The sequence below is a fragment of the Streptomyces sp. NPDC055013 genome, assembly GCF_053608645.1.
In genome coordinates this window covers 12,886-69,917 of sequence record NZ_JBSGVW010000042.1, presented here as the reverse complement: position 1 = coordinate 69,917, position 57,032 = coordinate 12,886, and the positions used below count along the sequence as shown (strand labels likewise).

Sequence of the window (57,032 nt, the reverse complement as noted above, 5' to 3'; positions counted from 1 at the left end):
CGATCGGCTCACAGTCGCCGGACATCGCGCAGGGCGTCGACACGGCGTACGAGTCCCGTGTCGAGGGCGACGAGGACGAGCTGGACCGCCAGGGCGCCGGTGACCAGGGCCTGATGTTCGGCTACGCGACGGACGAGACGCCCACGCTGATGCCGCTGCCCATCTTCCTGGCGCACCGCCTGTCCAAGCGCCTCTCCGAGGTCCGCAAGAACGGCACGATCCCCTACCTGCGCCCGGACGGCAAGACGCAGGTCACCATCGAGTACGACGGCGACAAGGCGGTCCGTCTGGACACCGTGGTCGTCTCCTCGCAGCACGCGAGCGACATCGACCTGGACTCCCTCCTCGCGCCCGACATCCGGGAGTTCGTGGTCGAGCCCGAGCTGAAGGCGCTGCTCGACGACGGCATCAAGCTGGACACCGAGAACTACCGCCTTCTGGTGAACCCCACCGGCCGCTTCGAGATCGGCGGCCCGATGGGTGACGCGGGTCTGACCGGCCGGAAGATCATCATCGACACGTACGGCGGCATGGCCCGCCACGGTGGCGGCGCGTTCTCCGGCAAGGACCCGTCCAAGGTGGACCGCTCGGCGGCGTACGCGATGCGCTGGGTCGCCAAGAACGTGGTCGCTGCCGGCCTGGCCTCGCGCTGCGAGGTGCAGGTGGCGTACGCGATCGGCAAGGCCGAGCCCGTCGGTCTCTTCGTCGAGACCTTCGGCACGGCCAAGGTCGAGACCGAGAAGATCGAAAAGGCCATCGACGCGGTCTTCGACCTGCGTCCGGCCGCGATCATCCGCGACCTGGACCTGCTCCGCCCGATCTACGCCCAGACCGCCGCCTACGGCCACTTCGGCCGTGAGCTGCCGGAGTTCACCTGGGAGCGGACGGACCGGGTGGACGCGCTGCGCAAGGCAGTGGGTCTGTAAGGCCCGGCTCCACGGGTTTGTTCGAGGCCCGGCGTCCCTGGTGGGGCGCCGGGCCTCGGTGCACCCGCGCTCGTGGGGGAACTCGGGCTCCGGCGGTTGTCAGTGGCGTTTGGTAGGAATGCAGGCGTGAGCAGCGAGAACGAGACCGGTGACGGCGGGGCCGAGGGGGCGTCGCCCGAGCAGCTCGCGCTCATCCGGGACACCGTGCGCAAGGCGCAGGTCCCGCGGGCCAAGCCGCGGACCTGGCGAGGGGCCGCGCTGGCCAGGGAACTGCCCGTGGCGCGGGTGCTGGTCGACAAGGGTGTGCTGCATCTCGATCGGTACTTCGACTACGCCGTGCCGGAGGAGCTGGACGCCGACGCGCAGCCCGGGGTGCGGGTGCGGGTGCGGTTCGGAGCCGGGCGGCACCGGGTGCGTGAGGGTCGGCGTGAGGGCGGGGGGCTCATCGACGGCTTCCTGGTCGAGCGGCTTGCCGAGTCCGACTACTCCGGGCCGCTGGCGGCACTCGCGCAGGTCGTCTCGCCCGAGCGGGTGCTGAGCGAGGAACTGCTCGGGCTCGCGCGGGCCGTGGCCGACCGGTATGCCGGAGGGCTCGCCGATGTGCTGCAGCTGGCCGTGCCGCCGCGCAGTGCGCGGGCCGAGCAGCGGCCCTCACCGGAGCCGCTCCCGCCGCCTGGCAGGCCCGAGGCGGGGTCCTGGGGGCGGTACGAGCGAGGGGCCGCGTTCCTGGAGTCCCTGGCCTCCGGAGGCGCGCCGCGTGCCGTGTGGAACGCTCTGCCTGGCCCCGAGTGGAGCGAGGAGCTGGCCCGGGCCGTCGCGGCGACGCTCGCCTCCGGCCGCGGGGCCCTCGTCGTGGTGCCGGACGGGAGAGCTGTTGCCCGGGTCGACGCTGCCCTGACCTCGCTGATGGGCGAGGGGCGTCATGCGGTGCTGACCGCCGATGCCGGGCCCGAGAAGCGGTACCGGGAGTGGCTGGCCGTACGGCGCGGGAGCGTCCGGGCGGTCGTGGGGACGCGGGCCGCCATGTTCGCGCCGGTGCAGGACCTCGGGCTGGTCGCCCTCTGGGACGACGGCGACGACAGCCACAGCGAGCAGCACGCCCCGCAGCCTCATGCGCGTGAAGTGCTGCTGCTGCGGGCCGCGCAGGACAAGTGCGGCTTTCTGCTGGGGAGTTGGAGCTGCACGGTCGAGGCCGCCCAGCTCGTGGAGAGCAGCTGGGCCCGGCCGTTGGTCGCCACCCGGGAGCAGGTGCGGGGCGCGGCTCCGCTCGTACGGACCGTGGGGGACGGGGATCTCGCGCGGGACGAGGCCGCTCGGGCCGCTCGGCTGCCCACGCTCGCCTGGCAGGCGGTGCGGGAGGGGCTGCGGCAGGGGCCGGTCCTCGTGCAGGTGCCGCGCCGCGGGTACGTGCCGCGGATGGCCTGCGCCAACTGCCGGGCTCCCGCTCGGTGCCGGCACTGCGCCGGGCCGCTGGAGGCGCAGGGCTCCGGGGCCGAGTTGCGGTGTGGGTGGTGCGGGCGGGACGAAGGGGCCTGGCACTGTCCGGAGTGCGGTGCGTTCCGGCTGCGGGCTCAGGTGGTGGGGGCGCGGCGGACCGCCGAGGAGCTGGGGCGGGCCTTCCCCGCTGTGCCGGTGCGGACCTCCGGGCGTGAGCATGTGCTGGACACCGTGCCGGGCACGCCCTCGCTGGTGGTGAGCACGCCGGGGGCGGAGCCCGTCGCCGAGGGCGGGTATGCGGCGGCGCTGCTGCTGGACGGCTGGGCCATGCTCGGGCGTCCTGACCTGCGGGCGGGGGAGGACGCACTGCGGCGATGGATCGCCGCCGCCGCGCTGGTACGGCCGCAGGGAGCCGGGGGGACCGTGGTCGTGGTCGCCGAGCCCACGCTGCGGCCCGTGCAGGCACTGGTGCGGTGGGACCCCGTCGGGCATGCGGTGCGGGAACTCGGCGAGCGGGCCGAGCTGGGATTTCCGCCGGTGTCCCGGATGGCTTCCGTGGCCGGGCCGGGAGAGGCGCTGGCCGAGTTCCTTCGGACCGCCGAACTGCCGCCGGAGGCCGAGGTGTTGGGTCCCGTGCCGGTGCCCGTCACGGCGGTGGGGCGCCCCCGGCGCGTAGGGGGTCCCCCGCCCGGGGAGCACTGGGACCGGGTGCTGATCCGGGTTCCGCCGGGAAGCGGGGCGGCGTTGGCGTCCGCGCTGAAGGCCGCGCAGGCGGCGCGGATGGCGCGTGGGGCTGGGGAGATCGCGGTGCGGGTGCGGATCGATCCGCCTGATATCGGGTGACGTTGGTGCTGCCTGCTGCCTGCTGCCTGCTGCCTGCTGCCTGCTGCCTGGTGCTTTGCGGTGCCGCGCAGGGCTTGGTCAGGGCTGGGCAGGAATGCCTCTGCCCTCCCTAGTGCGCATCGGGAGGGCAGAGCGAGGTGGGGGCAGCCGCGGTGTCAGCCGTTGCGAGGGCCGGGGAACACCGTGGGCCTGGCCTCGTCGCGCAGGCCGGGGCTGCCTGCCGTCGGCTGCGTCGGCATGGAACGGGCCGCGGGAACCGTCGGCACCGGGGGGAGAGCGGTGGTGACATTCACCGTCCGGCTGCCCGCCGGCTCGGTCGTCCGCTCGGCCTCGGCCGCCGCCTGGGTGGCGGCGCGGCGCGCGCCGTAGCGTCGGTGGACCGCCTGCTTGGTGACGCCGAGGGCGGAACCCACCGCGTCCCACGAGAAGCCGAGTGAGCGGTCGAAGTCCACGGCTGCCGTGACCAGGGTTTCGACGCTGTCCCGCAACTCCTGGGCGAGACGGACCGTCGGGGCGGGGGCGCGTCCGTAGACGACGAAGCCCGTGGAGGGGCCGGAGCGGCGCGGGCGGTAGACGTTGCCCAGTTGGGCGGTGAGCGTGCGCAGTGCGTCCACCTGCCGGCGGACCCGCTCGATGTCCCGCACCAGCAAGTGCAGGCTGGCCCGAGCCTGGGCGTCGTGGGTTGCGTGGTCGGCCATGAACAAGCCTCTCGAACCGGCGTTGAAAAGGAAGGGGCCGCGGATACGGCGGGTGCGGCCCGTTGTGGTCAACTCTTTCTTGACCAACGCGGGAGCGGTCCGCGGGTCACGCAGTGGGGGCGTATGGGCATATGCCTACGCCCCTGGGCGGGGGTACGCGCCTCGATGTCCGGACCTCCGGCCCTGGGTGCCTGCCGTCCCTCCCCGGCCGTGGTGAATTCCTTCGTGGTGCCGCCGACGTGAGCCCTCCTCGCGCCCGCACATAGACTTGTGTGTTGCCCCAACCAACCCCGTCCGAGAGGCCCGTGCCCACCCATGAAGCTTGTCTTCGCCGGTACCCCCGAGGTCGCCGTTCCCGCTCTGGACGCTCTGATCGCCTCCGGGCGGCACGAGGTGGCCGCCGTCGTGACGCGGCCCGACGCGCAGGCCGGTCGGGGGCGCAGGATGGTGGCGAGCCCGGTGGCCGAGCGGGCCGAGGAGGCGGGCATCGAGGTGCTCAAGCCCGCCAGGCCGCGCGACCCCGAGTTCCTGGAGCGGCTCAGGGAGATCGCGCCCGACTGCTGCCCCGTCGTCGCCTACGGCGCCCTGCTGCCGCGTGTCGCCCTGGACATCCCAGCCCACGGCTGGGTCAACCTGCACTTCTCGCTGCTGCCCGCCTGGCGCGGCGCGGCGCCCGTGCAGCACTCCATCATGGCCGGCGACGAGATCACCGGGGCCTCCACCTTCCTGATCGAGGAGGGGCTCGACTCCGGGCCCGTCTACGGCACCGTGACCGAGGAGATCCGGACCACCGACACCAGCGGCGACCTGCTGACCCGGCTTGCCTTCGCGGGCTCCGGGCTGCTCGCGGCGACCATGGACGGGATCGAGGACGGCACGCTGAAGGCCGTATCCCAGCCCGCCGAAGGGGTCACCCTCGCTCCCAAGGTCAACGTCGAGGACGCCCACATCGACTGGGCCGCGCCCTCCCTGCGCGTCGACCGCGTCGTGCGCGGGTGCACTCCCGCGCCGGGTGCCTGGACCACCTTCCGCGGCGAGCGGCTCAAGCTCATCCAGGTGCAGCCGGTGCCCGGGCGGGACGATCTCGCGCCCGGTGCGCTCTCCGTCGGCAAGAACAACGTGTACGTCGGGACCGGGTCGTACGCCGTCGAGCTGCTGTGGGTGCAGGCTCAGGGCAAGAAGCCGATGCGGGCCGCGGACTGGGCGCGGGGCGTGCGGATCGGGGACGGGGAGAGCGTCGGGCAGTAACCGGCCCTACGCCGGGCCGGCGGTGCGACGTAGGCTGGTCGGTACATCTCATCCAGCAATCCGGAGCACCTTTTTCGTGAGCGACACCTCCCGTCGGCCCCGCAAACCCGGCAAGCCCTACCGACGGCCCAAGAAAGACCCCGTCCGCGTCCTCGCCTTCGAGGCGCTGCGCGCCGTGGACGAGCGGGACGCGTACGCCAACCTCGTACTCCCGCCGCTGCTGCGCAAGGCGCGGGAGCAGGGCGACTTCGACGGGCGGGACGCAGCGCTCGCGACCGAGCTGGTGTACGGGACGCTGCGGTGGCAGGGAACGTACGACGCCGTGATCTCCGCGTGTGTGGACCGGCCGCTGCGTGAGGTCGACCCGCCCGTGCTCGATGTGCTCAGCCTGGGCGTGCATCAGCTGCTGGGGACGCGGATTCCCACCCATGCGGCGGTGTCGGCGTCCGTCGAGCTCGCCCGGGTCGTCCTCGGCGACGGGCGCGCGAAGTTCGTGAACGCCGTGCTGCGGAAGGTCGCGCAGGACGACCTCGACGGGTGGATCCAGCGGGTCGCGCCACCGTACGACGACGATCCCGAGGAACACCTCGCCGTCGTGCACTCGCATCCGCGGTGGGTCGTCTCGGCGCTGTGGGACTCGCTCGGAGGCGGGCGGGCCGGGATCGAGCGGCTGCTGGAGGCCGACAACGAGCGGCCCGAGGTGACGCTCGTCGCGCGGCCGGGGCGGGCCACGACCGAGGAACTCCTCGGTGAGGAGGCCGCGGTGCCGGGGCGTTGGTCGCCCTATGCCGTGCGGCTGGCCGAGGGCGGGGAGCCGGGGGCCATCGAGGCCGTGCGGGAAGGCCGGGCGGGGGTGCAGGACGAGGGGTCTCAGCTCGTTGCGCTTGCCCTGGCCAACGCGCCGTTGGACGGGCCCGACGAGAAGTGGCTCGACGGGTGTGCCGGTCCCGGGGGCAAGGCGGCGCTGCTCGGGGCATTGGCCGCCGAGCGGGGTGCCATGCTGCTTGCCTCCGAGAAGCAGCCGCATCGGGCCGGGCTGGTCGCCAAGGCGCTTGCCGGGAATCCTGGGCCGTATCAGGTCATCGCCGCCGATGGGACGCGGCCGGCCTGGCGGGCGGGGAGCTTCGACCGGGTGCTGGTGGATGTGCCGTGTACGGGGCTCGGGGCGTTGCGGCGGCGGCCGGAGGCTCGGTGGCGGCGGCGGGTGGAGGATCTGGAGGGGTTTGCGCTGCTGCAGCGGGGGTTGCTGCGGACGGCGATCGAGTCGGTACGAGTCGGTGGCGTGGTCGGTTACGCCACCTGCTCGCCCCACCTCGCCGAGACCCGTGCCGTCGTCGACGACGTCCTCAAGCAGCACTCCGAGGTGGAGCTCATCGACGCCCGGACGCTCCTGCCCGGCGTGCCGGACCTGGGTGAGGGACCGGATGTGCAGTTGTGGCCGCATCTGCACGGGACCGACGCGATGTACCTGGCGCTGATGCGACGGACCGCCTGACGCTCAGGCGAGGGCGGTGGCCACCACGGCTCCGGTCTGGCGCTTGCCCAGGTAGGACTCGGCTCGATGGGGCGCCGACCCGTTGTCCAGCGTCCAGTCGGACTCCAGGACGCCGTAGGGGTCGACGAAGAGCTTCGCGAGGTCGGGCTCCGCGGCGACGAGGTCGTCGCGGTCGGCGAAGTTCGCCCACCGTGTGACGCGCGGCGGAACCGTCTTCGCCTCGGGCAACCTGTCGAACACCAGCGTCCGCAGTCCCAGTGGCGAGCCCAGGGTCAGCAGCAGGGGAAGCGACTGCCGCGCGCGGTGAGCGGCCTGGAAGGCGGCGACCGAACCGAGGGAATGACCGATGATCGCCACCGTCTCGGACCCCACATGGGCGGCGATCCGCCGCTGGACCTCCTCTCGGACGGCCTCTTCGGTGAGGTACCTCGTGACCTGGGCGAGTGCACGGTTGGCGAACGTCTGCGCCAAGGCCATGCCCGTCGGCGCGAACCAGCGCAACCGCGCCAGACCCTTCAGCGCCGGTCGGCCCGTGGCGAGCAGACCTTGGCGTCCCCGGGCCTCGGAATCCATGGCCGCCAGCCGACGGTAGGCCTCGTCCTGGTCCGCCTCACTCGGGGCGCGCTCCTCGGCGCGGTGAAGCCATTCCTTCGCCAGGGCCAGGGCCAGCTCCTGTTGCTCGGGGCTGAGGTCCTCGACCGTCTGGCCATCGCCCATCCGTCCCTTCTTCAGGAACAGATCCCCGTAGAAGACCATCCGGCACTCGTCATCACCCGGGCGGTGGTCCCGCCACAGCCGGTCGGCGGCGCCGGAGTGGCCCGCGACGCGCAGACCTCCCGCGAGCGCGGGAATCCACCTGGTCTCCAAGGCATCCGCGGAGTCCTGCTCCTGCCCGATCCCGTGTACCAGCACAATGCGGCTCACGCGGTCCCCCTACGTCCCCGGCCGTCCCGTCGGGGATAGGCCTCCGGCTGCCACTGCCGGCCCACTGGTCCCACCGTCGCGGGCCGGGAGACCGGACTCGCAGCTTAGCGACCACCTCGGCTTGCGCATGGTCGTATCGGGACATCGCCCGTCTGCCCATCTTCCTTACCACTTGGCCCATTTGACACGGCAACAGATGGCGGCATGCTGTGGCCATGAGCAACGGGGGACAGCGCTTCTCACTGGTGATCGCCTCGCAGTGCGGAGCACTGGGCGAGCAGCGTGAGCTGGAATCGTTGTCCGATGCGGCGCGCGACCTCGACGCCGTCCTGCGGGACCCGTTGCGCGGTGGCTGCGGGGCAGCGCTCGCCGACGGGCGGACGCTGCTGCTGAACCAGGACCGGGTGGCGACCTATGAGGCTGTGGCGGGGGCCGCGACTTCCGTGGGGCGGGCCGGTGGCCTGCTCATCCTCGCCTGGATCGGCCATGGGATCGCCGTCAACGGTGACTTCTACGCCCTGCCCGAGGGGTGCACGCCCGTCCCGGGGCATCCCGCGGGTCCGTATGCGCTGGTCCAGCACCTGAGAGAACTGCTCTCCGGTCATCCGGATCTTGAACTCCTGCTCCTGCTTGACGCCTGCATGTCCGGTGCGGGTGTCGCCGAGGCCGCGGCCGGCTGGCCCGGACTGAACGCCGATCTCAGGCGCCGGGTCCAGATACTCTCCGCGGCCAACGTGGACGAGTCGGCCTACGACTGCAACTTCAGCCGGAGCGCCGGGGCGCTGCTGCGACGCGGCCACATCGCCCTCGGAGAGCGGCTGTCGGCCGGTGACGTGAAGCGTGCCGCCGAGCGTTTCGAACGCCGGCAGCAGCCCGCCGTCCTCACTCTGGACGGCGTCAAGTCCAGCACCGCGCTGTGGGTGGCGCGCAACGCCGCCCTGGTGGCTCAGGCGGGTTCCCTGCCCGCCATGTCCCGCACCGACCTCCCCGCGCTGCGCACGGCACTCCGCCACTTCCGCCCCACCCGTCCGCTCAGCGAGATCGTCGAGGCATCCACCGCGCACCGCTGCGTCGCCGTCCGTGGTCCCGCCGGGTACGGCAAGACCACCCTGCTGGCCGCCCTCACCCGCCCGGAACTGGCCCCCGATGCCGTGCCGGACGGATTCGTCCACGGCCTGCGGCTCCTCAAGCGGCAGGAGACCGGGGACCGTGTCTCCCGCGACCTCGCCCAGCAACTCCGCATCACCGTGCCGGGCTTCGCCGAGGCCGTCGCCGCGTACGAGGCCGCGGTGCCCAGGGCCGAGTGGGAACAGGTGCCGTTCGCCGAACGGCTCCTGGTCGGCCCGCTGCGCCGGTTGCCGCACACCGTCGTGCGCATCGCCCTGGACGGTTTCGATCAGCTCGCCGACAGCGCCGCCGCCGAGCTGACGGACCTGGTGCGGCAGCTGCGATCGCTGTCCGACGGCGAGGCGGACGTACGCCTGCTGCTGTCGACGCGCCCCGGGTCCGCGGTCGACGCGGTCGACTTCACGGTCGAGATCGATGCGGCACCGGACGCCGAGGTACGCAGGTCCCTCGTACAACAGGAGGTTCCCGAGGAACTGCTGGACACGATCGTCGCGGCGGCCGGGGGAAGCTGGCTCGTCGCGTCCCTGCTCGCCGACCAGGCGCGGGCGAACCCGCACATGGCCGCGGACGAGGTCCCACAAGGGCTGGGAGCGGTCTATGACCACGTGTTCGACCGGGCCCTCGAAGGTGGCGGAGCCTGGGACGAACCCGGGGCGCCGGTCCGCGCCGTGTTCACGGTGCTGGCCGCCGCGGGACCCGGCGCCGTACTTCCCCAGGAGATTCTCCTGGCCGCCTGTGCCGAACTCGGCGCCGCCGACACCGTCGAGTCCTGCATCGGGGACGGTCTGCCGCCGCTGCTGCGCCGCTATGTCGTCCACGCCTCCGCGGGCAGCGGCGACACCGCCACCCGGCTCTACGGACTGTTCCATCAGTCACTGATCGACCACCTCACCGGTGACGGGGAAGCGGGATACTCGGTGGACGGCGTGCAGGGCCACCGAGCGCTGGCCGCGGCGCTCAGCCGCCTGACGCCCGCGCGCGCATACACGCCGGCCATGGTGAGCGACCCACTGCAGGACTACGCGAGACGGGCCGAGCCCGAGCACCTGTGGCGGTCCGGGAAACACATGGACGCCCTGGAACGTCTCGCCTTGCGCCCGTCACCCGTGCCTGCGGACGACCTGAAGCAGTGGCAGCACTGGCACCACGTGGTGCAGAAGGCGTACGGCTCGGAACACCTTCTGGCGTCCCTCGCCCACAACAACGTGGCTGTTCACACCAGCCGGGCTGGTGACGCCCAGCAGGCGGTCGAACTGCTTTCCGCCACGCAAGGTGCCGTGGACGGCGGTGTCATGGTGTTGATCACCCGCGCCAACCTCGCCGCCGTGATCGGAACCGCCGGGGATGCCAAGCAAGCGCTCGAACAGTGCACCGCCCTGTTGCCGGACATGGAGCGCGTCCTCGGTCCTGAACACGTCCTCACTCTCACGGTGCGCAGCAACATCGGGCTGTGGAAGGGGCACGCCGGTGACCTGAGGGGTGCTCTGGAACTGAGTGTCGCGCTGCTGGCGGACCGCGTACGCGTGCTCGGCCCGGATCACCCCAACACCCTGACGACACGTCACAACGTCGCCATGTGGACGGCGGAAACCGGCGACCGGGCCCGGGGCCTGTCCTTGTTCACCGAGTTGCTGCGGGACCGTGTGCGCGTCCTCGGCCCCGATCACGTCGACACGCTGGCCGCCCGCAACAACATCGCTCTGCTGAAGGGGGAGACGGACCCCGAGGAGGCGCGGAGGCTGTTCTCGGAGCTGCTGACCGACCGTCTCCGTGTCCTCGGTCCCGACCACCCGGACACCCTGATCACCCGCGGCAACCTCAGCCGTTGCCTCGCCCGTGCCGGCGGTCTGGGCCCGGCGCTGGAGATGCACACCGAACTGCTGGCGGACCGCGTCCGTGTACTGGGGCCGGAGCATCCGGACACGCTGGGGAGCCGTCATGCCGTGGCGGTCATGACCGGTGATGCCGGGCAGGCTCGGCAGGGGCTGGCGCTGCTGGCGGCCCTCCTCTCGGACAAGGAGCGGGTCCTGGGCCCCGATCACCCCGAATCCCTCACCACCCGGGCGGCGATCGCGGACCTGACCTCAAGGGTGGGCAGGGCTGGGCAGGCAGTGGAGCTGTACGCCGCCGTCGCGAAGGACCGTGGCCGGATTCTGGGCCCGGAGCATCCCCACACGCTCCAGACTCGCGTCGGCCTGGCCATGGCGACTGCCGGGGCCGGAAGCCTCAGACGGGCTCTTCGGCTCCTCACCGAGCTCCTCCAGGACTACGTCCGTGTCCTGGGCCCGGACCACCGGGACACGCTCAGCGTCCGTGTCGGCGTCGCCGGTCTGACGGCGAGGCGCGACAAGAAGCTCGGGCTGCAACTGTTCTCCGAAGTGCTCGGCGACCAGATCCGTGTCCTCGGGCTGAACCATCCGGATGTCCAGGACACGGGCCGGTACGTCCAGGCGCTGTCCGGGAAGACGCAGCACCGTCGATGAGACGCGCCTGGCCCCTCTGCCGTATCGGCGGCCCTCAGTGGGGGGTCTCGCCGACCCGCCCGTCGTCCGGGGAGAGCGCGGATGGTCCGCCATCGTCCCGGGCCAGTCTGTGCGGCCACCAAACCTTCGGCCCCACATCCAGGAACAGCGCCGTCACCAGGACCGAGCGCACGATGAACGTGTCCAGGAGTACCCCCAGCGCCACCGCGAAGCCGATTTCGGCGAAGGCGACCATGGGGAGGGTGCCCAGGGCTGCGAAGGTGCCGGCGAGGACCAGGCCGGCCGAGGTGATGACGGCGCCTGTGGCGGCGAGGCCGGTGATCACGCCGGGGCGGGTGCCCTGGTGGGTTGCCTCCTCGCGGATGCGGGTGGTGAGGAAGATGTTGTAGTCGATGCCGAGCGCCACCAGGAAGACGAAGACGAACAGCGGGAAGTCGGTCGACTCCCCGGCGTAGTCGAAGATGTGGCGGAAGGCGAGCGCGCTGATGCCCAGGGCTGCCGCGAAGGACAGGATCACCGTGCCGATCAGCAGGAGCGGGGCGATCAGAGCGCGCAGCAGGGCACAGAGGATCAGAAGCACGACCAGCAGGACCAGCGGGATGATCAGGATGTTGTCGTGCGTCGTCGCCTTGTCCATGTCCAGGAGGGCCGCTGTACCGCCGCCCACCTGGGCGTCGGCGTCCGGCACCGCGTGGACGGCGTCGCGGACCCGCTCGACGGTCTGTTTCGCGGCCTCGCTGTCGGCGGGAGCGGTCATCGTCGCCTCGAAGAGGACCTTGCCTTCGAACGACGGTTTTGTGCCTGGTGGCAGGCCCAAGGAGGTGGGGACGACACCCTGTGTCTCCGCCACCGCGCGGCCCACCTCCACGGCTTGGGCCTGGTTGCTGACGATGACCAGCGGGTCGCCGCTGCCGGCCGGGAAGTAGCGCGCCGAGATCTCCTGGCCGGTGATCGAGTCCGGCTTGTCGGTGAACGCGTCGGCGTTGCTCAGCCCCTCGGCGCGCAGTTGGATCAGGCCGAGGGAGCAGACCGCGAGGGCGATCGCCGTGACGACCCAGACCATGCGCGGGCGATGGGAGATACGGCGGCCCATGCGGGCCCAGATGCCCCGCTTGTCGGGGTTCTCGGTGCCCAGGTGCGGGATCACCGGCCAGAAGATCCAGCGGCCGAAGATCACCAGGAGCGCGGGGAACAGGGACATCATCGCGAGCAGGGCCACCGCCACGCCGATCGCGGCCACCGGGCCGAGGCCTCGCGTGGAGTTCATCTCCGCCGCCAGCAGCACCAGCATGCTCAGCACGACGGTCGCACCGGACGCGATCACCGCCGGGCCGGCGCGGTGCAGGGCCAGGGCCATCGCCTCGTGGCGGTCCTCGTGACGGCGCAGTTCCTCCCGGTAGCGGGCGACGAGCAGGAGTGCGTAGTCCGTGCCCGCGCCGAACACCAGAACCGTGAGGATGCCCGCGCTCTGCCCGTTGACGGTCAGGCCCGCGTGTTCCGCCAGGAGATAGATCAGGGCCTGCGCGGTGAACAGGGCGACGATCACGGCGATGAGAGGGACCAGGAGCAGGGTGGGACTGCGGTAGGTGAGCAGGAGCATGACGATGACGACCACCATCGCCGAGAACAGCAGCGTGGAGTCGATGCCCTCGAAGGCCTCGGAGAAGTCCGCGGACGTGCCGCCCGGGCCCGTGATGTGCACGGACAGCCCGCCGCCGCCCTCCCCGACGACGTCCTTGATGGAGTCCACGGCGGGTGCGATGCGCTCCCAGCCTTTCTCGTCCATCGTGATCGGGACCTGGACCTGGGCCGCGCGCGGGTCCAGCTCGCGGTCGAAGACCGGGCCCCGGGTCTCGGCGCCGCGGATGCCGTGGTCGGTGAGCTGCTTGAGCTGCGCCACGTCCTCGGTGATCGCCGCACGGTCCTGTGCCGTCAGGCCGCCGTCGCGGGCATAGATGACGACCGCCGGGATCTGCTCCGGCCTGAAGTCCTCGGAGATCTCCAGGACTTGGGTGGATTCGGCGGACCCGGGCAGCCAGGAGGCCGCGTCGTTGTCCTGCGCGTCGGTCAGCTTCTGCGCGAACGGTGCTGTCAGGAACAGCACCGCCAGCCACAGAACGAGCACCACCCACTTGGCGCGTCGTCCGCAGACCAGATGGGCGACGCCCCGCTGTCCCGAAGGGGACTGCCCCTTCTCCCGGGTCTGAGTCATGGCCACCCCCGCAGCTCTCCGTGGAGCCGGTCGGCCGCCCAGCATGGCACGCACGAACCGGACACAACATCCGATGAACGTCTTAGGTCTGTACTGGCGCGAACATTCGTGCTCCGGCATGGCAGTCTTGGGTCATGGCCGCGCAGATCAACCCCAGCATCCTTTCCGCCGACTTCGCCCGCCTCGCGGACGAGGCAACGGCGGTCGAGGGAGCCGACTACCTCCACGTCGACGTCATGGACAACCATTTCGTCCCGAACCTCACGCTCGGCGTGCCGGTCGTAGAGTCCCTGGCCCGTGCGACGGACACTCCGCTGGACTGCCATCTGATGATCGAGGCCCCCGATCGGTGGGCGCCCCAGTACGTCGAAGCAGGGGCCTCCTCCGTCACCTTCCATGTCGAGGCCGCCGCCGCACCGGTGCGGCTCGCCCGGGAGATCCGGGCCAAGGGCGCCCGTGCCTCCATGGCGCTCAAGCCCGCGACGCCCATCGAGCCGTACGAGGATCTGCTCCCAGAGCTCGACATGCTGCTGATCATGACGGTCGAACCGGGCTTCGGTGGTCAGGCGTTTCTCGACATCATGCTTCCGAAGATTCGCCGCACCCGCGAGTTGATCAGCAAGCACGGCCTCGACCTGTGGCTCCAGGTCGACGGCGGTGTCTCGGCCTCGACCATCGAACGGTGTGCGGAGGCGGGCGCGGACGTCTTCGTCGCCGGTTCGGCGGTGTACGGGGCCGATGACCCGGCCGCGGCGGTCCGTGCGCTGCGCGCGCAGGCGGAGGCGGTGACGAAGTCGGCGGCCTGGGCATGCGACCACTGAGCCAAGGGAACGTGAACGGCGCCCATCAGGGCGGATCAAGAGCGCCGGATCTGCAAGGATGAACGGCGAATCCAGAGTGTGAACAGCAGTGAGGAGATCGCCGTGTCGGGTATGTCGGCGGGCCGGTCAGCCATGCGGATGGGACCCGCTGAGCTGGTGCAGGCGGCGGCCATGGCCCGCCGCTTCTACCTCGAGGGCAAATCCAAGATCCAGATCGCCGAGGAGTTCGGCGTCAGCCGCTTCAAGGTGGCCCGGGTCCTGGAGACCGCTCTCGAACGGGATCTGGTGCGCATCGAGATCCGCGTGCCGGCCGAGCTGGACGCCGATCGCTCGGACGCGCTGCGCGCCCGGTACGGCCTTCGGCACGCCGTCGTGGTCGAGTCCCCGGCCGAGGCCGAGGAGTCACCCGACCCCGAGAACCTGGGAGAGGTGGCCGCCGACCTGCTCGGCGAGCTCGTGAACGAAGGTGATGTGCTGGGCCTGGCCTGGGGCCGGTCCACCATTCACATGGCGGCGGCCCTGGACCGGCTGCCGCCCTGCACGGTGGTGCAGTTGACGGGCGTGTACGACGCCGGGACCGCCGAGCGCGGTTCGGTCGAGGCGGTGCGCCGCGCCGCCCAGGTGTCCGGCGGCGACGCCCACCCCATCTACGCGCCGATGCTGCTGCCGGACGCGGCCACCGCGGCGGCACTGCGGCACCAGACCGGAATCGCCCGGGCCTTCGAGTACTTCGACAAGGTCACGGTCGCCTGCGTCTCCATCGGCTCCTGGGAGCCGGGCATCTCGACGGTGCACGACATGCTCAGCGACGAGGAGCGGGCCCACTACGCCTCGCTCGGTGTCGCCGCCGAGATGTCCGCGCACCTCTTCGACGCCGAGGGGCGCCGGGTCGGCCGGGACCTGGGGGAGCGGTGCATCACGGTCAAGGCCGACCAGCTCCGCCGTATCCCGGAGGTCGTCGCGATCGCGGGCGGGCAGCGCAAGGGGCCGGCGATCGACGCGGTGCTGCGCTCCGGGCTCGTCACCAGCCTGGTGACGGACACGTCGGCGGCGGACTATCTGATGACGGCCGGTCCGACGCCGAAGCCGACGCTCAACAGGACGGATCCGGACGGGCACTGACGGTGTGTCAGCAAGGGGGGTGGCCGAAGGCCGCCCCCCTTGTTCATGGGCCGCATCAGCTTCATCGGCTTTTTCATCAACTTCATCAACTTCATCAATTTCACCAATCTCATCGACGATCACTATGACCTTGGCGGTGCTGAGATGACGGAGCTCGTGGTCCCGCTGGACCTCGACGGGATCACGGACAAGGCCGGCCTGATGGACCGCTGCGCCCGTGCCCTGGATCTGCCCGACTGGTTCGGCCGCAACTGGGACGCGCTCGCCGACTCCCTCTCCGACCACACCGTCTGGCCGGCGGGTGCCGTGGAGCAGGGGCTGCTGGTCGTCGTGCGGAACTGGCGGGCGTACGCGAAGGCGCGGCCCGACGAGTGGGAGATCGCCCAGGACGTGTTCTCCGAGGCGGTGGACCGGACGCAGGCGCTCACGGTGGTGCTCGCCCTTGGAGGATCCTCCTAGGGGGTGGCTGACCTGCTTGGATGATGCGACCGTGCATCGCATTCCGGTCAGCATGGGACAATGAAGTACGTGCTCTTCCCCCTGGCTGACCTGTCCGGGGGCCACCTCTGATCGACTGGGATGTGCAGCACGTGCGTTTCCTCAATGACATCCAGCCCGCGTACGACCTGACGTACGACGACGTTTTCATGGTCCCGAGCCGCAGCGCGGTGGGCTCGCGGCAGGGCGTGGACCTCAGCTCCCCGGACGGCACGGGCACCACCATCCCGCTGGTCGTCGCCAACATGACCGCCATCGCCGGCCGCCGCATGGCCGAGACGGTGGCCCGGCGCGGCGGCCTGGTGGTCATCCCGCAGGACATCCCGATCGACGTCATCACCGACGTCATCTCCTGGGTGAAGAGCCGCCACCACGTCCTCGACACGCCCATCGTGCTGGCCCCGCACCAGACCGTCGCCGACGCCCTGGCCCTGCTGCCCAAGCGCGCGCACAACGCCGGTGTGGTCGTCGACGACGACTTCAAGCCGATCGGCGTGGTCACCGACTCCGACCTGTCCGGCGTGGACCGCTTCACACAGCTCGAAGTGGTCATGTCCCGGGACCTGCTGCTCCTGGACGCGTCCCTCGAGCCGCGCGAGGCCTTCAACACGCTCGATCACCACAACCGGCGCTATGCCCCCGCCGTGGACTCCGACGGCCGTCTCGCCGGCATCCTCACCCGCAAGGGCGCCCTGCGGGCCACGCTGTACTCGCCGGCCACCGACGCCGACGGCAAGCTGCGCATAGCGGCCGCCGTCGGCATCAACGGTGACGTGGCGGGCAAGGCCAAGCAGCTGCTCGACGCGGGCGTCGACACGCTCGTCATCGACACGGCGCACGGCCACCAGGAGTCGATGATCGCCGCGATCCGGACCGTGCGGGCGCTCGACCCGCAGGTGCCGATCGTGGCCGGCAACATCGTGGCCGCCGAGGGTGTGCGGGATCTGATCGAGGCCGGCGCGGACATCATCAAGGTCGGTGTCGGCCCCGGCGCCATGTGCACGACCCGCATGATGACCGGCGTCGGCCGGCCGCAGTTCTCCGCGGTCCTGGAGTGCGCCGCCGAGGCGAAGAAGTACGGCAAGCACGTCTGGGCCGACGGTGGCGTCCGGCACCCGCGCGATGTCGCCATGGCGCTGGCCGCCGGTGCGTCCAACGTGATGGTCGGATCCTGGTTCGCGGGCACGTTCGAGTCGCCGGGCGACCTCCAGCAGGACGCGAACGGCCGCCTCTACAAGGAGTCGTTCGGCATGGCCTCCGCGCGGGCCGTGGCCAACCGTACGTCCGACGAGTCGTCGTACGACCGGGCCCGCAAGGCGCTGTTCGAGGAGGGCATCTCCACCTCGCGCATGTTCCTCGACCCGACCCGGCCGGGTGTGGAGGACCTGATCGACTCGATCATCGCGGGCGTGCGGTCGTCCTGCACCTACGCCGGCGCCGGCTCCCTGGAGGAGTTCGCCGAGAAGGCCGTCGTCGGCATCCAGAGCGCGGCCGGCTACGCGGAGGGCAAGCCGCTGCACGCCAGCTGGAGCTGACGCCGACTGCCTTGCTCACGGCCCCCGTTGTCCCGTTCGCCGGGATATTCGGGGGCCGTTTCGCGTGCCGGGGCTCTGGCGTCGGTGCATGGAGATCGCCGCTTGCAGGGCCGAGGACGTCGAGGCGCCGGATCGCTTCATGCCGTCGCGCAGTGCCGACGGGCACCATGCGGCCCGCTTCGAGCGACAGGAGGCGGGGGAGAGTGCGTATCTGATCCCGTGGCTGGACGACAGGCCTGTAGGCCACGCAGAGGTGCGTTGGACAGGGTGCGCGGCGCCGGAGGTGCGGGCGGCGCAGCCGGGCTGCCCGGAGATCAACGGCTTGATCGTGTGGCCGGCGTCGCTGCGCTCCCGAGGCATCGGCACCGCGCTGGTGCAACACGCCGAGCGGCTGGCGCGGGAGCGTGGCGTCGGCGTCATGGGGCTGGGCGTCGGCGACGACAACCCGCGCGCGGCGGCGCTGTACGCGCAGCTCAGTTACCTGCCCACGGTGGCGTACGTGGACCGCTGGGCGCACCTGGACTCCGACGGCGTCCGGCATGAGCAGGCAGACCCCTGCGTGTTCCTGGTCAAGGCCCTCCGAAGCCCTCCAGGAGGACCTCCGTGCAACGGTTTGAAGCCCCGCCGCAACGAACACCCACCCAGCCCCCAGACACGCAATGATCTTGCGGGCATGCGCAAGGTTGCTGCATTTCACCAGCAACGCCGATCCTCGTAGGCTGTCGCCTCGTACGTGGCGTGGCAGGGACCCCGCTCGGTGGGTCCCTGCTCGAAGGGTGCCGCCCGTCCCTGCCGCCCTGACCGGCAGCGAGAAGGAGCCAGCGCGTGCTCGACCAAGGCGCACCCCCGCAGAACCCAAACCAGACCGCCGCCCCCGCGTCCCTCGGCGTCGGCGCGCGCCTGATGCGTCGCAAGCCCGTGGAACACCTGGTCGCGGAGGGTGGCCAGGGTGAGGGAGGATCCCTGCGGCGCTCTCTCGGCATGTGGCAGCTGACCATGATCAGCATCGGTGCCACTCTCGGCACCGGCATCTTCGTCGTCCTCGGTGACGCCGTCCCGGAGGCCGGTCCCGCGGTCACCCTGGCCTTCGTGATCGCCGGTCTCACGGCGTTGTTCTCGGCCCTGTCGTACGCCGAGCTGGCGGGCAGCATCCCGGTCGCGGGCTCCTCGTACTCGTATGCGTACGCAACGATGGGTGAGCTGGTCGCCTGGGTCTGCGGCTGGTGTCTGGTGCTGGAGTACGGCGTGTCGGTGGCCGCCGTCGCCGTCGGCTGGGGCGAGTACCTCAACGAGCTGCTCGACGGGACCATAGGCGTCACCATCCCGTCGGTGCTGTCCTCGGCGCCCGGTGAGGGCGGGATCATCAACCTGCCGGCGCTGATCGTCGTCATGCTGGCGATGGTGTTCCTGCTCGGCGGCGTCCGCGAGTCCGCCCGCGCCAACACGATCATGGTCGCCGTCAAGATCGCCGCGCTGGTGCTGTTCTGCACGGTCGGCTTCATGGGCTTCAAGTCGGGCAACTACGAGGACTTCATGCCGCTCGGCATGGCCGGCGTGAGCGCCGCGGGTGCGACGCTCTTCTTCTCGTACATCGGTTTCGACGCCGCCTCCACCGCCGGTGAGGAGGCCAAGGATCCCAAGCGGGACCTGCCGCGGGCCATCATGCTGTCGCTGATCATCGTGACCGCGCTGTACGTGCTCGTCGCGGGTGTCGCCGTCGGTGCCTGGCACTGGACCAAGTTCGAGGGCTCCAGCGCCTCCCTCGCCGCGATCATGAACGACGTCAGCGGCCAGTCCTTCTGGGGCACCCTGCTCGCGCTCGGCGCGGTCATCTCCATCGCGAGCGTCGTGCTCACCGTGCTCTACGGCCAGACCCGTGTCCTGTTCGCGATGTCCCGTGACGGCCTGGTGCCGAAGGCGTTCGGCAAGGTCCACAAGAAGACCGGCGCCCCCCGCGTCAACACGGTCATCGTGTCCCTCTTCTGCGGTGCGCTCGCCGCCCTCATCCCGCTGGGCAAGCTCGTCGACGCCACCAGCATCGGCACGCTGTTCGCCTTCGCCCTGGTCAACATCGCGGTGATCGTCCTGCGCTACCGGCGCCCGGAGCTCGAGCGCACGTTCAGGGTGCCGTTCGGGCCGGTGCTGCCGGTGCTGGGCTTCCTGTTCTGCGCATACAACATGTTCAGCCTGGACACCGTGACCTGGGTGGTCTTCGGGTTCTGGATGGCGGCGGGTCTCGTGTTCTACTTCGTGTACGGCTATCGCCGTTCCCGTCTTGCGACACCAGAAGTGAAGTGAACGACCCGCAGTGCTGAACGATCTCGACGAACGCATCGTGCACGCCCTCGCCGAGGACGCCCGCCGCTCCTACGCGGACATCGGGCAACTGGTCGGCCTGTCCGCGCCCGCCGTGAAGCGGCGCGTGGACCGGCTGCGCGCCACCGGAGCGATCACCGGATTCACCGTACGGGTGGATCCGTCGGCCCTCGGCTGGGAGACCGAGGGGTTCGTCGAGATCTACTGCCGGCACAACACCTCGCCGGACACCATCCGGCGAGGGCTGGAGCGGTACCAGGAGGTCGTGGCGGCGTCCACGGTCACCGGGGACGCCGACGCCGTGGTGCAGGTGTTCGCCTCGGACATGCGGCACTTCGAGCGGGTGCTTGAGCGCATTGCCGGGGAACCGTTCGTGGAGCGGACGAAGTCCGTTCTTGTGCTGTCGCCTTTGTTGCGGCGGTTTTCTTCCGGGTCGCCCACGTAGTTCGTCGGCTGCGGGACTGTGGGGGCTTGTCGCGCAGTTCCCCGCGCCCCTCAAGCGGCGTTTGTGCGGACCTTACTCAGCATGCGCCGTACGGCCAGTGCATGGGCGCCGGTGCCGATGACGAGGCGTCGGTAGGCGTCACCCGCCGTGCCCGGGAAGCTCGCCCGCGTCTCGGCCCGTAGACGCGTATGGCCCTGGTCCGTCTTGTCCAAGTGGAAGATCAGGGCGTACGACGAGAAGGCATGGCGGCCGACCAGGGCCAGTTCGTGGCCGGGGACGGCGATGGCCACCCGGAAGCCGCGCTTGCCGTTCATCAAGGCGCCCAGCTCTCGCCAAACTGCTGCCGTGTCCGCCTCGACCATCGTCGTGTGCTCGTCGACGAACGGCAGGGCGGGAATGTCGGTCGCGTCCATACGGGCAGTCTCGCCCGCTTGCCGACGCTGTGGCCTCCTTCGTCAGGCGGACCTGCATAGCCGCACGGCGGAGTGTCAGTCGGCCGTCTTCCTCGCCAGCGCGTTGTTGTCGATCGAGTTGTGCACGCTGAAGCTCACCGCGTCCGAGCGGTAGCGGTCGTCCGACCATTCGACCGGGCGGCCCTCGCGGGTCGTCGTCACGCGGCGCACCCGGAGCAGGGGGCTCGTGCGGCGGATGCCCAGCAACTCGGCATCCTGGGCGCCGGCTGACACCGCGTCGATGACGTGCTCCCCGTAGGCGAAGACCAACCCCGTGTCGTCGTACAGGCGTTGCGTGACTGAGGGGCAGTCGGGCTCTATGGCCTCGACGGCCGGGGAGATCCAGTCGGCGTAGACCGTGCGCTCCAGCAGGACCGGTTCGCCGTCCAGGCCGCGCACCCGCAGGACGTGCAACACCGGGGTGCCGGAGGGCAGTTGAAGGCGCACGGCGTCCTCCTTCGTCGCCGGGCGGTACTCCTGGACGACCACGTGGCCGGTCGCCTCCCGGCCCATCGCATGCGCCCACTGGGCGAAGCTGCGCAGTTCGGCGAAGCTCTGGCTGCGGCGGCTGGCCAGGACCACGCGACGGGCGCCCTGGCGTGAGCCGATGAGCCCCTCGGCGGTCAGCGCGGCGACGGCCTGCCGGATCGTGCCGCGGGAGACGCCGTACCGGGACGCGAGGTCCGTCTCGGCGGGCAGCAGGCTGCCGACCGTGTACTCCTCGTGGTCGATCGCGCGGCGCAGCTCGTCGGCGATCTCCTCGTGTCGCGCCGTCATGCTTCCCCTCTGAGTCGGTTGCTGTGCACAGAGTGACCAGCGTAAACGAGATCCGGCGGTGCTCCGTGCCGGCCGGGACTGTGCACGAAGCATGGGGTCAGGGTTTCACCGGCGTTCACTCTCGGGACATCGGGACCGGGCGTACTGAGGCCAACTTGTTCAGACAAGTTGGCCCCGTGGGGCCTCCTCCACCCTCGCGCGTCCCCTGGAGAAACCGTGTCCGTTTCCCTGCCGAGAACGGCTGCCCGCAGCGGCGCCCTCGCCGTCGCCGCCGCGCTCGCCCTCAGCGCCTGCGGCGCCGCTCCCGACAACGCGTCCACCTCCACCGACGGCAGGAGCGCCGCCACCGCCACCTCCGCCGAGGAGTTCGGCGGCATCGACAAGCTGGTCGAGGCGGCCAAGAAGGAGGGCACGCTGCATGCCATCGCGCTGCCCCGCGACTGGGCCAACTACGGCGCCCTCATCGACGGCTTCCAGAAGAAGTACGGCATCAAGGTCGAGGTGGAGAACCCCGACGGCTCCAGCCAGGACGAGATCAACGCCGTGACGTCCCGCAAGGGGCAGGACCGCGCCCCCGACGTGCTCGACCTCGGCAGCTCCTTCGCGATCAGCGCCGCCCAGCAGGGGCTGCTCGCGCCGTACAAGGTGGAGGCCTTCGCCGACATCCCCGAGGGCCAGAAGGACGCGCAGGCCCGCTGGTTCAACGACTACGGCGGCTACATCTCCATCGGCTGCGACGCGAAGCGCGTCAAGGAGTGCCCGAAGACCTTCGCCGACCTGCTGAAGCCGCAGTACAAGGGCCAGGTCGCCCTCAACGGCAATCCCACCAAGTCCGGCTCGGCCTTCGGCGGCGTGTACGCGGCGGCGCTCGCGAACGGCGGCTCCTTCGACGACATCCAGCCCGGCCTGGACTTCTTCGCCAAGCTGAAGAAGAACGGCAACTACACGCCCGTCGAGTCGACCCCGGCCACCGTCGAGAAGGGCGAGACGCCCATCAGCATCGACTGGGACTACCTCAACGCCGGCTACGCCGAGGAGTTCGAGTCCAAGGGCGTCGACTGGCAGGTGTCGGTGCCGAGCGACGGCCAGTTCTCGCAGTACTACTCCCAGGCGATCAACAAGGACGCCCCGCACCCCGCGACCGCCCGCCTGTGGCAGGAGTACCTCTACAGCGCCGAGGGCCAGAACCTGTGGCTGAAGGGCTACGCCCGACCGGCCCTGATGACCGCCATGGAGAAGGCCGGCACCCTCGACAAGACGGCCGCGGCCAAGCTGCCCGAGGTCTCCGGCACGCCCTCCTTCCCGACCGAGGCCCAGCAGAACAAGGCCAAGACGGTCCTCGGCCAGGGCTGGGCGAAGGCCGTCTCCGGATGACGGCCACCCTCACCGGGGTCGACACGGCGCCCGCCGCTGCGCGCACGCGGCGGCGCCGTGCCCTCGGCGGCTCGCTCGCCGTAGTCCCGTTGCTCGTCTTCACCGCGCTCGCCTTCGGGCTGCCCGCCCTGGCCATGCTGAACGGCGCCTTCACTGTCAAGGACCCGGCCACGGGCGCGACTTCGTACAGCGCCGACAACCTGACGAACTCGCTCCAGGGCGCCTACCTCACGGCCCTGCTCGGCAGCGTCAAGCTGTCCGCCGTCTCCGCCGCGCTCGGCGCCCTGCTCGGGCTGCCGCTCGCCCAGGCCGTGGTGACCTCCCGCTTCCGTGCCCTGCGTGAGGCCGTGCTCACCGCGTCCGGGGTGCTCGCCAACTTCGGCGGCGTCCCACTGGCGTTCGCCTTCGTCGCCACGCTCGGCAACGCCGGTGTGCTGACCCGCCACCTGGGCCTCACGGACAAGGGCTGGGACCTCTACAGCTTCTGGGGCCTGGTCCTCGTCTACCTGTACTTCCTGATCCCGCTGATGGTCCTCACCATCACCCCGGCCCTGGACGGCCTGCGCTCCCAGTGGCGCGAGGCCGCGCAGAGCAACGGCGCCACCGCCGTGCAGTACTGGCGGCACGTGGCCCTGCCCGTGCTGCTGCCCACGCTCCTCGGCGGGTTCGTCCTGCTCTTCGGCAGCGCCTTCGCCGCGTACGCCACCGCCGCCGCGATGGTGGGCAGTTCCGTCCCGCTGGTCACCCTCCAGATCGCCGACGCCCTCTCCGGCAACGTCCTGGTCGGCCAGGAGAACGTGGCGCTCGCCCTCAGCCTCGACATGGTCCTGGTCGCCGGCCTGGTCATGGCGGTGTATCTGCCCCTGCAACGACGGAGCGCGCGATGGCTCGCCTGAACCTGTGGCGGTGGGGCGTGCTCGGCCTCGCCGGACTGTACTTCCTGGTGCCGCTCGCCGCGTCGGTGGTCTTCACGGTCGACGTGCCCGGACAGGGCCTCACCTTCGACGCCTACACCCAGATCTTCTCCACCGACGGCTTCACCTCCAGTCTGCTGCTCTCCATGGAGCTGTCCCTCGCCACCATCGCCGTCGTCCTGCTGCTGATGGTGCCCGCGATGGTCGCGCTGCGGCTCGGCGCGCCCCGGCTGCGGCCGGTCGTCGAGATCGTGTGCTCCCTGCCGCTGGTCGTGCCCCCGATCGCGTTCGTCGCCGGGATCGGGACGGTGCTGAAGTGGGGGCCCGAGCACCTGTCGCGGACCCCGCTGTTCCAGACGTTCGTCGCGATCCAGAACCCCGACTTCCCGTTCGTGCTCGTCCTCGCCTACGTCGTGATGGCGCTGCCGTTCGTGTACCGCGCCCTGGACGCCGGGCTGCGCGCCATCGACGTGCCCACCCTCGTGGAGGCCGCCCGCAGCTGCGGGGCGAGCCGGCCGCAGGCGCTGGTGCAGGCCGTCCTGCCCAACCTGCGCGGCGCCCTGCTCAACGCCTCCTTCCTCACCCTCGCCCTGGTCCTCGGCGAGTTCACCGTGGCCCAGCTGCTCGGCTTCCAGCCCTTCGCCGTGTGGATCGTGAACGTCAGCGGCTCGCAGGCCCAGCTGTCCGTCGCCGTGTCCGTGCTCAGCCTGCTCGTGACCTGGGTGCTGCTCCTCGTGCTCGCCGGCTTCGGCGGCCGTACCCGTACTACCTCCCGGGGATGAACCATGACCGTGCTTGACAAGACAGCGCCTGAAAGGGCAGCGGTGCAGGCCGCCACCGTCGAATTCCGGGGACTGCGCCGGGAGTTCGGCACCACCGTGGCCCTCGACGGGCTCGACCTGACCGTCCGGCCGGGTGAACTCCTCGCCCTGCTCGGCCCGTCCGGCTGCGGCAAGACCACCGCGCTGCGCATGCTCGCCGGATTCGAGCATCCCGACTCCGGCGAGGTGCTGGTGGACGGTGACGACGTCACCGGTATCCCCGCGCATCGCCGGGACGCCGGGATGGTCTTCCAGTCGTACAGCCTCTTCCCGCATCTGAGCGCCCTCGACAACGTGGCCTTCGGGCTGCGCATGCGCAAGGTGCGCACCGCCGAACGGCGTGCCCGGGCCACCGAGTTGCTGGAGCTGGTCGGCCTCGCCGACAAGGGCGAGCGGTACCCGCACCAGCTCTCCGGCGGCCAGCAGCAGCGCATCGCCCTGGCGCGGGCCCTCGCCCTGCGCCCGCGCGTCCTGCTGCTGGACGAGCCGTTGTCGGCGCTCGACGCCAAGGTGCGGCTGACGCTGCGCGAGGAGATCCGACGGCTCCAGCGGGAGCTGGGCATCACCACGCTGTTCGTCACCCACGACCAGGAGGAGGCCCTGTCCATGGCCGACCGGGTCGCGGTCATGCGCTCCGGACGCCTCGAACAGTGCGCCGCCCCGGCCGAGTTGTACGGCCGCCCCGCCACCGCCTTCGTCGCCGAGTTCGTCGGCACGATGAGCCGCATTCCGGGCCGGCTCGTCGAGGACGGTGTCGAGGTCCTGGGCCGGCGGCTGCCCGTCGACGGCGACGTGCCCCCGGTGTCCGACGTCGACGTGCTGGTACGGCCCGAAGCGGTCACGGTGCGCGCCGACGACACGGCCGACGCGCGCGTGGTCGCCACCGCGTTCCTCGGCGCCACCACCCGGCTGACCGTACGGCTCGCCAACGGCACCGAAGTCAAGGCCGACCTGCCCGCGCATGAGACGGCCGCCCTCGGCGCCGGTGCCGCGGTCGGTGTGTCGCTGCCGGAGCGACCGGTGCTGGTGGCCGAACGTAACCGCTGACTCCCGTACTACCTGTTGATCCCCCCCGCATGAAAGAGACAACCGTGACCCGACTCCCGCTCCAGGCCGCCTTGTTCGACATGGACGGCACGCTCGTCGACACCGAGCGGCTGTGGTGGGAGGCGGTGGAGCAGGTGGCCGGCCGGGCCCTGACCGAGGCGGACGAGCCTCAGGTGCTCGGGCGGGCCGTCGAACACACCGCCGACTGGCTGTCCGGTGTCACCGGCACCCCGGCGGACACGCTCGCCGAGGTGCTGCACCGGGAGTTCGCGGATCGCGTCCGCGCCGGCATCGTGCCCCGCCCGGGCGCGCTCGACCTGCTCGACGCGCTCGCCCACGAGGGCGTACTGACGGCTCTGGTGACCGCGTCCCCGAGAGCTGTCGCCGACACCGTCCTCGAAGCACTCGGCGCCGACCGCTTCGCCGTCTCCGTCACCGCTGACGACACCGACCGCACCAAGCCGGCCCCCGACCCCTACCTCGCCGCCTGCCGCCTCCTCGACGTCGACCCGGCGGCCTGCGTGGCCGTCGAGGACACGGAGACGGGCGTCGCCTCCGCCGAGGCCGCGGGCTGCACGGTGCTCGCGGTGCCCTCGCTCGCCCCGATCGACGCGGGGCCCGGCCGGACCGTCCTGGACGGCCTGACGGGCGTCACCCCCCAGCGGCTGCGCGACCTGCTGCCGCACCGGCTCCGCGTCATGAGCTGGAACCTCTGGTACGGCGGCAGCAAGGTCCATGACCACCGGGCCAAGCAGCTGAAGGTCATCGCCGAGACCGACGTGGACGTGGTCGGGCTCCAGGAGACGTACGGCACCGCCGCCGAAGAACTCGCCGAGGCACTCGGCTGGTGCCACCACCGCGCCGGGGAGAACCTCGGGATCATCAGCCGGTACCCCGTCACGGCCCCCCTCGGCGACCCCGACCCGGGGTTCTACGGGGCCGCCGGGGTTCGTGTCCGCGTGGGAGGCGAGGAGGTCGACGTCTGGACGGCCCACCTGGACTACACGCCGTACGGGCCGTACGAGTCCGCCTTCGACGGGCTGGACGCGGCCGAGTTGATCGCCCACGAGCAGGTGCGGCTCGCGCAGATGCGGGACACCCTGCACCGGATCGAGGAGACGGCCGACCCCGCCGGGCCCGTCGTCCTCGTCGGCGACTTCAACAGCCCTTCCCACCTGGACCGGCCCGACGTGGAATGGCCGGTGACGAAGGCGGCCGAGGAGGCGGGGCTGCGGGACTCCTACCGCGAGGCGCATCCCGACCCGATCGCCCACCCCGGGCACACCTGGTCGCCGATCCACGCCCTGCACGAGGACGGCAGTGGACGCCCGGAGCCACAGGACCGGATCGACTTCGTGCTGCACCGGGGGCTGCGCGTGCTCGACTCCCGGACCTACGTCAGCGGCCACCCGCGCCCCTGGCCGGACGTCGAGCACAACGAGTGGCCCTCCGACCACGCGGCCGTGGTCACCACCTTCTCCCTGCGCGAGTGAGCCCGCACCGCCTACCATCGGTGTCATGACCTGGCGACATTGATCCACCAGCCGTGCCTCCCGAGGGCCACCTCGGCCGCCGTACCTCCGGCGTCCGAACTGTCCCTGCGGGAAGGCCTCATGACACTCTCACCTGCGCGTGTGCCCGCCGCCGGTGTCCGGCGGCTCACGACCACGCTGTACGGCTACTCGTTCCTGGACGACTTCGTCCTGCTCTACCCGGTGTACGCGCTGCTGTTCGCCGACACCGGCATGTCGCTCTGGCAGATCTCCTCCCTGTTCGCCCTGTGGTCGATCACCGGCGTGGTGCTGGAGGTCCCCTCCGGCGCCTGGGCCGACGCCGTCTCGCGGCGCCGGCTGCTGTGGATCGGCCCGCTGCTCACGGCCGTCGGATTCGGACTGTGGGTGGCCGTCCCGTCGTACTGGGCCTTCGCGGTCGGCTTCGTCCTGTGGGGCGCGGGCGGAGCGCTCGGCTCCGGTGCGCTGGAGGCGCTGGTGTACGACGAGCTGGACCACGTCGGCGCCGCCGACCGGTACGCCCGGGTCATGGGCAGGTCGCGGGCAGCGCGACTGCTGGGCACCGTCGCCTCCACCGGCCTCGCGGGGCCCGTCTTCGCCCAGGGCGGCTACCCGGCCGTCGGCGCCGCGAGCTTCCTGGCCTGTGTGCTGACCGCCCTCACCGCGACCCGGTTCCCGGAGCACCGGGTGCGATCGGAGACCGGGGGCGCCAGCTGGGCGACGACCCTGCGGACCGGACTCGCCCAGGTCCGCAGGGACCGTTCGGTGCGGGGTGCCCTGCTGCTGCTCCCGGCCGTGGCCGCGGTATGGGGCGCCCTCGACGAGTACACCCCGCTGCTGGTGCGGGAGATCGGCTTCGCCGAGGCGACCGTCCCCTACCTGATCATGCTGATCTGGGCGGGCGTCACCGTCGGCAGCCTCCTGGCCGGACCCGCCGAACGTCTCGGCACGAGGGGGCTCGCGGCGCTGCTCGCGGGCGCGGCACTCGCCCTGGCCGCCGGCGCCGGGGCCCGCTCTCTGGCCGGTATCGCGCTGGTGAGCCTCGCCTTTGCCGGGTTCCAGCTGGCGGAGGTGCTCGCCGACGTCCGCCTCCAGCACCGTATCGACGAGTCCCGACGGGCCACCCTCACCTCCGTGGCGAGCCTGGGCACGGAGCTCGCCACGGTCGCCACGTTCGGCGTGTACGCGCTGCTCGGCGCGGGCGCCGCGCACAGCACGGTCTTCGCGGTGCTCGCGGTTCCCTACCTGGTGACGGCGCTGGCGCTGGCTAGAAGTCGGGCTTCCACGGCACGACCGTGAAGTCGCCCGTCCCCTTCTTGACCTTCTCGAAGGGGGCGGAGCTCACGCACTTGGGCAGCTCCTTCGTCTCGACGGGGTTGCCCGTGGAGGCCCAGCTGTAGCCGAGCCGGTCGTGGCGGCCGACGTCGTGGACGGTGACGCCGACCCGCTTGCCCTCGGCGCCCGGCAGATCGGAGGAGGTGATGACCCCGGAGACGACGGCCACCTTCCCGCCGGTCAGCAGACAGTCGACCTTCGCCTTCGCCTTGGCGCCCTCGCCGTTCAGGTAGTGGCTGAACTCGAAGGTGCCGGTGGCCTTCGTCGGGTCGGCGTTGTCCTTCGCCGCCAGATGCGCGTCGAAGGTGAAGGTGATGTCGTCCCCGGCCGAGCGGTACAGCTTGGCCGTGCCGGTGAGCGCGGCGGCCTCGCGCTGCCGCGGCGCGTCGTCGGAGGCGGTGGCGGTGGCGGCCGAGGCCGCTCCGGCGCTGAGCAGGAGTGCGCAGCCGAGCACAACGATCTTCGTACGGCGGTTCATCGTGGTCCTTTCCGCAGGTCAAGCCAGGTCGAGTGGACGGTCTCCACTTTCCCGGCGCCGCGCCCGCGCCACATCGCGCCCGGGACGGCACCTCGTCTCCGCCGCCCGGCGGGGAAGACCGACGGGACCTGCGCTGCCAGGAGGACCGGGACTACGACCGGGGTCGCGCAACGAATCTCCGCCGACCCGCTGGAGCACGCAACAAACCGCTCACCGGCGCGCAACGGCTCCTTCTTGTCCGCCCTGGTCGGCCGCCCGTACCGTCTACGTGGCCCTACATGGCCCCCAACCCCCTTCCGCCCGGTGAGGACCACGCATGCGCACCGCCCTGCTCCAGAGCTCCGGCCGCCCCGGCTCGACCGTCGAGAACCTCAAGGTCCTCGACGAGGCCGCGGGCCGCGCCGCCGCCGCGGGCGCCGGGCTGCTGGTCACGCCGGAGATGTTCCTCACCGGGTACGCGATCGGCGACGACATCGCCCGCCTCGCCGAGCCCGACGACGGCGACTGCGCGGACGCGATCGCCGAGATCGCGACACAGCACGGCCTGGCGATCGCCTACGGCTACCCCGAGCGGGACGGCGACGCCGTCTTCAACTCCGCCCAGCTGATCTCCGCCGACGGCACCCGGCTCGCCGGCTACCGCAAGACCCACCTCTTCGGCTGCTTCGAGCGCGACCACTTCACGCCGGGCGACCGGCAGGTCGTCCAGGCCGAGATCGACGGCCTCCGCGTCGGCATCCTGATCTGCTACGACGTCGAGTTCCCGGAGAACGTCCGCGCGCACGCCCTCGCCGGCACCGACCTGCTGGTCGTGCCGACCGCGCAGATGCACCCGTTCCAGTTCGTCGCCGAATCGATGATCCCGGTGCGCGCCTTCGAGAACCAGATGTACGTCGCGTACGTCAACCGGGTCGGCCGGGAAGGGGAGTTCGAGTTCGTCGGCCTCTCCACCCTCGCCGGCCCCGACGGGGTCGCCCGTACCCGCGCCGGCCGCGGCGCGGAACTCGTCCTCGCCGACGTCGACCCCGCCTTCCTCGCCGCCTCGCGCGAGGCGAACCCGTATCTGACCGACCGCCGCCCCGGCCTCTACGGGTCGCTCGTCTGAACCTCCCCCGCTTCCCCTCGCAGTCGCAGTCGCAAGGAGTCCGTACCCCATGACGTCCACGGTGCCCAACGCCGTCCAGCACGCCGACGAGCAGCAGCCGCCGATCACCATGTTCGGCCCGGACTTCCCGTACGCCTACGACGACTTCCTCGCCCACCCGGCGGGGCTCGGCCAGATACCCGCGACCGAGCACGGCACCGAGGTCGCCGTCATCGGCGGCGGCCTGTCCGGCATCGTGGCCGCGTACGAGCTGATGAAGATGGGCCTCAAGCCCGTCGTGTACGAGGCCGACGAGATCGGCGGCCGGCTGCGCACCGTCGGCTTCGACGGGGCCGGCACCGAGGGGCTCACGGCGGAGATGGGCGCGATGCGCTTCCCGCCGTCCTCCACGGCGCTCCAGCACTACATCGACCTCGTGGGCCTGAAGACCACCCCCTTCCCGAACCCGCTCGCCGAGGCCACCCCGTCGACCGTTGTCGACCTCAAGGGCGAGTCGCACTACGCCGAGACGGTCGAGGACCTCCCGCAGGTCTACCGGGACGTCGCCACGGCCTGGAACAAATGCCTCGAAGGGGGCGCCGACTTCACCGACATGAACCGCGCGATGCGGGAGCGGGACGTGCCGCGCATCCGCGAGATCTGGGCGCAGCTCGTCGAGAAGTTCGACAATCAGACGTTCTACGGCTTCCTCTGCGACTCGGAGGCCTTCAAGTCCTTCCGGCACCGCGAGATCTTCGGCCAGGTCGGCTTCGGCACCGGCGGCTGGGACACCGACTTCCCGAACTCCATCCTGGAGATCCTGCGGGTCGTCTACACCGAGGCCGACGACCACCACCGCGGCATCGTCGGCGGCTCCCAGCAGCTGCCGCTGCGCATGTGGGAGCGCGAGCCGGAGAAGATCGTCCACTGGCCCTACGGGACCGCGCTCGCCACGCTCCACGACAACGCCACGCCCCGCCCGGCCGTGACCCGGCTGCACCGCACCGCCGGCAACCGGATCACCGTGACGGACGCGAACGGCGACATCCGTACGTATCAGGCGGCGATCTTCACCGCGCAGTCCTGGATGCTGCTGTCGAAGATCGACTGCGACGACTCGCTCTTCCCGATCGACCACTGGACCGCGATCGAGCGCACCCACTACATGGAGTCCTCGAAGCTCTTCGTGCCCGTGGACCGGCCGTTCTGGCTCGACAAGGACGAGGAGACGGGCCGGGACGTCATGTCGATGACGCTCACCGACCGGATGACGCGCGGGACCTACCTGCTCGACGACGGTCCGGACAAGCCCGCCGTCATCTGCCTCTCCTACACCTGGTGCGACGACAGCCTGAAGTGGCTGCCGCTGTCCGCGAGCGAGCGGATGGAGGTCATGCTGAAGTCGCTCGGCGAGATCTACCCGAAGGTCGACATCCGGAAGCACATCATCGGCAACCCGGTGACCGTCTCCTGGGAGAACGAGCCTTACTTCATGGGCGCGTTCAAGGCCAACCTGCCGGGCCACTACCGCTACCAGCGCCGCCTGTTCACGCACTTCATGCAGGACCGGCTGCCCGAGGACAAGCGGGGCATCTTCCTCGCCGGCGACGACATCTCCTGGACGGCCGGCTGGGCCGAGGGCGCGGTCCAGACCGCGCTGAACGCGGTCTGGGGTGTCATGCAGCACTTCGGCGGGGCGACCGACGGCTCCAACCCCGGGCCGGGCGACGTCTACGACGAGATCGCGCCGGTCGAGCTGCCGGAGGACTAGATCCCGGCGGCCCGCGCCTTGTCGAACACCTCCGCGGCGACGTCCTTGAGTTCCTGGGCGTCGCGCGGAGTGGTCTGCAGGTCGAGGAGGACCTCGTCCACGCCGACCTCGGCGTACTCCGCGAGGTCCGTCACGATCTGGTCGGCGCTGCCCTGGAAGGGCTGGCGGTCGGCGCCGTCGTAGGCCTTGGCCGAGTACGCGGCGTTCACCCGTGGCACGCGCTCGATCGGCAGCGTGCGGCCGCGTTCGGCGGCGATGTCCTGGATCTGCTGCCACGCTGCGGCGTACCCCTGCACGTCCATGGCGACCGGGATCCAGCCGTCGCCGTGGTCCACCACCCGTGTCAGGGCCTTCCCGCCTCCCGCGGCCACAAGGATCGGGATCGGCCGCACGGGCTTGGGGCCCACCACGGCCGCGTCGATCTTCGTGATCCGGCCCTCGTACGACACCGGGTCCGGGCCCCACACCGCCCGGCAGACGTCGATCACCTCGTCCATCACCCGGCCGCGCTCCTCGATCGGCCGCACCGACGCCGCGGCGAACTCGTCGGTCGACCAGCCCGTGCCCAGACCGGCGACCACGCGGCCACCGCTCGCCGCGTCCAGCGTGGCCAGGGCCTTGGCCAGCTGGAACGGTCCGTGCAGCGGCGCGACCACGATGCCCGTGCCCAACCGGACCCGTTCGGTGACCGCCGCGGCCAGCGTGAGCGTGACCAGCGGATGGGCCATCCCGCGGTAGTAGTCCGGCCAGGGCAGCCCCGGGACGCCGTACAGGCCCTGGGTCGGGGACTCGGGGACCAGCAGCCGCTCGTAGACCCACAGGCTGTCGTAGCCGATCTGCTCGGCCGCGCGCGCCACGTCCGTCACGTCCTTGGCGAGGTCGTACTGCCGGAGCTGGGGAAGACCGAGTCCGAGACGGATGGCCATGACGGGATACTCCTTCACGATCGGCGGCCCCCACCGGCCAACGTACTGCGAGCCCGGGGAACTGCCACTCGAGGACCGGTCAGTCCGGCAGTGGCGTGAGAAGCATGCGTCCCGCGAACCCCACCGCCGCGTCCAGCCGCTCGGTGAACTCCCCGGCGAGGTCCGGCAGCCGGCGCAGTGCCCACAGCGCCCGCGCCGCCGACCAGGTGGCGTCCCGGGCCCGCTCCAGGCTCCAGGAGCCGAGCAGATGGGTGAGCGGGTCGGCGATCTGGAGCAGGTCGGGACCCGGCATCAGCTCTTCGCGGATGCGCTCCTCCAGCGAGACGAGGAGATCACCCACCCGGTCGAACTCGTCCTCCAGCTCGGCGGGTTCGCAGCCGAGGCTACGACAGGTGTCCACCACGGCGAGCGCCAGATCGTGGCCGATGTGCGCATTGATGCCCGCGAGCGCGAACTGCAGCGGTCGTACGCCGGGATGCCTGCGCATCTGGAACAGCGGCCGCCAGCACGCGGGCGGGCGCCCCTCCTGCTCGGCCCTGTCCACCGCCGCGAGATACCGCTCCGCGAACCGCACGTCCAGCGTGATCGCGGCCCGCGCGTCGGTGAACCGACCGCCGTCGATGTGCCGGTCGACGGTCTCCGTGACGGCGAGGTAGACGCGGTTGAAGATCGCGACTCCGTCTCGTTCGGGCAGGGCCGCTTCCAGGGCGCGCATACGGGAGATGACCGCGTCCACGGGCGTGGTGAATTGTTCGCATTGCGCCATGGGGGCAGAGTCCCAGCTTTAGGCTGACGACAGTGTCGGCGGGCCCGGCGCTTCCCCAGAACGGGGGAACGCGCTCGCTGTGGCGGAGGGGGAGCAGGACCGTGTCAGGCTTACGTGCCCAGCGACTGGCCGCACGCAGGTCCGAGCGCAGGAGGGCGGTCCGGCGCCATGCCATGGTCGTGGCGGCCTCGGTCGTGGTCGCCGTCGGCACGGTGACCGGCATGATGTCCGCGCTCGACGACAGAGGCCGTACCGACCAGGCCGGGCCATCCGAGGTGACCCGCTCGCCGAGCCTTGAGCCCCTGCCGCTCGTGCCCTCGCCCTCCCCGTCGGTCACGAAGTCCCCTTCGCCGACGTCGGCTTCACCGACGCCGAAGAAGAAGCCCGCCCCCCGGAGCCCCGCGCCCTCGCCGACCACGACCGAGAGGAAGCAGCAGCCCGCCGTGGTGTCCGCCCGCCTCTACCGCCACCCCGACTCCCAGGTCCTCGACTGGGTCCGCGACAACGCCGGCGACCCGCGCCACGCCGTCATCGCATCCCGGATCGCCGCCCAGCCGGCCGCGGTGTGGTTCGCCGACTTCACGCCCGACACCATCACCGCCCGGGTCCGCGCGGTCACTTCCGGCGGGTCCGCGCTGGGGCGGGTGCCGGTGGTCGTGCCGTACGCCATCCCAGGCCGTGACTGCGGCGGGTACTCCGAGGGCGGGGCGCCCGGCCTCGACGCCTACGACGCCTGGATCGACAGGTTCGCCGCGGGCTTGGGCTCCGGCGACGTCATCGTCATCCTGGAGCCCGACTCCGTCGCCCAGTCCGAGTGCCTCTCCGCCGGCGAACGCGCCGACCGCTTCGCCTCGTTGGCCCGCGCGGGCCGCACCTTCAAGGCGGCGAACCCCAGGGCGCGCGTCTACTACGACGCCGGGCACTCCGGCTGGAACGCGCCCGGCAAGCAGGCCGGGTGGCTGAAACAGGCGGGCGCCGCCTCGGCCGCGTCCTCCGACGGGATCTTCAGCAACGTCTCCAACTTCCACGCCACGACCGACGAGATCGCTTACGACCGACAGGTCCTCGACGCCCTCGACGGCCCCGCGAGCCTCGGTGCCGTCATCGACACCAGCCGCAACGGCGCCGGCGCTCCGGCCGACGGGGAGTGGTGCGATCCCGCCGGCCGCAGGCTGGGCCGGGCGCCGACGCTCAGCACCGGCGAGGCGCGGATCGACGCCTATCTGTGGGTGAAGCTGCCGGGGGAGTCGGACGGCTGCAAGGGCAGGCCGGGGACCTTCACGGCGTCGTACGCCTATGACTTGGCGCGCTGAGACCCCTCGCCGGTGTCGCTGTCCTCGTCGTAGGAGGACGTGCCCTCGTCGAGCAGCGGGTGCTGTGTCTTGAGGTGGGCGGGGGCGAACGCCCGCAGCGCGTGGTAGCCGGTGATGACCACCAGCGTGCCCAGCGCGATGCCGCTGAGCTGGAAGGTGTCGGTGAACTCCAGGGTCACGTTGCCGACGCCGATGATGATGCCCGCGGCGGCCGGCACCAGGTTCAGCGGATTGCGCAGATCCACCTCGGCGTTGATCCAGATCTGCGCGCCGAGCAGGCCGATCATGCCGTACAGGATGACGGTGATGCCGCCGAGGACGCCGCCGGGGATCGCGGCGACCACCGCGCCGAACTTGGGGCAGACTCCGAAGAGCAGCGCGAAGCCGGCGGCGGCCCAGTAGGCGGCGGTCGAATAGACGCGGGTCGCGGCCATCACGCCGATGTTCTCGGAGTACGTGGTGTTGGGCGGGCCGCCCACCGCGGTGGAGAGCACCGAGGCGGCGCCGTCCGCGGAGATCGCGGTGCCCAGCTTGTCGTCCAGGTTGTCGCCGGTCATCTCGCCGACCGCCTTGACGTGCCCGGCGTTCTCGGCGACCAGGGCGATCACGACGGGCAGTGCCACCAGGATCGCCGACCACTGGAAGGACGGGCCGTGCAGATCGGGCAGCCCGATCCAGTCGGCCTTGGCGACGCCGGACAGGTCGAGCCGCCAGTGGTCGGTGATCTTGCCGCTCGCGTCGGCCGAGTGGATCCTGCCGAAGATGTGGTCGAAGGCCCAGGAGATGCCGTAGCCGAAGACCAGGCCCAGGAAGATCGCGATCCGGGACCAGAAACCGCGCAGGCAGACCACCGCCAGACCGGTGAACAGCATTACCAGCAGCGCCGTCCACTGGTCCTGCGGCCAGTACGTCGAGGCCGTCACCGGGGCGAGGTTGAAGCCGATGAGCATGACCACCGCGCCGGTGACGATCGGCGGCATCGTGGCGTGGATGATCCGCGCACCGAAGCGCTGTACGGCGAGACCGATCAGGAACAGCACGGCACCGACGACGAGGACCGCGCCGGTGACGGTCGCGCTCGAACCGCCGTCGGCCCGGATGACCGCCGCGACGCCGACGAAGGAGAGGGAACACCCGAGGTAGCTGGGCACCCGGCCGCGGGTGGCGAGCAGGAAGATGACCGTCGCGATACCGGACATCATGATCGCCAGGTTGGGGTCGAGCCCCATCAGCACCGGCGCCACGAAGGACGCGCCGAACATGGCCACCACATGCTGGGCGCCGAGCCCGAAGGTGCGGGGCCAGGAGAGCCGTTCGTCGGGGCGGACCACCGCTCCGGGCGCCGGGGTGCGTCCGTCGCCGTGCAGTTTCCAGCGGACGCCGAGATCCATGGTGCGGTTTCGCTTTCGTCGTGCGTGCGGGTGACCGGACCATTGTCAGGGACGTCCGGGGCGGCGCCGACCGGGGTTGATCAGCGCCGACTCCTCTCGAACGGGGAGTTCAGGGGCGTGGGTCGGGAACCGCCGCGTCCGGGCGGCTGATCCTCGGGCGGTCGCGGTCCCCCGCGCGCAGCACGCGCGCGAACACGACCAGTCCGGAGGACAGCACGGTGACCAGGCAGAAGGACACCATCAGGCTGGTGGCCTGGGCGATCCCGCCGATCGCGCTCGGGGCGACCAGACCCGAGGTGTACGTGATCGTCGCGACGCCCGCGATGGCCAGCGAGGGGTTGCTGCCGCTGCGGCCCGCGGCCGCGAAGCACAGCGGCACGACCACCGCGATGCCCAGACCCAGCAGCGCGAACCCGGCCATCGCCAGGGCCGGACGGTCCGACACGACGATGAGCAGGCCGCCGAGCGTGGCGAGGACGCCGCCGGACCGGACCGTGCGCACGGCGCCGTAGCGGTCCACCACCTTGTCGCCTGCCAGCCGCGCCAGCGCCATGGTCAGCGTGAAGCCGGTCGTGCAGGCCGCCGCGAGACCGGCCGAGGTGTCCAGATGGTCCTGCAGATAGACCGCCGACCAGTCCAGGCTCGCGCCCTCCGCGAAGACCGCGCAGAACCCGACCGCGCCGATGAGCAGCGCCGACCGCGGCGGCAGCGCGAACCGGGGCGGCGGTTCCTCGTCCTCGGCGGGCTGCAGGTCGAGGACCCACCGGCAGGCCAGGATCCCGAGGAAGGTCAGGGTCGCCGCGGCGAGCGCGTGGTGCAGCCGGGCGTCCGAGCCCAGGTGGGCCGCGAGCGTGCCGGCCGCCGAGCCGATCAGGGCGCCCGCGCTCCACATGCCGTGCAGACCGGACATGATCGACCGCCCGAGGCGGTTCTCGACCTCGACGCCGAGCGCGTTCATCGCCACGTCCGCCATGCCCGCCGTGGCGCCGAAGGTGAACAGGGCCAGGCACAGGGTCAGCAGGTTGGGGGCGAGGGCGGGCAGGGTGAGCGCGAGCGTCCACAGGGCGATCAGTCCGCGCAGCGCGTTGCGGGCACCGAAGCGGTGGCTGATGCTGCCCGCCACCGGCATCGCGACGGAGGCGCCGAGCGCGGGGAAGGCGAGCGCCAGCCCCAACTGGCCCGCGCCGACGCCGGCATGGTCCTGGATCCATGGCACGCGCGTCGCGAACGAGCCGGTGACGGCGCCGTGCACGGCGAAGACGGACGCCACGGCATACCGGGCCCGCCTCACCTCGCGCAGGTCGTAGACCACTTCGCTCATCGTCCGGCCCCTCCCGGTGCTCGCTTCGTACCGTGCGACGCCGTAAACTATCAGGAACCCTGCCTGATAGATAGAGAATTTACGGGCCACGGCCGCCCACCCGCACCTCGCCGATCTGGAAGGATCCCGGCATGCCCGCATCACCGAGCACCGCCCGGGCCATCAACGACCGGCTCGCCCTACGACTGCTCCAGCAGGACGGCCCGTTGACGGCAGGGCAGTTGAAGCAGCTGACCGGACTGTCCCGGCCGACCGTCGCCGACCTCGTCGAGCGCCTCACCGACGCCGGCCTGATCGCGGTGGTCGGCGAGGCCGGGGAACAGCGGCGCGGGCCGAACGCCAAGCTGTACGGCATCGTCGCCGACCGCGCCCACCTGGCGGCGCTGGACGTGCGCACCGAGGGCGTCTCCGTCGTCGTCTCCGACCTGGTCGGGGCCGTGCTCGCCGAGGCGTCGGTGCCGATCGGCGGCGACATGGGGACCGGGCCCGCGGTGGAGCAGGCGGTGGCGCTGGTGGAGCGGGTCGCCAAGGAGGCCGGCGCGGACCGGCTCCATACGGTGGGGATCGGCGCCCCGGGCCTGATCGACCCGGCGACCGGGGAGCTGCGCGACTCCACCGGCCTGCCCGCATGGCACCGCCGCCTGGTGGCGGCCCTCCAGGAACGGCTCCCCGAAGCGCGCATCAGCGTCGAGAACGAGACCAACCTCGCCGCCCTCGCGGAACAGCGCGACGGAGCGGCCCGGGACCGGGACACCTTCGTCCTGCTGTGGCTCGGTCACGGCACCGGCGCGGCCGTGGTCCTCGACGGTGCGCTGCGCCGCGGCGCCTCCGGCGGCACCGGCGAGATCGGGTTCCTGCCGGTACCGGGGACGCCGGGGCCACCGTCGGCGGTGGACTGCGAAGGCGGCTTCCACTCACTGGCGGGGTCGGCGGCGATCGTGGAGCTGGCGGGGGAGCACGGGGTGAGCGTCGAGGGGGCATCCGTGCATGAGCCCGCGGCGGCGGGAGTGGTGAGGGAAGCGGTGGCGCCGGCCGGCGGGCACGAGGCCGGCCGTTCGGACCGCTTCCTCGACGCCCTGGCCGAGCGCCTCGCCCTGGGTGTCGCCTCCGTCGTCGCGATCCTCGACCCCGGCTGTGTGGTCCTCGGCGGGGAGGTCGGACAGGCCGGAGGAGAGCTGCTCGCCGGGCGGGTGGAGGAGCGGGTCCGGAGGATGACGCCCCTGGCCACGGTGGTGCGACCCAGCAGCCTGGGCGGCGGCGCGGTCCTGCGCGGAGCGCTGCTCACCGCGCGGGAGGCCGCCCAGGACGACCTGTTCGCACCGCCGGACCGCTGATCTGCGCGGCCGTACGGCACCCGTGCCGGGACCGGCGATGGCCTCCGCGGGAGGCCGCCCAGGACCCTGTTCGCACCGCCGGACCGCTGACCTGCTCGGCCGTACGTCCCCAGCTCCGGACCGCCCGATCGGGGGCCCAGCCCCGCCCCGGAACGGCCATCAGGCCCCCGCCGCCCCGGGCCCACTCCCGCCGGGCCCGAGGCCCTCCCCGGCGGCGTCGTCACGACGTACCGCCGCATCCGACCCCCACCCGGCAGTTGCCCGGGTCAGGAGCCCGTCGGCCCAAGGGCCGCCCTCAGGACCCCTGCCCGCTCCCGAACCGCCGCCCCAGATACTCCTCGAACGTCCCCTTCCCCACCGCATGGTCGGGCGCCAGATGGCCGCCCGAGCGGAACCCCTCATACCCCTTGCCCCGCAGCGGCAAGCTCACCACGGCCCGCTTCCGGCCAGTCGCCTGCAGATACGCGCGGGCCAGCGAGTCGAAGGTCCGCACCTCGGGGCCCGCCATGTCCTCGACCCGGCCGGCGGGGGCGGCAACGGCCAGCTCGGCGAGGCGGTCCGCGACCTCCGCCACCTCGATGGGCTGGTCCTTCACACGGGCCGGCAGCAGCATGACGGGCAGCTTGGACAGCATGCCGAGCACCCTCACCAGCAGGTCGTGGAACTGGGTCGCGCGCAGCACGGTCCAGTCGAGCCCCGACTCCTCGATCAACTTCTCCACGGCGAGCTTGGACCTGTAGTAGCCGTACGGCACCCGGTCGACGCCCACGATCGAGATGTAGACCAGATGCCCCACCCCGGCCCTGCGCGCCGCCGCGATCAGATGCGCCGCCGCCTTCTCGTCGCCGCCCCCCGGCGAGCTCGCGCAGTGCACGACCGTGTCCACGCCCTCCATGGCCACGTCCAGGCCGGGGCCGCCCTTGCGGAGATCGACGGCGTACGGCTGGGCACGCCTGCTGAGGACCCGTACCTCGTGCCCGTCCGCGCGCAGCCGTTCGCTGACGAGCCGGCCGAGTGTTCCGGTACCGCCGGTCACCAGGATCGTGGTCATGCTGTTGGTCCCTTCGGACGCCGGGCATCCCCGGGTGGAACGCCCTTCGTCAGTTGGGACCGAGTACCCCATCCGGAATGTGACAGCATGCGGCCGCGCTCTGCGGCGAAACTGCTACGCCCGCGCCAGCTGACGGCGTACGAAGTCCAGCTTGTCCGGGTTCACCATGGCCCACGCGTGGGCGACCAGCCCGTCCCGCACCTCGAAGGCCACCACCGAGAGCAGCGTGTCGCCCTCCCACGCGGCCAGCGCGGTGGAGCCGTTGATCTCGACCGCCGTGAACTCCACGCCCGCCAGGAACGTCCGCGTCGCACCCGCCAGGAAGCGGAACACCTTGTCCCGGCCCTCGATCGGCCGCCTGGCCGCCGAGACCTTGCCGCCGCCGTCGCTGGACCAGACGACGTCGGCCGCCAGCAGCTTCTCCAGCCCGCCGAGGTCGCCGTCGCGGGCCGCCGTGAGGAACGACCTGACCAACTCGTCCTGCCGCTCGGGAGTCGACTCGAACCGCGACCGCTGCTCACCCACCCGCTGCACCGCCCGCCGGTACAGCTGCCGGCAGTTGGCCTCGGTCAGCTCCAGCGCCTCGGCGATCTCCCGGTGGCCGTACGCGAACGCCTCGCGCAGCACGTACACGGCCCGCTCGGTCGGTGTGAGCCGCTCCAGCAGCACCAGCATCGCCATGGACACGGCGTCCCGCTGCTCGGCGGACTCCAGAGGCCCGAGCGTGCCGTCCGAGGTGACCACCGGCTCCGGCAGCCAGGGCCCGACGTACTGCTCGCGCCGGGCCCTCGCCGAGGTCAGCCGGGTGAGACAGAGGTTCGTGACGACCTTGGCGAGCCAGGCTCCCGGATACTCGATCGCCTCGCGGTCGGCACCGCTGAAGCGCAGATACGCGTCCTGGACGGTGTCCTCGGCCTCGTCGGCGGAGCCCAGGATGCGATAGGCCAGGCCGAACAGCCGGGGACGGTGGGTCTCGAACTCGTCGGCGATGGCGGTCGTCATGCCCCTCACCCTGCCAGAGCCGCCGCCGGCGGCGGTCGTTGGGAGACCCGGCGGCGGGCAAGGGCCGTCGTCACCGCCGCCGGGCCGTCTGCGCGGGGCTCAGCAGGCTCCGAGGTCCTGCCACACACCCCAGTCACCGGTGGTGCCGGGCTCCTCGCCCTTGGTCCACCACTTGGCCTTCCACGAGTGCCCCTTGTGGGCCACCGTGCTGCCCCCGCCGTATTCCGTCGTGGCATTCCAGACGGGGCCCGTGCACTCTCCACCGGAAGAGGTCGGAGTGGGGGACGGGGTTCCCGACCCCGGCTCCACGACGGTCGTCCCGCGTGCCAGGTCCCCGGCCAGCGCGTATGTCTTCCCGCCGAACGTCACCGTCCAGTTCGACGGTGTCGACACGGGCAGGTAGTACACGAAGTCCAGCTCCGCCGACGCCCCCGGTGCCAGCGTCTGCCAGCTCGGCAGCTTCAGCGAGACCCGGTGATGGTCGCCCTTGAGTCCGCCGACGTTGCTCCCCGTGTGGTCGCTGCGGATCACCGAAGTCCCCCAGCCCGACTGGTCCTTGGCGTTCGCGGGCGCCGAGGTGCCGTAGTCGAACTGGAACTCCGTACCGCCGGGCAGCGGCGCCGTCGAGTTGTTGGTGATCCTCAGCTTGGGGCTGATGGGGTAGTTGGAGTCGCCGAGTGGGAACTGCCCGAAGTCGACGTCGATGTCCAGCGCCTCGGCCGGGAGGTCGATCGTCGACCGCTCGGCGCCGTAAGGGGAGGCCGACTTGAACTTCTCGTACATCGCGGAGGTCAGGGTCGACCCCGGCTCGTACTGGCCCTTGCCCGCGTTCCAGCCGTAGTCACCGGCCAGCTCCCACACCATCGTGCCGCCGATGCCCCGGTCGACGACGTAGTCGGCCTTGGCGTTCACCGACTGCTCGTCCTCGGTGGACAGGAACACCTTCTTCTCGGCGTTCCACAGCCAGGGCGCGACCAGCGTGGAGTCGTACTTGCGGGCGTACGTGCCGGTCAGCCGGGTGTCGGCCGGGAAGCCGTACTTGGTGACGTAGTCCCCGACGACCCCCTTCTCCAGGTTCTTGGCGTGCCACATGGGGTTCGAACCCGCCGGTGACTCCTTGCCGTCGGTGTCGAGGTCGTGCCAGAGGTTGTCGATCCCGACGGCCCCGTCCCCGCACTTGGTCAGTCCGGAGCCCGCGGGACAGGACGTCGAGGGCGCCTTGCCCCACAGTCCGTCCGTGCCGCCCGTGACGTTCCTGAACCCCCTGGTGTAGTAGGGGAGTCCGATGTTGATCCGGCCCGCGGGCATCGAACCGCGGAAGTAGTGGTACGCCCAGTCGGTGTTCAGATAGCCGATTCCGCCGTACTGGGACGTGGAATACACGCCCGCCGCCGCGAGTTCGGCGTCCTTTCCGTCGTCGAAGAGTGAGGCATTCGGGCCGACGTACTCGTTCCAGGCGCCGTGCAGGTCGTACGACATGATGTTGACGTAGTCCAGGTACTTCTGGACCTGGAACGTCTCCATGCCGCGCAGCAGATATCCGGAGGAGGGCGCCGCGACGGAGAGCAGGTAGTGCCTGCCGTCCGCCGCGCCCGCGCGGTCGAGCCTCTCGCGGAGCGTCCTCATCAAGGCCGCGTAGCCCTTGACGAGGCCGGACCGGCGGGCGTTGGACACGGACCAGTCGAACGGGTGGCCCGCGTCCTTCATGGACGTCGGGTACTCGTAGTCGATGTCGACGCCGTTGAATCCGTACTTCCTGATGAACCCGACCGCCGAATCCGCGAACGTGTCGATACCGGCCTGATTGACCGAGCCGTCGGCGTTCGTGGCCATCGAGTAGAAGCCACCCGAGTTCACTCGCGTGCCACTGTCGTCGAAATAGCCCCCGGTCTCGGCCCAACCACCCACCGAAATCAGCGTCTTGACGTCCGGGTGCTGCTTCTTGAATTTGTTCAGCAGATTGAAGTGGCCCTTGTAGGAGAACGCCGGATCCATGTCCGCGCCGCTCACACCGGGCCAGGTCATGCCCGTCGCCGGGTTGTTCGCGCTGTCCGTGCCGACGGAGATCTTGTTGCTGCCGTCGATGTGAGCGAAGGCGTAATTGAGGTGGGTGACCTTGTCCCACGGGATGTCGGGGGCGAGATAGGCGGGCGTGCCGTCCTTGCCGGTGCGCCAGCCGGTGAAGTAGCCGATCACCCGGCGCTGGTGGTCGGCGCCCATCTTCTCCCGGCCGGCCGAGTCGTAGACCGAGCAGTACGGCACGTCGACGGCGGGGGTCCGGTAGAGGCCGTCGGGGCGGCAGGAGTCGTTGTCGGCGGCGTGCGAGACGGTCGCCGGGAGTCCGGCCAGAACCAGGCCGGCGACCGTACCGAGGGCGGCGAGCAGGGCCGGTCTCACCCGGTTGCGTGAAAGGGACAGCAAGTCGGTTCCTCTCCACGGAAGTTGGGCAGACCCTAAAGAGGACTAGACCAGTCAGTCAATAGGTATGGACCAATAGGTGATCGGTCCATGAGGACGGCTGAATCCCGGCGCGGCCTCCGGGCGGAGAAGTCCAGCCAAGCGGCCTGTGAGCCACCCCACAGAGTTCGCCCGTATGGACGCCGATCAGGCGTGGCACACTGGCTCTGTACCAGTAGCAGCGCACTCCGGGGTCGGTGAAAGTCCGAACCGGCGGTTACAGTCCGCGACCCGGTCGCCTCCAGCGGCCGGTTGACCAGGTGAAATTCCTGGACCGACGGTTAAAGTCCGGATGGGAGGCAGTGCGCGGCGGGCGGGCATTCGTGCGCGCCGCCGTACCGGTTCGTCCATGAGGCGAGCCCTGTCCGGCGTCGCCCTCGGTGTCTCTGCTCGTACATTCTGTCGTCATCGACAGCCCCGGAGTCCGTGCCCCGATGTGGCAGGAGGACCCGGGAAGTGTTCACCGGAATCGTCGAAGAGCTGGGCCAGGTCACGGCCGTCGAGACCCTCGACGACGCCTGTCGCTTCCGACTGCGTGGCCCCGTCGTCACCGAAGGCGCGAAGCACGGCGACTCCATCGCCGTGAACGGCGTCTGCCTCACGGTCGTCGACCACGAGGGCGACGAGTTCACCGCCGACGTCATGGCCGAGACCCTCAACCGCTCCAGCCTGGGTGCCCTCACCGTCGGTTCCCGCGTCAACCTCGAACGCCCCACCGCCGTGGGCTCCCGCCTCGGCGGCCACATCGTGCAGGGCCACGTCGACGGCACCGGCGAGGTGCTGGACCGCAAGCCCTCCGAGCACTGGGAGATCGTGAAGATCTCGCTCCCCGCCGACCTCTCCCGGTACGTCGTCGAGAAGGGCTCCATCACCGTCGACGGCATCAGCCTCACCGTCGTCGACGCCGGACCCGACCACTTCACCGTCAGCCTCATCCCCACCACCCTCGACCTGACCACGCTCGGCCTCAAGCAGCCCGGCGACCCGGTCAACCTCGAGGTCGACGTCATCGCCAAGTACGTCGAGCGGATGCTGGGCCACCGGGTCTCCTCCGACCGGGTCTCCTCCGAAGGGGCGACGGCCAAGTGAACTCGCTGAACTCCGAGGCCTTCACCCTCTTCGGCCAGCACATCCTCTGGTCCGACATGGTCGGCAACCTCTTCGGCCTGGCCGCCCTCGCCCTCGGCTGGCGGCGCTCCATCTGGACCTGGCCCGTGCAGTTCCTGGCCGGCCTGATCCTCTTCGGCGCCTTCTACGGCCACCTCACCGGCAGCGCCGGCAAGCAGGCCGTCGTCATGCTCGTCGCCCTGTTCGGCTGGTGGCAGTGGCAGCGCGGCAAGGGACAGGGCGAGGACGGCCACATCGCCGTCCGGTTCGCCACCTGGCGCGAGCGCGGGGCGATGGCCGCCGCGGCCGCGGCCGGCACCGTCGCGGTGGCCCTCCTCTTCAAGGCGTACCCGACCCTGTCCTGGGACCCCTGGCCCGACGCCTACATCTTCGTCGGCACCATCGTCGCCATGTACGCGCAGGCGCGCGGCATGGTCGAGTTCTGGTTCGCCTGGCTGCTCGTCGACCTGGTCGGCGTGCCCCTGAACTTCGCCAACGGCTACGCCTTCTCCGGCTTCGTCTACGTCATCTACGGCGCACTCGTCCTGTGGGGCATGCGCGACTGGTGGCTGCGCTCCCGCAAGGATGCGCGGCCCGTCCTGGAAGGAGCGCCAGCATGACCACGGCACCGATCCTGTACCGCACCGAGGACATCGAGGACCTCACGCTCGACCCCGTCGAGCAGGCCATCGCCGACATCGCGGCGGGCCGCCCGGTCGTGGTCGTCGACGACGAGGACCGTGAGAACGAGGGCGACCTCGTCATCGCCGCCGAGCACGCGACCCCCGAGATCGTCGCCTTCATGATGAGCGAGTGCCGCGGCCTGATCTGCGCCCCCATGGAGCCGGACGAGCTGGACCGGCTGGAGCTCCCGCAGATGGTCCAGGACAACACCGAGTCGATGAAGACCGCGTTCACCGTCTCCGTGGACGCCTCGGCCGCGCACGGCGTGACCACCGGCATCTCGGCCCCCGACCGCTCGACCACGCTCCAGCTCCTCGCGAGCGGCAAGGCGGAGCCGTCGGACCTCGTCCGCCCCGGCCACATCTTCCCGCTGCGCGCCAGGCCCGGCGGCGTCCTCGTCCGTAACGGCCACACCGAGGCCGCCGTCGACCTCGCCCGGCTCGCGGGCCTGCGCCCCGTCGGCGCCATCGTCGAGATCGCCGGCGAGGACGGCGAGATGCTGCGCCTTCCCGAGCTGGTCCCGTTCGCCCGCAAGCACGGCCTGACGATCATCTCCATCGAGGACCTCATCGCCCACCTGCGCGGCGCCCAGCTGCCGAAGCCGGCCGAGCAGGAGCCGCCCCGGGCCGAGCAGCGGCCGGTCCGCTCCGAGCGACCGGCCCCGGCCGAGCCCACCGTCCGGCGCGAGGCCGAGGTCCACCTGCCCACCGCCCACGGCACCTTCACGGCGTACGGCTACCGCTCCACCGTCGACGGCGTCGAGCACGTCGCCCTCGTCCACGGCGAGATCGGCGACGGCGAGGACGTCGTCGTCCGCGTCCACTCCGAATGCCTCACCGGCGACGTCTTCCACTCGCTGCGCTGCGACTGCGGGCCCCAGCTGGAAGCGGCCCTGGAGCGCATCCAGGCCGAGGGCCGGGGCATCGTCGTCTACCTGCGCGGCCACGAGGGCAGGGGCATCGGCCTGATGTCCAAGCTGCGCGCCTACGAACTCCAGGAGCGCGGCCGCGACACCCTCGACGCCAACCTCGAACTCGGCCTGCCCGCCGACGCCCGCGACTACGGCGCCGGCGCGCAGATCCTGGTTGACCTCGGTGTGCGCAGCGTGCGCCTGCTGACCAACAACCCCGACAAGTCCGACGCGCTCCTCGGCCACGGCCTCAAGGTCACCGAGCGGGAGCCGATGCCCGTACAGGCGGGCGAGCACAACCTGACGTACCTGCGCACCAAGCGCGACCGGATGGGACACGACCTGCCCTGGCTGGACCCGGCACCCGTGGCCCCCCTGACCACCTGCACCAACCAGTAAGAGCACACCGAGGAGACTTAAGAACGTGAGCGGCAAGGGCGCACCCGAACTGTCCGTACGCAATGTGGGCGACCTGCGGGTCGCGGTCATCGCGGCGCAGTGGCACGAGAAGGTGATGGACGGTCTGGTGGACGGCGCCCTGCGCGCCCTGCACGACCTGGGCATCGACGAGCCGACCCTGCTGAGGGTCCCCGGCAGCTGGGAACTCCCGGTGGTCGCCAAGGTCCTCGCGGGCCGCGGCTACGACGCGATCGTCGCCCTCGGCGTCGTCATCCGCGGCGGCACCCCCCACTTCGAGTACGTGTGCCAGGGCGTCACCCAGGGCCTGACGCAGGTGTCCGTCGAGACCGGCGTCCCGGTCGGCTTCGGCGTGCTGACCTGCGACACCGAGGAACAGGCCCTGGACCGAGCGGGCATCGAGGGGTCCAACGAGGACAAGGGACACGAGGCGGTGACGGCGGCCGTGGCGACGGCGGCGACCCTGCGTTCAGTATCTGAACCCTGGCGCTGACGAAAGGCACATGTGGCATAGGCTGAGCGTCACCATGTCCAATAAGACGTTCGAGGAGCTCTTCACCGAGCTCCAACACAAGGCAGCCCACGGCGACCCCGCCACTTCCCGCACCGCCGAGCTGGTCGGCAAGGGCGTCCATGCCATCGGCAAGAAGGTCGTCGAGGAGGCCGCCGAAGTCTGGATGGCCGCCGAGTACGAGGGCAAGGAAGCGGCCGCCGAGGAGATCTCGCAGCTGCTGTACCACGTCCAGGTGATGATGGTCGCCCGCGGCATCTCCCTGGACGACGTCTACGCCCACCTCTGAGCACCACCACCCCCGCACACCGTAAGAGCGAACGAAGGAAGCCGACCTCATGCTGCGCATCGCCGTCCCCAACAAGGGTTCCCTGTCCGGCCCTGCGGCGGAGATGCTGCATGAGGCCGGCTACCAGCAGCGCCGCGAGTCCAAGGAACTGCGGATCGTCGACCCGGTGAACGAGGTCGAGTTCTTCTACCTGCGCCCGCGCGACATCGCGATCTACGTGTCCTCCGGCAAGCTCGACATCGGCATCACCGGCCGCGACCTGCTGATCGACTCCGACGCGGACGCCGAGGAGATCCTGCCGCTCGGCTTCGCCCGCTCCACCTTCCGCTTCGCCGCCAAGCGGGGCACGGCGCACGGCATCGAGGACCTCAAGGGCAAGACGGTCGCCACCTCCTACGAGGGCATCGTCGCCGGTCACCTGGCCGAGCAGGGCATCGACGCCTCCGTCGTCCACCTCGACGGCGCCGTCGAGACCGCCATCGAACTCGGTGTCGCCGAGGTCATCGCCGACGTCGTCGAGACCGGCACCTCCCTGCGCAACGCGGGTCTGGAGGTCTTCGGCGAGCCCATCATGAAGTCCGAGGCCGTCGTCATCCGCCGCACCGGCGCGGACGCCGAGGAGTCCAAGGTGCAGCAGTTCCTGCGCCGCCTGCAGGGCGTCCTGGTCGCGCGGACGTACGTGATGATGGACTACGACTGCCGCGTCGAGCAGCTCGAGAAGGCCGTCGCCCTCACGCCGGGTCTGGAGTCCCCGACCGTGTCTCCGCTGCACAACGAGGGCTGGGTCGCCGTCCGGGCGATGGTCCCGGCCAAGGAGGCCCAGCGGATCATGGACGACCTGTACGACATCGGGGCGCGGGCCATCCTGACCACGGCCATCCACGCCTGCCGCCTCTGAGCCGAGGGGCCGTACACCGATGTCTTCCGAACTGCCCACCCTGCCCGTCACGTTCCGGCCGGGTCGCACCAGGGCCGTCCTGCTCACCGCCGGCACCGCGATCTTCGTCGTCATCACGGCGGTCGCGCTGCTGCTGGAGAAGCTCGGCCCGGGGGAGCGGCTCAGCTTCATCTTCACCGGCGCGCTGATGTTCGGCGTGCTGGCCATGCTGGCGCGCGTGAAGGTCGTCGCCGACGAGTCCGGCGTCACCGTGGTGAACATCGCCACCAGGCGCCGTCTGGAGTGGGCCGAGATCGTTCAGGTGAACCTGCGCCCCGGCGACCCCTGGGTGTTCCTCAACCTCAGCGACGGCACCAGCCTGCCCGTACTCGGCATCCAGCCGGGCATCGCCAAGCAGCGCGCCATCGCCGACGCCCGCACCCTGCGGGCGCTCGCCGAGGCCCGCTCCGTCAGGGATCCCGAGGAGCATCAGGGCTGAGACAGGTCCCAAGGGCTGACTCGGGGGCATTCACCCTGCCGTAAATCGCGATGTCTTGATTAATCTGTTGGCGGAGGCGTTTCTGTGACGCCTCCGCCTTTGATGGTCCAACCGGCCTTCAGAGGTCCCCTGCTACCCGAGGAGTGATTCCCTCCAGCGATGGACGGATCGTCCTGTAGTACCTGCGCCGCCCCCTCCCGACATACCGGGGCGGCGGCATCATGAGCGTCCCCTTGCTGCTTCTCGCAGCCGCGTTCCTCCTGATTCTCGCCAACGGCTTCTTCGTGGCCGCCGAGTTCGGCCTGGTCACGGTCGAGGCGACGGACGCCGAGAAGGCCGCCGCGGAAGGCGACCGACGGGCCCACCGGGTTGTCGAGTCGCTCAAGGAACTGTCCTTCCAGCTCTCCGGCACCCAGCTCGGCATCACCATCACCTCCCTGGTCGTCGGCATGCTCGCCGAACCGGCGCTCGCTCAGCTGCTGGGCGGCCCCTTCACCGCGATCGGCATCCCCGAGGGTGCGGTGTCCGGTGTGGCCGTGGTCGTCGGCATGCTGCTGGCCTCGGCCGTGCAGATGGTGATCGGCGAGCTCGTGCCGAAGAACTGGGCGGTGTCCCGGCCGATGCAGGTCGCGCGCTTCGTCGCCGGCCCGCAGCACGCCTTCGCCCGGCTGTTCCGCCCGGTGATCGCCGGCCTGAACTCCGTCGCCAACCGTCTCGTCCGCGCGCTGGGCATCGAGCCCGCCGAGGAGCTGGCCTCCGCCCGTACGCCGGGGGAGCTGGTCTCCCTGGCCCGGCACTCCGCCCAGGCCGGCGCCCTGGAACAGGACACCGCCGACCTCTTCGTACGGACCCTGTCGCTCGCCGAACTCACCGCGCAGCACGTCATGACCCCGCGCGTGAAGGTCAGCGCACTGCACTCGTCGGCGACCGCCGAGGACGTGGTGAACCTGACCCGAGCCACCGGTCTGTCGCGCTTCCCGGTCTACCGGGAGAAGATCGACGAGATCGTCGGGATGGTCCATCTGAAGGACGCGCTGGCGATCCGTTCGAGTGATCGTCTGCGCACCCCGGTCGGCCGCATCGCCCGCCCGGCGCTACTGGTCCCCGAGACCCTCCCGGTCCAGCCCCTCCTCGCCCAGCTGCGCAGCGAGCAGCCCATCGCGGTCGTCGTCGACGAGTACGGCGGCACGGCCGGGGTGGTCACCCTCGAGGACATCGTCGAGGAGATCGTCGGCGAGGTCCGGGATGAGCACGACGGCCAGGACCTGCCGGAACTCGCCGCCGCCCCGCCGGAGGACGGCCGCCCCGCCTGGGACGCCGACGGCAGCTGCCGCGTCGACATCCTCCTGCGCATAGGACTCGACGTGCCCGAGGGGCCGTACGAGACCGTCGCCGGACTGGTCGCCGACCTGCTCGGGCGGATCCCGGCCGTCGGCGACAAGGCGGAACTGCCGGGCTGGCGGCTTTCGGTGCGCCGGGTCGGCCACTACCGCGCCGAGCGCGTCCGGCTGGTCCGGACCGGTGCCGTGGTGGAGGTCGCCCGATGAGCGTGCTCCAACTCCTCTTCGCCGCGCTGCTCGTGCTCGCCAACGGATTCTTCGTCGGCGCCGAGTTCGCCCTCGTCTCGGTCCGCCGCAGCCAGATCGAACCGCTGGGCACGGCACGGGCCCGTCAGGTGCTGTACGGCCTGGAGCGGCTGCCGCAGATGATGGCGGCGGCGCAGTTCGGCATCACCGTCTGCTCACTGACGCTGGGCGCCGTCGCCGAGCCGACGGTGGCGCACCTGCTGACGCCGGTGTTCGAATGGATCCATCTGCCGCACGGCCTGATCCATCCGCTCACCTATGTCATCGCGCTCGCCGCGGTGGTCTTCTTCCACCTGGTCATCGGCGAGATGCTGCCGAAGAACCTGGCGATGGCGGCGCCGGAGAAGGTCGCGCTGTGGCTCAGCCCCGGCCTGGTGTGGTTCGCCCGCTTCTGCAAGCCGATCACCGTGGCTCTCGGCGCCGTGTCGCATGCCATCCTGCGGCTCTTCCGCGTCGATCCGAAGGACGAGGTCGAGGCGGTGTTCACGAGCGAGCAGCTCAACCGGCTCGTCGAGGACTCCGGCCAGGCGGGCCTGCTCGACCCCGAGGAGCAGGAACGTTTGGAGGACGCCCTGGAGCTGGGCTCCCGCCCGGTGACGGACGTCCTGCTCAAGCGTGAGTCCCTGGTCACCGTCAGCCCGTCGGTCACCCCGGGCCAGATCGTCGCGCTCACCGCCCGCACCGGGTACTCCCGCTTCCCGGTCGCGGCGGAGAACGGCGCCTTCATGGGCTACCTGCACGTGAAGGACGTACTCGACCTGGAGGAGTCGCAGCGCGCGGTGCCGCAGCAGGTGTGGCACCCGATGACGACACTGCGCTCCGAACTGCCCCTGGACGACGCCCTCACGGTCATGCGCCGCGCCGCGACCCACCTCGCCCAGGTGGCCGACGCGTCCGGCAAGGTGCTGGGGCTCGTCGCCCTGGAGGACGTACTGGAACTCCTGGTCGGCGAGGTACGGGACCCTGCGCACCGGGAGCTGCCGGAGGTGCGGGTGACTGCGCCGAGGGTGAACACCGGGGAGCCGGAAGAGGCAATGGCCGGCTGATCGCGCACCGGCTCGCGGGATCCGTCACATCGCCGACGGATCCTGCGGGCCCCTTCCCGACAGCACCTCGCCGTACGCCTGCATCAGATCCGGCAGCCGCAGCGTCGACAGGTCGTCCCTCGTCAACGCCCCCGGATAGGTCGACAACCGCAGATCCCGGTACGCACAGCTCTTCTCGTACAGCGTCCGCAGGAACCGTCCGTTGCCCAGCTCGTCGATCCATCCCTGATCGACCACGTGCCCGGCGATGGACCGCAGCTCGTCCAGTGCCTCCTCGTCCCACACGTCCCCGTTCTCCGCGGCCAGCACCTCGCCGATCGAGGTCAGTTCGAGGGGACGGTACGAGGGGAAGTCGACGCGGGACGTGAAGCGCGAGGACAGACCGGGGTTCGCGGCCAGCAGCCGGTCCATGCCCTCGGGATAGCCGGCGAGGATCACCACCAGGTGGTCCCGGTTGTCCTCGGCCCGCTTCAGCAGCACCTGCAGGGCCTCGTCGCCGTACGCGTCGCCCTTGCCGTAGCCGGAGTTGGACAGGGAGTAGGCCTCGTCGACGAAGAGGACCCCGCCGAGCGCGGAGTCGATGAGTTCATTGGCCTTCACGGCGGTCTGGCCCAGATACTCGCCGACCAGATCGGCGCGCTGGGCCTCCACTAGATGGTCGCCGCCGAGGAGCCCGAGGGCGTAGAAGACGCGGCCCAGAATCCGGGCGACCGTGGTCTTGCCGGTGCCGGAGGGGCCGGAGAAGACGAAGTGCCGTTTGGGCGGCTGCACCGGCAGCCCCTGCCCGGTGCGCAGCCGGGCCATGTTCAACTGGGCGGACAGCGCCTTGACCTGGCGTTTGACGGGCTCCAGCCCGACCATGCGCTCGAGCTCGGCGAGCGCCTCCTCGAGTAACTGGGGGTCGGTGGGACCGGCGGGCAGCTGCTGCGCCGGTACGGACGTCTTCTCGCGCACCGCCGGGTCGGCCACCGACGGCAGCGGACCGGTGGGCGGCAGATCGGGGTCCGACAGCTTCAGGTCCCGTCCCTCGATGCCGAAGAGCGGGTCGAGTCCGTCGCCCAGGTCCTGCCCGATCCCGGTGAGGGTGATCGCCGCGAGATCGGCCGGGTCGTCGAATCCGTCGCCCTCGGCGATGGCCGCGAGCCGGGCCGAGGTGTCCATGAAGGCGGGGTCGACGCGGTGTACGGCACGGTAGAGCGGGAGGGCCGCGGCGGACCGGCCCGTGCCCTCGTGCGCCCGGGCCAGCCAGTACCGCAGTTCCTTGCGCTGCGGCTGCTCGCTGCGGCACCGCATCAGCGCGGCCGACAGCAGCGGCTCGGCCTGCCCGTACATCTCCAGCCGGACCCGCGCCATGCCGCCGAACAGGCCCGCCTCGATGCCGAGCATCGTGTCGTCGAGCAGTGGGTCGGTGTGCCGGACCAGCTGGTCCCAGTCCTTGACCAGATAGGCGCGGCAGGCGTGCAGGAAGCGGACCTGGTGATCGGTGTCCACGGGCGGGAGCCCGGCCAGCGCCCGGTCCAGCTCCGGGACGTGCCGGCCGTCCAGCCAGTGCGAGGCATGCGCCAGCAGCAGATCGCGCGGGCTCTCCAGCACCGGCTGCACCCACCAGCCCAGCCAGTACCAGGAGTTGATGGTCCGCCGATGCCGCGCGCGCTGTTCCCCGAAGCGGTCCCGGTGCCGGAACATCCGCAGCAGCGCGGTCGTCGTGTCGACGCGCAGCGCGTGCAGGCCGAGCCAGCCGTCGGCCATCCCGGGATCGATCCGGACCGCGGTGCGGAACTCCTCCTCCGCCTGCGGATAGGCCCCCATCGTGTAGGCATCCACGCCTCGCAACCAGGCGAGGTCGGCCGGAGCCTCGGGGCCCCGCGTGCCGAAGTCCATCACGTCCCCCACAAACCGTGCCCCCGTCGGTTGGCAGACCGCTCGTCCGTCGGCCGCCGTGGTCGAACCGCCGTGCCGCAGACCGGAGTTGCAACGGTGCGCAGAGCAGCCGTCCGTAGGTCGCACCGATGGCATCGTACCTGCGAGGGTGTCGCCCGCCCCAGGGTGCCGCACGGGCCGTTTGTCGAGGTGGAAGCAGATCGGGCGGAGCGCCCTCGGTGACCGAGGGTGAGCGAATCGCGCCTCTCGGCGCCCGAAAAGTGGGGTGAGGGCAGAACGAAGCCCCCGATCACGGGGGAACAACCGGGGGCTTCGCGTCTGCGGGCGGCCTCGAATGACCGCACATTCAGAACGTAAGTCCTGTACGGCCCCCGGGTCAAGCAGAGTTGAGGCACTCCGCGAACTTGCTCCGGAGGGCTCTTCACAACTTCAGCACATTGCCGATGGGTCGTCACCGTGTGTGATGGCGTGGTCCGGTCCATTGGTCTCGGCAGGCCCAGGAATCACCTCATATCCCTTCCCGCACTGCCGAACCAGAAGGTCCGCGAAGGGCCTGGACGGGTCCTCGTCGAAGTGCTTTCGCTCCGCCCCGACCCACCCGTCCCAGAACTCCCGCTGCTCCTCCCCGTCCCGCGCGCGGCCCCGCGCCCAGGACTCCTCGCGCGGCAGTTCCATCCAGAGCAGCTGGGCGAGATACGGGCGCAGGGCGCGGCGGCCGGCGCCGACACCCTCGACGAGCATCACCGGGGCGGGCGGCAGCGCGCGGGGCGGTCCGAAACGGCGGGCCCGCCAGTCGTAGGGCGTGCAGTGGGCGGTCCCGCCCCGCGCGAGCGGTTCGATGACCTGGGCCAGCAACCGCCCGGTCCACTCGAACAGCTCGTCGTGGCTCGCGATGTCGTCGAGGCGCAGCACCGGGGCGTCACCCAGTGCCCGGGCCAACTGCCCGGCGAACGTGGACTTTCCGGAGCCGGCGTGCCCGTCGACGCCGATCAGGCGGACCGGGCCGCAGGACGGGGGGAGCCGGCGGAGCCGGGTGGCGAGGTCGTGAATCGTTTTTCCTGAAGTGAGACGGGGTGGTGGGCATATTTCGTTGGAACATTCTAGTAGCGGGTGAAAGCGGATGCAGAGACGGGATGAGAAAAGGTGTCGCTTTGAACTAGCCACCGGATGTCCGCAATGCCGCCGAAAAACTCAAGCCACCACAGTGAAATCTGCGTTCCGGTTGAGCCGCACGCTGAGTAAGGTGCCTGGTGTGCAACTGTGAGGCGCCGTAACGGGGATGGGCTGGGACAGATGGCCGCGGGGTTATTCGAGGGGCAGTATGTGTGGCATCCGGCGGCCGACGACCGCGTGCTCGCGAGCGTATGCGTCGATGTCCGGGCCGGGCGATATCTGAGCGCCGGCGATGCCCTGGCCGAAACGCGCGGTGACTTCGCCCTGCGGGCCCATCGCTCTCTCGTGCTCGCCTCGGAGGCCGCCGACTCCGATCTCGTCGAGCGCTGGCTCGCCGACGACCCCGGACCCGAGGCGGCGCTGCTGTGGGCGCGGGTGGCGGTGCTGCGGGCGCTGCGCGCGGCCGACGCGCGTGACCCGCGCACCGAGGCGCTGGAGCGGATAGCGCTGGCCGCCTGCGACCGGGCCGCGACGGCGGACCCCGCCGATCCCACGCCCTGGGTGGCCAAGCTGGCCATGGCCCGGCTGCACCGGCTGCGCGACCGGGCGCCGCGCGGGCTGCTCACCGCCCCGCCCGGGCCGTGGCGCCTGTTCGCGCACATCCTCTCCATCGACCCCTGGCACCGCGAGGCCCACCACCGCTTTCTGGCCTGCTTCTTCACCCGGTACGGCGGCTCCGTGACCGCCGCCTGGGACGTCGCCGCCTTCCTCGGCCAGCGGGCGCCCGCCGACTCGCCGCTGCGTCTTCTGCCGCTGGTCGCCCTGGTGGAGTGCTACGACCCGACCCAGCTGCTCGCCGACCGGGTCTGGGAGCAGCCGCAGTGGCGTACGACCGCTCTGGCGATCCACCACGCCTGGCTGCCCACCGTCACCGACTACTCCTTCACACCAGTCCTCGACCTGGCCTACCTCGCGCATGCCCTGGTCATGGCCCGGCACGAGGAGGAGGCACGCGCCGCCTTCACGGCGATGGGGCCGTACGCCTCGCGCATGCCCTGGTCCGCCTTCGGTGACCCGGCCGAGCAGCTGTCCCGGGCGCGCCGCGTCTGCGGCCTGCCCGTGCCGGGTGCCTGACGGACCGCAACCCCCCACCAAGAGAAAGGTCCGACCCGTGTCAGAACGGATGACGGCCCCGCGTGCCCGAGCACGCGGGGGAGCCGATCCGAGCGCGCTCGACGACGACGCGACCCTGCATGCGATGGGCTATCCGAGAAAACTCACCCGCCGCTTTCAGGCGTTCGACAATTTCGCCATCTCATTCACCATCATCAACATAATCTCGGGAATCTTCTCGGGAATAGGATTCGGTCTGAACGCGGGCGGTCCGAGCGTTCTCGTCTTCGGCTGGATCGGCGTCTCCGTCATGGTGCTCTTCGTGGGAGCAGCAATGGCGGAAGTCGCCTCCGCATATCCGACGAGCGGTGCTCTGTATTTCTCCGCCGGAAAACTCGCCAAACGCCACAAGGGTGCCTGGTCCTGGTACACCGGCTGGCTGAACTTCGTGGGCCAGGTCGGCGGCACGGCCGCCACCGGGTACGCCGCCGCGACCTTCACCCAGGCGTTCATCGCCCTGCAGTGGCCCTCCTACGAGCCGTCGGGCCACCGGACGGTGCTGATCACAGCGCTGATCATCGTGCTGCAGGGGCTGGCCAACACCTACACCGTGCACCTGGTGGCCGTACTGAACCGGATCTCGGTGTGGTGGCTGCTGATCGGCCTCGTCGTCATCGTGAGCGCTTTGGTCGTCATGCCCGATCATCATCAGTCGGCTTCGTTCGTCACGCATTTCGCGAACAACACCGGTTTCACGAGCGCCCTTTACGGCGGGATGCTCGGTCTGCTGGTCACGAGCTGGACCTTCACCGGCTTCGACGGCAGCTTCCACATGTCCGAGGAAACCGTCCGGGCGACGGTCAATGCGCCGCGGGGGATCACGCGGGCGATCGCATACTCCGCGATAGCGGGGCTGCTGCTGATGCTCGCATTGGTCTACAGCATTCGTGACTACGACCGTGTGGCGAGCGCCGACGCACCTCCCGTGCAGATCCTGATCGACGGGCTCGGAGTGGACACCGCCAAGGTGCTGCTGTTGATCGTGATCGGCGCGATGCTCTTCTGCGGCCTCGCCAATCTCACCAGCAACACCCGGCAGATCTTCGCCTTCTCCCGGGACGGCGCGATGCCCGGCTCCCGCTGGTGGCATTCGGTCTCGCCGCGCACCCGCACCCCCGTGAAGGCGGTGTGGCTCGCGGTCGCCTGCTCGCTGGCGCTCGTGCTGCCCGGCTGGTGGTCGCACACGGCGTTCACCGCCATCGTCAGCGTCAACGTCGTCGGCCTCTTCCTCGCGTACGCCGTCCCGATCCTGCTCCGGCTGCGCCTCGGTGACGAGTTCCAGCCGGGGCCGTGGCACCTGGGCCGCTGGGGACGGCCGGTCGGGGTGGTCGCGGTGACCTGGATCCTGCTCAGCAGCGTCCTGTTCATGCTGCCGCACGCCTCGCCGGTCACCGTCGACACCTTCAATTACGCACCGATCGCACTGGCCGGCGTCCTGGCCGTGGCCACGGTGTGGTGGTTCGCCTCGGCCCGCCGCCGCTTCCACGGCCCGGTCAGCTACGGCCGCCCCGACGAGGTCGCCGCAATGGACCTCGTCTGACGATTCGTCACCCGTTCCCGGCGTACGCCGCCGCAAGGGCGTACGCCGGGACCGCCGCTCGTCCATCCCACCCGGCACGCGGGGCGGTTGGGGGGGGGGGGGGGGGGGCCGGGCCCCCGCCCCGGCCTCGCGGCCAGGGCCAG

General features: G+C 71.0%; 48 protein-coding genes and 1 riboswitch (1 of these 49 running past the window's edge). Of the genes, 33 read left to right on the top strand and 15 right to left on the bottom strand.

Annotated elements, in window-relative coordinates; genetic code table 11:
- Both metK and ACWGDB_RS35955 read left to right on the top strand, forming a co-directional pair.
- Positions 1–926 carry the 3' portion of a methionine adenosyltransferase gene (metK, locus tag ACWGDB_RS35960; RefSeq protein WP_453826305.1) on the top strand. It extends 283 nt beyond the left edge of the window, so 926 of the gene's 1,209 nt are visible here — the last part of the coding sequence; its start codon lies off the left edge, out of view; the stop codon is at positions 924–926.
- Positions 927–1,052: 126 nt separating this feature from the next.
- Complete coding sequence (locus ACWGDB_RS35955) at positions 1,053–3,206, top strand: primosomal protein N' (protein WP_453826304.1); 2,154 nt, start codon at positions 1,053–1,055, stop codon at positions 3,204–3,206.
- A gap of 155 nt (positions 3,207–3,361) precedes the next feature.
- Here the strand turns inward: ACWGDB_RS35955 and ACWGDB_RS35950 are convergent, their stop codons facing one another.
- Positions 3,362–3,904, bottom strand: coding sequence for a hypothetical protein (locus ACWGDB_RS35950; protein WP_363041129.1), 543 nt, complete (start codon positions 3,902–3,904; stop codon positions 3,362–3,364).
- A gap of 315 nt (positions 3,905–4,219) precedes the next feature.
- Between ACWGDB_RS35950 and fmt the strand changes: the two genes are divergently transcribed.
- Positions 4,220–5,152, top strand: coding sequence for a methionyl-tRNA formyltransferase (gene fmt / locus ACWGDB_RS35945; protein ID WP_453826303.1), 933 nt, complete (start codon positions 4,220–4,222; stop codon positions 5,150–5,152).
- A 76-nt stretch (positions 5,153–5,228) separates the two neighbouring features.
- The gene (locus ACWGDB_RS35940; RefSeq protein ID WP_453826302.1) at positions 5,229–6,647 is read left to right on the top strand and encodes an RsmB/NOP family class I SAM-dependent RNA methyltransferase; all 1,419 of its coding nucleotides are present in this window, start codon (positions 5,229–5,231) and stop codon (positions 6,645–6,647) included.
- A 3-nt stretch (positions 6,648–6,650) separates the two neighbouring features.
- On the opposite strand, the gene ACWGDB_RS35935 is transcribed toward ACWGDB_RS35940, so the two are convergent.
- The gene (locus ACWGDB_RS35935) at positions 6,651–7,571 is read right to left on the bottom strand and encodes a hypothetical protein (protein WP_453826301.1); all 921 of its coding nucleotides are present in this window, start codon (positions 7,569–7,571) and stop codon (positions 6,651–6,653) included.
- A 215-nt stretch (positions 7,572–7,786) separates the two neighbouring features.
- Here ACWGDB_RS35935 and ACWGDB_RS35930 point away from each other — a divergent pair, with 215 nt between their 5' ends.
- The gene (locus tag ACWGDB_RS35930; protein WP_453826300.1) at positions 7,787–11,182 is read left to right on the top strand and encodes a tetratricopeptide repeat protein; all 3,396 of its coding nucleotides are present in this window, start codon (positions 7,787–7,789) and stop codon (positions 11,180–11,182) included.
- Positions 11,183–11,216: 34 nt separating this feature from the next.
- On the opposite strand, the gene ACWGDB_RS35925 is transcribed toward ACWGDB_RS35930, so the two are convergent.
- Positions 11,217–13,394, bottom strand: a complete 2,178-nt coding sequence (locus tag ACWGDB_RS35925; protein ID WP_453826299.1) for an MMPL family transporter — start codon at positions 13,392–13,394, stop codon at positions 11,217–11,219.
- Between the two features lie 134 nt (positions 13,395–13,528).
- Here ACWGDB_RS35925 and rpe point away from each other — a divergent pair, with 134 nt between their 5' ends.
- From rpe to ACWGDB_RS35890, 7 genes are all read left to right on the top strand, one after another.
- Positions 13,529–14,215 (top strand): ribulose-phosphate 3-epimerase, encoded by a 687-nt coding sequence (gene rpe / locus ACWGDB_RS35920; RefSeq protein WP_453826298.1) that lies wholly within the window; start codon positions 13,529–13,531, stop codon positions 14,213–14,215.
- A 78-nt stretch (positions 14,216–14,293) separates the two neighbouring features.
- The gene (locus ACWGDB_RS35915; protein ID WP_369269838.1) at positions 14,294–15,337 is read left to right on the top strand and encodes a sugar-binding transcriptional regulator; all 1,044 of its coding nucleotides are present in this window, start codon (positions 14,294–14,296) and stop codon (positions 15,335–15,337) included.
- Positions 15,338–15,481: 144 nt separating this feature from the next.
- Positions 15,482–15,796: a barstar family protein gene (locus ACWGDB_RS35910; protein WP_383613094.1), complete on the top strand. Its 315-nt coding sequence runs from the start codon at positions 15,482–15,484 to the stop codon at positions 15,794–15,796.
- A gap of 131 nt (positions 15,797–15,927) precedes the next feature.
- Positions 15,928–17,370, top strand: coding sequence for a GuaB1 family IMP dehydrogenase-related protein (locus ACWGDB_RS35905; RefSeq protein WP_453826297.1), 1,443 nt, complete (start codon positions 15,928–15,930; stop codon positions 17,368–17,370).
- A gap of 88 nt (positions 17,371–17,458) precedes the next feature.
- On the top strand, positions 17,459–18,088 hold the full coding sequence (locus ACWGDB_RS35900; protein ID WP_453826296.1) for a GNAT family N-acetyltransferase: 630 nt from the start codon (positions 17,459–17,461) through the stop codon (positions 18,086–18,088).
- A gap of 107 nt (positions 18,089–18,195) precedes the next feature.
- Positions 18,196–19,668: an amino acid permease gene (locus ACWGDB_RS35895; protein ID WP_453826295.1), complete on the top strand. Its 1,473-nt coding sequence runs from the start codon at positions 18,196–18,198 to the stop codon at positions 19,666–19,668.
- 10 nt (positions 19,669–19,678) lie between these two features.
- Positions 19,679–20,131, top strand: coding sequence for an Lrp/AsnC family transcriptional regulator (locus ACWGDB_RS35890; protein ID WP_048581051.1), 453 nt, complete (start codon positions 19,679–19,681; stop codon positions 20,129–20,131).
- Between the two features lie 50 nt (positions 20,132–20,181).
- Here ACWGDB_RS35890 and ACWGDB_RS35885 read toward each other — a convergent pair whose 3' ends face one another.
- Complete coding sequence (locus tag ACWGDB_RS35885) at positions 20,182–20,544, bottom strand: hypothetical protein (protein WP_453826294.1); 363 nt, start codon at positions 20,542–20,544, stop codon at positions 20,182–20,184.
- A gap of 75 nt (positions 20,545–20,619) precedes the next feature.
- A complete protein-coding gene (locus tag ACWGDB_RS35880) occupies positions 20,620–21,360 on the bottom strand; it encodes a GntR family transcriptional regulator (RefSeq protein WP_453826293.1) in 741 nt (246 codons plus the stop codon).
- 216 nt (positions 21,361–21,576) lie between these two features.
- Between ACWGDB_RS35880 and ACWGDB_RS35875 the strand changes: the two genes are divergently transcribed.
- The 6 genes from ACWGDB_RS35875 (at position 21,577) to ACWGDB_RS35850 (ending at position 28,326) form a co-directional block, all read left to right on the top strand.
- Complete coding sequence (locus ACWGDB_RS35875; RefSeq protein ID WP_453826292.1) at positions 21,577–22,734, top strand: ABC transporter substrate-binding protein; 1,158 nt, start codon at positions 21,577–21,579, stop codon at positions 22,732–22,734.
- On the top strand, positions 22,731–23,630 hold the full coding sequence (locus ACWGDB_RS35870; RefSeq protein WP_453826291.1) for an ABC transporter permease: 900 nt from the start codon (positions 22,731–22,733) through the stop codon (positions 23,628–23,630). Before ACWGDB_RS35875 ends, ACWGDB_RS35870 begins: the two co-directional genes overlap by 4 nt.
- Positions 23,618–24,430 (top strand): ABC transporter permease, encoded by an 813-nt coding sequence (locus ACWGDB_RS35865; RefSeq protein ID WP_453826290.1) that lies wholly within the window; start codon positions 23,618–23,620, stop codon positions 24,428–24,430. The genes ACWGDB_RS35870 and ACWGDB_RS35865 overlap by 13 nt, the downstream gene beginning before the upstream one ends.
- A gap of 3 nt (positions 24,431–24,433) precedes the next feature.
- Positions 24,434–25,516 (top strand): ABC transporter ATP-binding protein, encoded by a 1,083-nt coding sequence (locus tag ACWGDB_RS35860; protein ID WP_453826289.1) that lies wholly within the window; start codon positions 24,434–24,436, stop codon positions 25,514–25,516.
- 44 nt (positions 25,517–25,560) lie between these two features.
- Positions 25,561–27,009, top strand: a complete 1,449-nt coding sequence (locus ACWGDB_RS35855) for an HAD-IA family hydrolase (RefSeq protein WP_453826288.1) — start codon at positions 25,561–25,563, stop codon at positions 27,007–27,009.
- A gap of 120 nt (positions 27,010–27,129) precedes the next feature.
- On the top strand, positions 27,130–28,326 hold the full coding sequence (locus ACWGDB_RS35850) for an MFS transporter (protein WP_453826287.1): 1,197 nt from the start codon (positions 27,130–27,132) through the stop codon (positions 28,324–28,326).
- Here ACWGDB_RS35850 and ACWGDB_RS35845 read toward each other — a convergent pair.
- Positions 28,295–28,840, bottom strand: a complete 546-nt coding sequence (locus ACWGDB_RS35845) for a Repetin (RefSeq protein ID WP_453826286.1) — start codon at positions 28,838–28,840, stop codon at positions 28,295–28,297. The genes ACWGDB_RS35850 and ACWGDB_RS35845 overlap by 32 nt on opposite strands.
- A 316-nt stretch (positions 28,841–29,156) precedes the next feature.
- On the opposite strand from ACWGDB_RS35845, the gene ACWGDB_RS35840 reads away from it, so the two are divergent.
- Entirely contained in the window at positions 29,157–29,945 is a 789-nt protein-coding gene (locus tag ACWGDB_RS35840) for a carbon-nitrogen hydrolase family protein (protein WP_453826285.1), read from the top strand.
- 49 nt (positions 29,946–29,994) lie between these two features.
- Complete coding sequence (locus ACWGDB_RS35835) at positions 29,995–31,695, top strand: flavin monoamine oxidase family protein (protein ID WP_453826284.1); 1,701 nt, start codon at positions 29,995–29,997, stop codon at positions 31,693–31,695.
- On the opposite strand, the gene ACWGDB_RS35830 is transcribed toward ACWGDB_RS35835, so the two are convergent.
- Together ACWGDB_RS35830 and ACWGDB_RS35825 are read right to left on the bottom strand one after the other, a co-directional pair.
- The gene (locus ACWGDB_RS35830; RefSeq protein WP_453826283.1) at positions 31,692–32,621 is read right to left on the bottom strand and encodes an LLM class F420-dependent oxidoreductase; all 930 of its coding nucleotides are present in this window, start codon (positions 32,619–32,621) and stop codon (positions 31,692–31,694) included. The two genes, ACWGDB_RS35835 and ACWGDB_RS35830, sit on opposite strands and share 4 nt — an antisense overlap.
- 79 nt (positions 32,622–32,700) lie before the next feature.
- Positions 32,701–33,387 carry a DUF5995 family protein gene (locus tag ACWGDB_RS35825; RefSeq protein WP_453826282.1) on the bottom strand — a complete coding sequence of 229 codons (687 nt, stop codon included), beginning with the start codon at positions 33,385–33,387 and terminating at the stop codon, positions 32,701–32,703.
- Between the two features lie 173 nt (positions 33,388–33,560).
- Between ACWGDB_RS35825 and ACWGDB_RS35820 the strand changes: the two genes are divergently transcribed.
- Positions 33,561–34,700 carry a glycoside hydrolase family 6 protein gene (locus ACWGDB_RS35820; protein WP_453826314.1) on the top strand — a complete coding sequence of 380 codons (1,140 nt, stop codon included), beginning with the start codon at positions 33,561–33,563 and terminating at the stop codon, positions 34,698–34,700.
- On the opposite strand, the gene ACWGDB_RS35815 is transcribed toward ACWGDB_RS35820, so the two are convergent.
- Both ACWGDB_RS35815 and ACWGDB_RS35810 read right to left on the bottom strand, forming a co-directional pair.
- Entirely contained in the window at positions 34,682–36,091 is a 1,410-nt protein-coding gene (locus ACWGDB_RS35815; RefSeq protein WP_453826281.1) for a uracil-xanthine permease family protein, read from the bottom strand. The two genes, ACWGDB_RS35820 and ACWGDB_RS35815, sit on opposite strands and share 19 nt — an antisense overlap.
- 109 nt (positions 36,092–36,200) lie before the next feature.
- Positions 36,201–37,412 (bottom strand): MFS transporter, encoded by a 1,212-nt coding sequence (locus ACWGDB_RS35810; protein WP_453826280.1) that lies wholly within the window; start codon positions 37,410–37,412, stop codon positions 36,201–36,203.
- A 131-nt stretch (positions 37,413–37,543) separates the two neighbouring features.
- Between ACWGDB_RS35810 and ACWGDB_RS35805 the strand changes: the two genes are divergently transcribed.
- A complete protein-coding gene (locus ACWGDB_RS35805) occupies positions 37,544–38,746 on the top strand; it encodes an ROK family transcriptional regulator (RefSeq protein WP_453826279.1) in 1,203 nt (400 codons plus the stop codon).
- 295 nt (positions 38,747–39,041) lie between these two features.
- Here ACWGDB_RS35805 and ACWGDB_RS35800 read toward each other — a convergent pair whose 3' ends face one another.
- The 3 genes from ACWGDB_RS35800 to ACWGDB_RS35790 all read right to left on the bottom strand — a co-directional run bounded on the left by ACWGDB_RS35800 (position 39,042) and on the right by ACWGDB_RS35790 (position 43,220).
- Positions 39,042–39,797 (bottom strand): SDR family oxidoreductase, encoded by a 756-nt coding sequence (locus ACWGDB_RS35800; protein ID WP_453826278.1) that lies wholly within the window; start codon positions 39,795–39,797, stop codon positions 39,042–39,044.
- A 114-nt stretch (positions 39,798–39,911) separates the two neighbouring features.
- Entirely contained in the window at positions 39,912–40,799 is an 888-nt protein-coding gene (locus tag ACWGDB_RS35795) for an RNA polymerase sigma-70 factor (protein WP_383631594.1), read from the bottom strand.
- Positions 40,800–40,898: 99 nt separating this feature from the next.
- Complete coding sequence (locus ACWGDB_RS35790) at positions 40,899–43,220, bottom strand: chitinase C-terminal domain-containing protein (RefSeq protein ID WP_453826277.1); 2,322 nt, start codon at positions 43,218–43,220, stop codon at positions 40,899–40,901.
- 215 nt (positions 43,221–43,435) lie between these two features.
- Positions 43,436–43,566, top strand: a riboswitch (FMN riboswitch).
- A 146-nt stretch (positions 43,567–43,712) separates the two neighbouring features.
- Between ACWGDB_RS35790 and ACWGDB_RS35785 the strand changes: the two genes are divergently transcribed.
- From ACWGDB_RS35785 to ACWGDB_RS35745, 9 genes are all read left to right on the top strand, one after another.
- Entirely contained in the window at positions 43,713–44,345 is a 633-nt protein-coding gene (locus ACWGDB_RS35785) for a riboflavin synthase (RefSeq protein ID WP_453826276.1), read from the top strand.
- Positions 44,342–44,983: a nicotinamide mononucleotide transporter family protein gene (locus ACWGDB_RS35780; protein WP_215122669.1), complete on the top strand. Its 642-nt coding sequence runs from the start codon at positions 44,342–44,344 to the stop codon at positions 44,981–44,983. Before ACWGDB_RS35785 ends, ACWGDB_RS35780 begins: the two co-directional genes overlap by 4 nt.
- Positions 44,980–46,356: a bifunctional 3,4-dihydroxy-2-butanone-4-phosphate synthase/GTP cyclohydrolase II gene (locus ACWGDB_RS35775; RefSeq protein ID WP_453826275.1), complete on the top strand. Its 1,377-nt coding sequence runs from the start codon at positions 44,980–44,982 to the stop codon at positions 46,354–46,356. The genes ACWGDB_RS35780 and ACWGDB_RS35775 overlap by 4 nt, the downstream gene beginning before the upstream one ends.
- 25 nt (positions 46,357–46,381) lie before the next feature.
- Positions 46,382–46,867, top strand: a complete 486-nt coding sequence (ribH, locus tag ACWGDB_RS35770; protein WP_003988915.1) for a 6,7-dimethyl-8-ribityllumazine synthase — start codon at positions 46,382–46,384, stop codon at positions 46,865–46,867.
- 34 nt (positions 46,868–46,901) lie between these two features.
- Positions 46,902–47,174 carry a phosphoribosyl-ATP diphosphatase gene (locus ACWGDB_RS35765; RefSeq protein ID WP_030946750.1) on the top strand — a complete coding sequence of 91 codons (273 nt, stop codon included), beginning with the start codon at positions 46,902–46,904 and terminating at the stop codon, positions 47,172–47,174.
- 49 nt (positions 47,175–47,223) lie between these two features.
- On the top strand, positions 47,224–48,072 hold the full coding sequence (hisG, locus tag ACWGDB_RS35760; protein WP_453826274.1) for an ATP phosphoribosyltransferase: 849 nt from the start codon (positions 47,224–47,226) through the stop codon (positions 48,070–48,072).
- A gap of 19 nt (positions 48,073–48,091) precedes the next feature.
- Entirely contained in the window at positions 48,092–48,550 is a 459-nt protein-coding gene (locus tag ACWGDB_RS35755) for a PH domain-containing protein (protein ID WP_453826273.1), read from the top strand.
- A 221-nt stretch (positions 48,551–48,771) separates the two neighbouring features.
- On the top strand, positions 48,772–50,097 hold the full coding sequence (locus ACWGDB_RS35750; protein ID WP_453826272.1) for a hemolysin family protein: 1,326 nt from the start codon (positions 48,772–48,774) through the stop codon (positions 50,095–50,097).
- A complete protein-coding gene (locus ACWGDB_RS35745) occupies positions 50,094–51,182 on the top strand; it encodes a hemolysin family protein (RefSeq protein WP_453826271.1) in 1,089 nt (362 codons plus the stop codon). Before ACWGDB_RS35750 ends, ACWGDB_RS35745 begins: the two co-directional genes overlap by 4 nt.
- Positions 51,183–51,206: 24 nt before the next feature.
- Here the strand turns inward: ACWGDB_RS35745 and ACWGDB_RS35740 are convergent, their stop codons facing one another.
- Together ACWGDB_RS35740 and ACWGDB_RS35735 are read right to left on the bottom strand one after the other, a co-directional pair.
- Complete coding sequence (locus ACWGDB_RS35740) at positions 51,207–53,063, bottom strand: AAA family ATPase (protein ID WP_453826270.1); 1,857 nt, start codon at positions 53,061–53,063, stop codon at positions 51,207–51,209.
- 429 nt (positions 53,064–53,492) lie between these two features.
- A complete protein-coding gene (locus tag ACWGDB_RS35735) occupies positions 53,493–54,113 on the bottom strand; it encodes a uridine kinase family protein (protein WP_453826313.1) in 621 nt (206 codons plus the stop codon).
- A 243-nt stretch (positions 54,114–54,356) separates the two neighbouring features.
- On the opposite strand from ACWGDB_RS35735, the gene ACWGDB_RS35730 reads away from it, so the two are divergent.
- Positions 54,357–55,310, top strand: a complete 954-nt coding sequence (locus ACWGDB_RS35730) for a hypothetical protein (RefSeq protein WP_383612990.1) — start codon at positions 54,357–54,359, stop codon at positions 55,308–55,310.
- Between the two features lie 37 nt (positions 55,311–55,347).
- Positions 55,348–56,889: an amino acid permease gene (locus ACWGDB_RS35725; protein ID WP_453826269.1), complete on the top strand. Its 1,542-nt coding sequence runs from the start codon at positions 55,348–55,350 to the stop codon at positions 56,887–56,889.
- Positions 56,890–57,032 lie beyond the last annotated feature (143 nt).

Excerpts from the sequence above, each read along its gene's own strand:
- ACWGDB_RS35950 (WP_363041129.1), bottom strand. The coding sequence starts at position 3,904 with ATGGCCGACCACGCAACCCACGACGCCCAGGCTCGGGCCAGCCTGCAC.
- fmt (WP_453826303.1), top strand. The coding sequence starts at position 4,220 with ATGAAGCTTGTCTTCGCCGGTACCCCCGAGGTCGCCGTTCCCGCTCTG.
- ACWGDB_RS35930 (WP_453826300.1), top strand. The coding sequence starts at position 7,787 with ATGAGCAACGGGGGACAGCGCTTCTCACTGGTGATCGCCTCGCAGTGC.
- ACWGDB_RS35925 (WP_453826299.1), bottom strand. The coding sequence starts at position 13,394 with ATGACTCAGACCCGGGAGAAGGGGCAGTCCCCTTCGGGACAGCGGGGC.
- rpe (WP_453826298.1), top strand. The coding sequence starts at position 13,529 with ATGGCCGCGCAGATCAACCCCAGCATCCTTTCCGCCGACTTCGCCCGC.
- ACWGDB_RS35910 (WP_383613094.1), top strand. The coding sequence starts at position 15,482 with ATGACGGAGCTCGTGGTCCCGCTGGACCTCGACGGGATCACGGACAAG.
- ACWGDB_RS35900 (WP_453826296.1), top strand. The coding sequence starts at position 17,459 with ATGGAGATCGCCGCTTGCAGGGCCGAGGACGTCGAGGCGCCGGATCGC.
- ACWGDB_RS35885 (WP_453826294.1), bottom strand. The coding sequence starts at position 20,544 with ATGGACGCGACCGACATTCCCGCCCTGCCGTTCGTCGACGAGCACACG.
- ACWGDB_RS35880 (WP_453826293.1), bottom strand. The coding sequence starts at position 21,360 with ATGACGGCGCGACACGAGGAGATCGCCGACGAGCTGCGCCGCGCGATC.
- ACWGDB_RS35870 (WP_453826291.1), top strand. The coding sequence starts at position 22,731 with ATGACGGCCACCCTCACCGGGGTCGACACGGCGCCCGCCGCTGCGCGC.
- ACWGDB_RS35865 (WP_453826290.1), top strand. The coding sequence starts at position 23,618 with ATGGCTCGCCTGAACCTGTGGCGGTGGGGCGTGCTCGGCCTCGCCGGA.
- ACWGDB_RS35860 (WP_453826289.1), top strand. The coding sequence starts at position 24,434 with ATGACCGTGCTTGACAAGACAGCGCCTGAAAGGGCAGCGGTGCAGGCC.
- ACWGDB_RS35850 (WP_453826287.1), top strand. The coding sequence starts at position 27,130 with ATGACACTCTCACCTGCGCGTGTGCCCGCCGCCGGTGTCCGGCGGCTC.
- ACWGDB_RS35845 (WP_453826286.1), bottom strand. The coding sequence starts at position 28,840 with ATGAACCGCCGTACGAAGATCGTTGTGCTCGGCTGCGCACTCCTGCTC.
- ACWGDB_RS35840 (WP_453826285.1), top strand. The coding sequence starts at position 29,157 with ATGCGCACCGCCCTGCTCCAGAGCTCCGGCCGCCCCGGCTCGACCGTC.
- ACWGDB_RS35835 (WP_453826284.1), top strand. The coding sequence starts at position 29,995 with ATGACGTCCACGGTGCCCAACGCCGTCCAGCACGCCGACGAGCAGCAG.
- ACWGDB_RS35830 (WP_453826283.1), bottom strand. The coding sequence starts at position 32,621 with ATGGCCATCCGTCTCGGACTCGGTCTTCCCCAGCTCCGGCAGTACGAC.
- ACWGDB_RS35825 (WP_453826282.1), bottom strand. The coding sequence starts at position 33,387 with ATGGCGCAATGCGAACAATTCACCACGCCCGTGGACGCGGTCATCTCC.
- ACWGDB_RS35820 (WP_453826314.1), top strand. The coding sequence starts at position 33,561 with ATGGTCGTGGCGGCCTCGGTCGTGGTCGCCGTCGGCACGGTGACCGGC.
- ACWGDB_RS35815 (WP_453826281.1), bottom strand. The coding sequence starts at position 36,091 with ATGGATCTCGGCGTCCGCTGGAAACTGCACGGCGACGGACGCACCCCG.
- ACWGDB_RS35810 (WP_453826280.1), bottom strand. The coding sequence starts at position 37,412 with ATGAGCGAAGTGGTCTACGACCTGCGCGAGGTGAGGCGGGCCCGGTAT.
- ACWGDB_RS35805 (WP_453826279.1), top strand. The coding sequence starts at position 37,544 with ATGCCCGCATCACCGAGCACCGCCCGGGCCATCAACGACCGGCTCGCC.
- ACWGDB_RS35800 (WP_453826278.1), bottom strand. The coding sequence starts at position 39,797 with ATGACCACGATCCTGGTGACCGGCGGTACCGGAACACTCGGCCGGCTC.
- ACWGDB_RS35795 (WP_383631594.1), bottom strand. The coding sequence starts at position 40,799 with ATGACGACCGCCATCGCCGACGAGTTCGAGACCCACCGTCCCCGGCTG.
- ACWGDB_RS35775 (WP_453826275.1), top strand. The coding sequence starts at position 44,980 with ATGACCACGGCACCGATCCTGTACCGCACCGAGGACATCGAGGACCTC.
- ACWGDB_RS35765 (WP_030946750.1), top strand. The coding sequence starts at position 46,902 with ATGTCCAATAAGACGTTCGAGGAGCTCTTCACCGAGCTCCAACACAAG.
- hisG (WP_453826274.1), top strand. The coding sequence starts at position 47,224 with ATGCTGCGCATCGCCGTCCCCAACAAGGGTTCCCTGTCCGGCCCTGCG.
- ACWGDB_RS35755 (WP_453826273.1), top strand. The coding sequence starts at position 48,092 with ATGTCTTCCGAACTGCCCACCCTGCCCGTCACGTTCCGGCCGGGTCGC.
- ACWGDB_RS35750 (WP_453826272.1), top strand. The coding sequence starts at position 48,772 with ATGAGCGTCCCCTTGCTGCTTCTCGCAGCCGCGTTCCTCCTGATTCTC.
- ACWGDB_RS35745 (WP_453826271.1), top strand. The coding sequence starts at position 50,094 with ATGAGCGTGCTCCAACTCCTCTTCGCCGCGCTGCTCGTGCTCGCCAAC.
- ACWGDB_RS35740 (WP_453826270.1), bottom strand. The coding sequence starts at position 53,063 with ATGGACTTCGGCACGCGGGGCCCCGAGGCTCCGGCCGACCTCGCCTGG.
- ACWGDB_RS35730 (WP_383612990.1), top strand. The coding sequence starts at position 54,357 with ATGGCCGCGGGGTTATTCGAGGGGCAGTATGTGTGGCATCCGGCGGCC.